Here is a 57,671-nt window from a genome sequence, read left to right as displayed (position 1 = left end):
GCACGACAGTTAAGAGCACCGGCGACGCCCTGTTCGGTCCGGGGCTATCTGAGGCGCAATTAACCCCCAGAAACAGTACCTACAGAGACCTACTCAACCTGCCGACCCCCAAAGGAAAGATACTGGCAGCGGTATATAGCTTCCGCGATCAAACCGGACAGTACAAGCCTTCGCCCAACAGCAGCTTCTCAACAGCTGTTACTCAGGGCGGAGCCTCTATGTTGATGGATGTTCTGAATGAATCAGGGTGGTTTATCCCCCTGGAGCGGGAGGGGCTGCAAAACCTGCTGACGGAACGGAAAATTATCCGTGCAGCACAGGCCAAACCAGATGCTCCCGCCAATAACAACGTCCCTCTTCCATCACTGGTGGCCGCCAATATTCTCCTAGAGGGCGGGATTGTCGCCTACGACACCAATATCCGCACCGGCGGTGCGGGTGCCCGCTACTTCGGTATTGGACTCGATGATCAGTACCGGGTCGATCAGGTCACCGTAAATCTGAGAGCCGTCGATATCCGCTCGGGAAGGGTATTGCATTCAGTATTAACATCGAAAACTGTCTATTCGAAAGCGATTTCCGCGGACGTCTATCGCTTTGTCAGCTTCCGTCGCCTGCTGGAATTAGAGGCTGGCACCACTACCAACGAACCCGCACAGCTGGCAATGCTGTCTGCGATGGAATCGGCAGTAATTCACCTGATCGCCGAGGGCATAGTCAATAATTCCTGGGCTCTGGCAAACCCCGATGATATTAACAACCCCGTGCTGCAGTACTACTTGAATGAAAGCACTCACATTATGTAATCAAATGAAACTTGAAAATTTAGTCAAAGCTTTGTTCCTGCTCTCGGCAACTGGCGCTTGGGCAGCAGACCTGGACTCAGTATCGGAACTGGCTGCGACCAGTGAGCTGGAGTTCCAAAATACCATTTCCACTGCCAACCTTGGAGTAATCTATCAGGAAGGTAATCTGAATCAGGTAGACGCCAGCCAACTCGGTACCCTGAACTACTTGTCCGCCCTGCAGGAAGGCTACCGTAACTACCTTTCCGCGTCCCAGGCAGGCAATGAAAATGTCGTGATCTCCCGCCAAAAGGGAGAAGATAATATCGCCGCTCTGCTCCAGGCGGGATACGAAAACCTGATTCTCATCAATCAGATAGGTTTTGCGCACCAGGCGGGTATTGCTCAATTCGGTATTCAAAACTCCGCTCAGGTAAATCAGATTGGCGCCTATCACAATGTGGATATTTATCAGAGTGGCAACGGACTTCATACATCCGTCACCCAAAAGGGGACCGCAATTACCACCATTATCAATCAGTACAACTGATACCCTACGGTTATTCTTAAATATTAGGCCATCGCCGTGAAACGGTTTTCTGTCACAATCGCAATTTTGACATTGCTCACAAGTAATAAAATAAATGCTGCCAGCAACAGCGCAGAGCAAACACAGAGCGGCTCCGGAAATACCGCCTACGCCGAACAAATAGAACCCGGCGCCCAGGGCAACAGCCTGTTACAGGAGCAAAACGGCGCCTTCAACACTGCCGATGCCAGTCAAAGCGAGGAGGCTGAAAGTACAATAAAACAGACTCAGCACGGCTTGTTGAATCAAGCCGCCACCCTGCAGCTGGACGGCTCTGATAATCAAAGCCATATATTCCAGGTCGGCGTACTCAACGAAACCATAACATTGCAAGCAGCCAGTGCGAACAGTACGGCGGTTGCCGTCCAGGTAGGCTTCAATAATAACGCGGAAATCCACCAGATTATCGGGACCGGCAACATCGCACTAATCGAACAACGCGGTCAGGTCCATAGTGCCACCATTAGCCAGAATGGCACCTTTCACGGCGAAGCCTATATAGATCAAGAGGGTATTGATCACAATGCCGATACCACCCAAAGTGGTACCGGACATTTTTCCAGTGCAAGTCAACAGGGAGCTTTTAATCAGGCGAGCACAGACCAAGAAGGTTACGCTCAAGAATCCGATATTGCTCAGAGCGGTTTTTCCAATGAAACGCTGGTGGGCCAAACCGATTGGTACAACAGCGCACAAGTCACTCAAGATGGTTTCTTCAACAGTGCCAATGTCATTCAGACAGGAGCCTTCAGCATGGGCGGTAGCCATCTATCCATTATCGGACAGTCCGGCGGGTTAAATGGGGCGACAGTTATCCAGAGCGGCTTTTCGTCAACGGCAATTGTGACCCAATTTGGCAACGGCAACTCAGTGTCCCTGAAACAGTAAAAATTGGCAGTCCGGCACTCAATCCTTTTCTTCTGACGTTTTAATTGCCTCCTATCCTCAGAACAGATTGCGAAACGCACTTTTTTCCTAGAGTTTCGACACTTCCCTCCTATAGCGAGCCTCCGCTTAAGGGGCAAAAATCAACTTAGCATCTGATCACTTTTTGAACAGACTGATTTGTGTTTTATCAACCTGTACTCAGTCAGACTTTCTCTCCTCTATTCAGCTGCGGCATTACCACCCAAAAGCCGCACAGCTGCTGGAGAAGAGCACAGCCAGAAGATGGGATGAACTTCGGCATAGCAACAGATTGTCGATTTTCGCGGCATAGTCGGTCCCTGAATCCGAACAGAGCGCGCTGTGCCGCAACCCAATATGGCGCTGGGATCAGTGCCATCACAAATCAGTATGAGTAGTACTGATATGTCCAACGTCGGAAGTAAGTCAAAGGAGCAACTGATGAAGACGTTTACCCCCATCGCCGCAGCTGTACTTTTTGCCGCCAGTGGCAGTGTACTCGCGGCCAACAACACCGCCATCCAAAACCAGGTAGGCGTTGGCAACCTTCAAGCTGCCGTCCAAGTCGGCATTGGCGTGGATGACAACACCATCGTGCAAACCCAGACGGGCTTCTTCAACTCGGAGACCGCATTACAGACTGCCGGCGAAAATAACAGCACGATTACACAAACCCAGGTTGGCGCTGTGAACGTAGCTGTATCCAACCAGACCGCAGGCGCTCTCAACAACGCCAGCATCACTCAGGTGGGCGCAGGTAACGTGGGCGTAACCACTCAGGCAGCGTCGCTACTCAGTAGCGCTAACATTCAACAAACGGGCTTTTTCAACCTCGGTGAGGTCACCCAGACCCTGAGCCTGTTGGATAGCGCCAGCATTACTCAGGTCGGGGTTGGCAACGCAGGTAATATTTTGCAAACCGTCAGCGCCCTTAACGACGCTAACATCCTCCAAGCAGGCTTCGGAAACAACGCCGATATCACCCAAACCCTAGCACTCGGGAACGATGCCAACATAATCCAGGTCGGCTTTGCGAACAACGGTGTTATTGGCCAGGCTCTCTCAGTCGGTAGCTCTGCGCTGAAATTGCAAGTCGGTGTAGGCAACATCGGTGACATTAATCAAACAGGCCTCGGCCATGTTGCTGCGGAGCTGCAATTTGGCTTTGCCAACGTCAGTGAAACCGACCAAGTCGGCTTCTTCCACAACTCCACCACAACTCAACTGGGCGCACTCAACATCCACGATACGAACCAGTTCGGTTTCGGTGAAACAGCCGTGGCCACCCAAGTTGGTTTTGGCAACGTTGGGATTATCAACCAGTAACCACACGTACAACCAGTCCCTGGGCGGCCCTTGTGGCCGCCCGCCGTTTACAAACAGTTGGGAACTGGTAAGCCGGCCTGCAAATCACACAAGTGGATACTTGAGCAGCCGGGAAACACAGAAATTCTACGGGTGAAGCAGTAAAGGAGTCACTAGTGAACCCCATATCCCCTATAGCCGCGGTATTACTACTGGCCGCAAGCGGCATAGGATTGGCGGCGACCAATACCACCGAACTCAACCAGAACGGCACGGGCAACACTGCCACGGCCGACCAAACAGATCCAGGCGCCACAGACAACTTTATTTCACAGCAACAAACAGGCAGCTTCCACAACGCCAATGCCCTGCAGCAGGCCGAAGTAGGGTCGAGTATTTATCAGGTTCAGGACGGCAACTTGAACAGCGCCTACACGTTGCAACAGGACGGCGCCTATAACAGTGCATACATCCATCAGGAAGGCTCAATTAATGACGCTAGCATCTACCAGCTTGGCAGTCGGGACAGCAATTCTTGGATAATCCAGTCCGGCTTTGGTAACCAGGCAGAAATCGCGCAGATACTGGGAACGGGAAATGTTGCGCGAATAGAGCAGTACGGCCAAGTACACAACGCCTATATAGGACAGAACTCCAGCTTCGATTCCGACGCCTTCATATATCAGGAGGGCACCGGCAACGAGGCACAAATAGCCCAAACTGGCAGCAGCCACTTCTCGGCTATTCAGCAAATAGGCTCCTCCAACCGCGCCTATACAGACCAAAGTGGCATGCATCATGAAGTCGACATACTACAGAGCGGACTCGGTAACGAGACCTATGTGGTGCAGGTGGACTGGGGTAGCAGTGCCAAGGTATCCCAGAATGGCTTCAATAACAGCGCCAATATCGTACAGTCCGGCGCCCTCGGCCTGGGTGGTGGCCACCTGGCCATTGTCAGCCAATCCGGCGGCCTCAATGAAGCTACCGTTATCCAGAGCGGTTTTTCCGAGACAGCTATCGTAAACCAAATTGGCAGTGGCAATACCGCAATAGTTGTTCAGTAATTCAGAAACATTCCGAAGAAATGAATTTACAACGCAGCGCCTGGCTGTGAGCAGCGGATTGTTTAAACCAGCTTCAAACGTTTGAACTGTAACTTGTCAGGAGGAATCTGCCTTCTCGCACCCTGAAAATTCACGCTATTGCGGAAACGGAAGAACCTGAGTTCTAGGAATCCGAACTTTTTTCCTAGAATTTCGACACTTCCCTCCTATAGCGATCATCCGTGAAAACGACAAGACTCTATCAGGCCAGGTTACTTTTTGTACACCACTGTGCAATCAGCGCTCGCCAAACTCGTTGCCGCCACTGTGAAGCGGTGGTAGCGATCGCTGCAGAGCCATCTTCCACAATGGAAGCTGGCTGCATCCTACAGTGACTCGACACGGCGCAGGGAAGAGTGCTGTGTAAATCAGTCAGTATGCCCACACGAGTTAATTCAACGTCGGACGTAAGCAAGGAGCAATTCATGAAGACGTTTAGCCCCATAGCCGCAGCAATAATTTTTGCCGCCAGCGGCAGTGTATTTGCGGCCAACAACACCGCTATCCAGAACCAAGTCGGTGTCGGCAACCTCCAAAACGCCACCCAGGTAGGTATCGGTGTGGATAACAACACCATCATGCAAGGCCAAGTAGGATCCTTCAACGTGGAAGTCGCCTTGCAAACCGCCGACGAGAATAACAGCACCATCCAGCAGAACCAGGATGGCACTGCAAACCTAGCCACCTCCACCCAATCCGGAGGCGCATTCAACAACGCCAGTATCACTCAAGTAAATGAAGGCAACGACGGTACAACCGTCCAGACAGTTTCAGTGCTCAGCTCCGCCAGTATTGAGCAACAGGGATTCTTTAACGTGGGGTTAATCACCCAGAATCAGAGCCTGTTGGACAATGCCAACATCAGCCAAGTAGGGACAAGCAACACCGCCAATATCTTGCAATCATTTAGCGCTCTTAACGACGCCAATATAAATCAGGTCGGGACTATGAACGACGCTGATATTTCCCAGACGTTGTTGGGTAACGATGCAGACATCTTCCAAAATGGTTTTATGAACGTAGGTAATATCATCCAGGTGGGATTGTTTAATACGGCGTTAAAAGTGCAAAACGGCAGCTTCAACCTGGGAGATATCACCCAACTGGGCGTGGGCCATATCGGTTTGGAATTCCAGACCGGCGACTCGAACCAAGCCCTCACAACTCAGACAGGACTGGGCCACTACTCTCTAACCAACCAGCAAGGCGAATTCAACAGTCATGACACCGTCCAGTTGGGAGTGGGAGAAACGGCGATGGCCACCCAAATCGGCACACTCAATGTCGGGTTCATCTCTCAGTAAACTGCGCCAATAAAAAGGGCGGCTTGAAGCCGCCCTTTTTATTACAGAAAAAAAATCAAAGATGTTCGACGGCGTCTATTTCGTATTCCACCGCGCCGGAAGGCGTGTTCACCACCACAACATCTCCAACCTCTTTGCCAATTAAAGCGCGGGCAATGGGTGAATTGACGGAGATCTTGTGATTCTTAACGTCCGCTTCGTCGTCGCCCACAATCTTGTAGGTAACTTCCTGGTCGCTCTCCACGTTGATGATGGTTACCGTGGTGCCGAAAATCACTTTATCGCTGGGCTCTATGGCCTTCACATCGATGATCTGGGCGTGAGACAGTTTGCTCTCTATCTCCTGGATACGCCCTTCGATAAAGCCCTGTTTTTCCCGCGCGGCGTGATACTCCGCGTTTTCCTTCAAATCGCCGTGTTCGCGTGCCTCAGCGATAGCCTGAACCACAGCGGGGCGCTCCACTTTTTTCAGTCTTTCCAGTTCGGCGCGCAGGGCTTCCGCGCCCTCAACCGTCATTGGTACCCGGTTCAATTGGGACCTCCAAATTTTTCCACAAGAAAGCCAGGCTTCGCCAACGGGCGAAACCTGGCCGCGATTTCAATCAGATTTTTGTAGAAGCGGCCACTGGCCGCATTCAATCCAAGGGCCGGTTATTCCGGCAGTTTGACCACGCGCTGGTGCAATTCCTGCAGGCGGCGAACCTTGAGAACTTCGTCCTGCTGCATGGCGAGCGCCATGGCCTTGGCTGCGGCCAGCGTAGTGGTGTAGCACACTTGGTGATTCTCCGCGCTGCGGCGGATATCGGCAGAATCGCGAATGGCTTGACGCCCCTCGGTGGTGTTGACCACCAAGGCGATCTCATCGTTTTTGATCATATCGACGATATGGGGGCGGCCCTCGCTCATCTTATTGACGGTTGTAACTGGAATACCGGCTTCTTGCAAGACCTTGGCGGTCCCGCGGGTAGCCACCAGCTCAAAGCCGAGCGCTTCCAGGTCGCGCGCCACATTCACCACCGCCGGCTTGTCGAAGTCTCGCACGGAGATGAATACCCTGCCAGATTCCGGCAGCTTGTCGCCGGCGGCCAGCAGGCCCTTGTCGAACGCCTCGGCAAAAGTCTCGCCCACGCCCATGACCTCGCCAGTGGACTTCATCTCCGGGCCGAGGATGGGGTCCACTTTGGGGAATTTGTTGAATGGGAATACCGACTCCTTCACGGAGAAGTAATCCGGCACTATCTCCTCGGTGAAACCCTGATCCGCCAGGCTGATACCAGCCTGACAGCGGGCAGCCACCTTGGCCAGGGACGTGCCAATGCACTTGGACACAAAGGGCACGGTACGCGAAGCGCGCGGGTTCACTTCGATCACATAGATCTCGCCATCCTGATAGGCCAGCTGCGTGTTCATCAGCCCCACAACACCCAATTCCCGGGCCATGGCCTTGACCTGTTCGCGCATTCTGTCCTGCACTTCCGCCGGCAGACTGTAGGGCGGCAGGGAGCAGGCGGAGTCTCCGGAGTGCACACCACACTGCTCGATGTGCTGCATAATGCCGCCGATCACCACATCTTTCCCATCGGAAACCGCATCGATATCCACTTCGATTGCGGCATTGAGGAAGTGGTCCAGCAGCACCGGCGCCTCGTCAGATACCTGTACCGCCTCTTTCATGTAGTTGAGCAGTTCGTCTTCCTTGTAGACGATCTCCATGGCGCGGCCCCCCAGCACGTAGGAAGGGCGCACCACCAGCGGGTAACCTACGTCCTTGGCCGCCTGCACGGCTTCGGACACGGAGCGTACAATGGCATTCTTGGGCTGTTTCAGGCCCAGGCGCATGATCATCTGCTGGAAGCGCTCGCGGTCCTCCGCGCGGTCGATCTGCTCCGGGGTGGTGCCGATAATGGGCACGCCCTCTGCGGCTAAGTAGCGGGCCAGATTCAGCGGTGTCTGGCCGCCGAACTGTACGATCACGCCGGTCGGTTTTTCCTTCTGCACGATTTCCAGTACATCTTCCAGGGTCACCGGCTCAAAGTAGAGGCGGTCGGAAGTGTCGTAGTCGGTGGAAACCGTCTCCGGGTTACAGTTGACCATAATGGTCTCGTAACCGTCCTCACGCATCGCCAGTGCCGCGTGCACACAGCAGTAATCAAACTCGATGCCCTGGCCGATGCGGTTGGGGCCACCGCCGAGCACCATGATCTTTTTCTTGTCCGACGGATTGGCCTCGCACTCTTCATCGTAAGTGGAGTACATATAGGCAGTGCTGGTGGCAAATTCCGCCGCGCAGGTGTCCACCCGCTTGTAGGCAGGGAAGACACCCAGTTTGTGGCGGAGTTCGCGCACTGTTTTCTGACTGACACCCAGCAAGTCGGCCAGGCGCTTGTCGGAAAAACCCTTGCGCTTCAGGAAGCGCATGCTGCGGGCGTCCAGAGCCGATGTGGGCAGGGTCTTGAGCGGCTCTTCTATTTTGATCAGTTCCTCGATCTGCACCAGGAACCAGGGGTCGATCTTCGACAGCTCGTACACCTGTTCCACACTCATGCCCATGCGGAAGGCGTCGCCGAGATACCAGATACGCTCAGCACCGGGCACAGACAGCTCGCGGCGCAACCGTTCTTTTGCACCTTCGTCGTTCGGATCTATTTTGCTCTCCAGGCCGAAGCTGCCCACTTCCAGCCCGCGCAGGGCCTTCTGCAAGGATTCCTGGAAGGTACGGCCGATCGCCATCACCTCGCCGACGGACTTCATCTGGGTGGTCAGGCGCGCGTCCGCCTCGCCGAACTTCTCAAAGGTAAAGCGCGGTATCTTGGTGACCACGTAATCGATGGATGGCTCAAAGGACGCCGGGGTGGCGCCGCCGGTGATGTCGTTCTGCAGCTCGTCCAGGGTGTAACCCACGGCCAGCTTGGCGGCCACCTTGGCGATGGGGAAGCCAGTGGCTTTGGATGCCAGGGCGGAGGAACGGGAAACCCTCGGGTTCATCTCGATCACCACCATGCGCCCGGTTTTCGGGCAGACGCCGAACTGTACGTTGGAGCCACCGGTCTCCACGCCGATCTCGCGCAACACCGCAATAGAGGCGTTGCGCATCAGCTGGTATTCCTTGTCGGTCAGCGTCTGCGCCGGCGCCACGGTGATGGAGTCACCGGTGTGTACGCCCATGGGGTCGAAGTTCTCGATGGAGCAGACGATGATGCAGTTGTCGTTCTTATCGCGAACCACCTCCATCTCGTACTCTTTCCAGCCGAGCAGGGATTCGTCGATCAGCAGTTCGTTGGTGGGGGAAAGGTCGAGGCCGCGCTTGCAGATTTCCTCGAACTCCGGCCAGTTGTAGGCCACGCCACCGCCGGAACCACCCATGGTAAAAGACGGGCGGATAATGACCGGGAAGCCGAACTCTTCCGGCACTTTCATCGCCTCTTCCATAGAGTGCACAATGCGCGCCCGCGGCGTTTCCAGGCCAATAGCCCGCATGGCCTTGTCGAACAGGTCCCGGTCTTCGGCTTTTTCGATGGCTTTCTTGTCGGCGCCGATCAGCTCTACACCAAACTTTTCCAGCACACCATGCCGATCCAGGTCCAGGGCGCAGTTGAGCGCCGTCTGGCCACCCATGGTGGGAAGAATCGCATCCGGGCGCTCCCGCTCGATAATCCCGGCCACGGTGCGCCATTCCACCGGTTCAATATAAGTGGCGTCGGCCATGGCGGGGTCGGTCATGATGGTGGCGGGGTTGGAGTTCACCAGGATCACACGGTAACCCTCTTCCCGCAGTGCCTTACAGGCCTGGGCACCGGAGTAGTCGAACTCGCAAGCCTGGCCGATCACGATGGGTCCGGCCCCGATTATCAGAATGCTTTTGATGTCTGTGCGTTTTGGCATCTTTCTTCCGTTTCACTCCGGCCTGTTACCGGTAGATCTCACAATTGAATTTCGATTCTGGGGCCGCGGGTCACTTGCGGCGCTGTTCCATGGACTGAACAAACTCATCGAACAGGGGCGCCATATCATGTGGGCCGGGGCTGGCTTCCGGGTGGCCCTGGAAGCTGAAGGCCGGTTTATCTTTGAGGCGTATGCCCTGCAGGCTGCGGTCGAACAGAGAAATGTGGGTGACCTCCACATTCTCGGGCAGGCTGTCCGCATCCACCGCGAAACCGTGGTTCTGCGCGGTGATTTTCACTTGGCCGTTGCGCAGATCCTGCACCGGGTGGTTGCCACCGTGATGGCCGAACTTCATCTTCAGTGAACGGCCGCCCACGGCCAGACTCAGCAGCTGGTGACCAAGGCAGATGCCGTAGATAGGCAGGCCCGCATCGAGGATCGCGCGGATCGCGGCGATGGCGTAATCGCAGGGCTCGGGGTCGCCGGGGCCGTTGGACAGGAAGACACCATCCGGGTTCATCGCCAGCACTTCGGACGCCGGTGTCTGCGCCGGGACCACGGTCACATCGCAACCGCGATCCACCAGCATGCGCAGAATATTGCGCTTCACACCGAAATCGTAGGCCACCACCTTAAAGGGTTGCTCCGCCGGCGCCGGCTTGTGGCCGTCACCCAGAGCCCAGGTACCTTCGTTAAAGGTGTAGCGCTCCTCGGTGGAAACCACTTTGGCCAGATCCATACCTTTCAGGCCGGCGAACTCGCGCGCTTTGGCCAGCGCTTCCTCCCTGCCCGCTGCGGTATTCACCGAGTCGCCGGCGACAATGCAACCGTTCTGCGCCCCTTTGTCCCGCAGCAGGCGGGTCAGGCGGCGGGTATCGATATCGGCAATGCCGATAATGTTGCGCGCTTTGAGATAGTCCTGCAGGGATTCTTCTTTGCGAAAACTGCTGGCCAGCAGCGGCAGATCGCGAATCACCAGCCCGGCGGCCCATATCCGATCACATTCACCATCCTCTCCGTTGGTGCCGGTGTTGCCGATATGCGGGTAGGTCAGTGTGACAATCTGACGGGCATAGGAGGGGTCGGTCAGAATTTCCTGGTAACCGGTCATGGAGGTGTTGAACACCACCTCGCCCACTGCACTACCGCAGGCACCGATCGAACGCCCTTCAAATATGCTGCCATCCGCCAGCACCAGCAGGGCGGGGGTTGAGCTCTCACCAAAAGTACTCTGCATGAAGTCGTGGGGCATGGAGGCCTCCGGCGTAGGGACAGCTTTAGTCAACTTGATCTCCAGTATTCAGAACTGTTTCCGGGCGGGGGGTATGCGAATATGGGGCACCGCTGCGCCAAGCAGGTGCGCGCCTATAAAAAAGCGAGATGAAACTCCGCGGCTTCATCTCGCTTTTTGAATCTGTTTCACGCACGGCTCTCACACTGTGGCCAGCACTTGTCGCCGGCATTCACGGGGCGGCGCAACACCTGCCCAAACCGGGCGCAGATTCTACGCTAAATCACCTGTCGGCGCCAGTACTTATCGATACCAAACCTGCGGTGACAGCGGTTATCCGGCGGCGGACAAAGTGACAAATTCACGCGTTCCAGTCACAGTGCGCAGGCCGGGACAAGATTGCAAGTCTCACCTGGCTCGCGCCCCTTTCAGTTCACTTCCACGCTTAGCCGAAACAGGCTGTCCCCCATTTTCAGCTCGGCCCGGTCGAGCATGGTCTTGTTGAATTGCAGAGTGAGATTCTCGCCGTTGCTCGCAAATTCGATCATACCGCCAATCATCGCAAAGCGCTCCACATCACTGACGGTCAGTACCGGAAAAAACTCCAGCGCGCGAATAACCTTCAACAGATCCTCGCGCGCCATCTCGCCGAGCACCACAATCTGGCAAGCGCGCGCGCGCCGCAGCGCATCCGGCTCCACGGCCTCCACCAACACTCGGCGACCATTGATGCTTTGGTGTTTCAGGCGCGCCACCAGAGGATCGCGCAGCGCGTTTGCTTCCATTACGCAAACCCGGAAGGGGGCCCCGGCTCCGGAAAAGACTTCGATGGGCCACTGCAGGTGGTGGGCGAAGTGGGTGATATAGTCCACCATCACCTTGCGCCCGGTTTCGGAGCGGGACAATGGCGACGACGCCTGGACACCGACCGCCATAGCCGCGATCAGCAGCACCAGGCTGCGCAACAGATTAGTGTGTGGGCGATTGCTCATACCGCTTCCTGCGCGAAGGGCCCTCTGATTCGTTCGCGGGCGTACCGAACAGGGTGCCGGGGCGCTCTGACCTCGAAGCATCTTTACCGCCAGAAAGCGAATGAATCAGAGGTGCCCCAAGGTGATATCCAATCGGTCGCCAGCGGCGAAGGCGCCGCCATGCGACCCGGACCTAAAAAAACACCGGGGACCCAATCCCACGGCAGCTGGCCGGGGCTCACGGCAAGGTTAGCTTCGGCGGAAGGGCTTCGCCAAAGGGCGCCGGGGCAATAGCCGCCTTTCAGCCGCCCAGGGAAGCGCTGCAGGTGGTTTTGGAGCATTCAGTCGATGAGACGGCACCTGCAATCCCGCGCAGCGTCATCCGCCCGCGGCGACGCTGGATTCGGGAATCGATGGACGCCACTTGAGCGCCTTTTCAATAGCCACGATCATCGCCCCGGCCACATCCTTGCGGGTAGCGCTCTCTATACCCTCAAGCCCCGGGGAAGAGTTCACCTCCAGCAGCAGAGGGCCCTTCTTGGAACGGATGATATCCACACCGGCCACCTTTAACCCCAGCACCTTGGCAGCCCTCATCGCCAGGCGTTTTTCCTCGGTGCTCACCTTGACAACCGAAGCCGTGCCACCCTGGTGAATATTGGCGCGGAACTCTCCTGGCGCCGCCTCGCGCTGGATGGCGGCGACCACCTTGCCGTCGATGACAAACAGGCGCAGGTCCTTGCCCTGGGCCTCGCGTATAAATTCCTGCACCAGCAGGTTGGCCTTCAGGGACTTAAAGGCATTGATCACCGACTCCCCGGCCTTGCGGGTCTCCGCCAGCACCACGCCCCTGCCCTGGGTCCCCTCCAGCAGCTTCACAATCAGCGGCGCACCGCCCACCATCTCGATAAGCTCATTGGTGTCCACCGGCGAATTGGCAAAGCCGGAAGTCGGGATATTCAGCCCGCTCTGCTGCAACAGTTGCAGGGAGAACAGTTTATCCCTGGACTGGCTGATGGCCGCCGACCCGTTCAGGGCAAAGACGCCAATGCTCTCGAAGTGGCGGGTGAGCGCACAACCGTAAAAAGTCTGGCTTGGTCGGATGCGGGGAATAACCGCGTCCAGATTATTGAGGATGCGCCCGTCACGGTAGTGCACCTCCGGCTCGTTCGGGTCCAGTTTCATATAGCACTGGCGGATATCGAGGAAGGTCATGCGGTGGCCGCGCTCGGCACCGGCCTCCATAATGCGCTGATTGCTGTAGAGGTCCGGGTTGGAGGCAAGCAGGCCGATGCGCAGGCCGGTGCCAGCCATATGGTGCTCGTCCCGGTAGTACTCCTCCAATTGGCTGGGGGGCAGGTCGCCCAGGCAGAAGCTCTCCGATGGGTCCACCATCATGCGCCCGAGCATGGCCTCGCGACCGAGTAGCATGCGGTAGCCCATGCTATCTCGATTGGTCAGGGTTAACTCGATATCCCAGACGCTACCGCCGATAGAGAGGGGCGTGCGGATCACGGGACGCTTTTCACTGTCACCGGAAGAGCTGCGCACGGTACGCTTGTCCACCAAGCGCGCCTCACAACGCACCGACGGCCGCCGCAGATGTTGCAGTGGATGAGCCTCGAAACTCACCCAGGGTTCGCCATCGCGTTTGAATGTCTGAATGTTATACGCGTGCAGACACGAGGTTTTGGCCCCCGAGTCCACCCGCGCCTTAACCGCGGGGATCCCCAAAGAGGGGAAGCTGCACCATTCTTCACAGCCGACGATGATTTTGTTTTCCAACGCTGTTCTTCCCGTTTGCAATGGCACTTACCCGGCGGTAATCGGCGAATACACCGCCCCCGGGACAAGCTGCCAGGACTTACATCACTATCATTTCAGACCCAGTACATCCCGCATGTCGTAGTGACCGGGCTGCCGTCCTGCCAGCCAAGCTGCCGCACGCACGGCGCCGCGGGCAAAAGACAAGCGGCTGCTGGCGCGGTGGCTAATCTCCACCCGCTCTCCGTCGGCGAGAAACATCACGGTGTGATCGCCAACCACATCGCCGCCGCGCACGGTGGCAAAACCGATCGTATCGCGGCTCCGGGCACCGGTCTGACCCTCGCGGCCGTATACCGCAACTTGCGCCAGATCGCGCCCGAGGGTATCGGCCACCACTTCGCCCATGCTGAGCGCCGTGCCGGAAGGGGCATCCACCTTGTGGCGGTGGTGCGCTTCGACGATTTCAATATCCGCGTCCTCTCCCAGCACCCGGGCCGCCGTTTCCAGCAGCTTGAAACAGAGGTTAACCCCCGTGGAGAAATTACTCGCCAGGCACAGGGGTATCTGCCGCGCCGCCGCCAGCAGTTCCTCTTTTTGCGCCGCATCGAAACCGGTGGTGCCGATCACCATCGGCCGCCGCCGGTCGGCGCAAAATTTTGCGTTGGCCAGGGTTGCGGCTGGGGCGGTAAAGTCGATCAGCACATCAAAATCGGCCCGCTCCAGACTGTCCACTATCTCCAAGCCATTGCCGCCGAGCCCCGCAACCTCGCCCGCATCCGCCCCTACCAGGCTGGACCCGGGGCGCACCACGGCCGCGGACAGTGCCGCCGCCTCAGATTGCGCAAGCGCCTGCGCCAGGGCGCGCCCCATGCGCCCGCCAAAGCCGGTTACCGCTACCTTTACCGCCGCCATAATCACTCCTCTTTTTTCCGTCCCGGACAAGGCCGCGGATTCTACCCCTGCCCGGCGCCTCCGGATAGATCGTCGAAAAGACATGAAACACAACTCCCCCACTTGCCACAATTCAAGCAGAGCCCATCCCCACCCTCCAGGACAATGCCACGGCCGCCGCTGAAAACGGACAATACGGGACCTGTACCGACAGGCGGCAAAGAGGGTTAAAACAGGATACGCGATGCGGGAGGGAGAGAAGGCTTTGCGGCAATGTGGCCTTCCCCGAAAAACCGGGAAAGACCACAGGCGGACTATAGGGGATCAGAGTTTCATATCGCCGAAGAAGTTCTTCACGCCTTCAAACCAGCCAGTCTGACGCGGAGAGTTTTTCTTCTCGCTCAGGGTGTCGGCGAACTGCTGCAGCAGATCTTTCTGCTTCGAGGAAAGGTTCACCGGTGTTTCCACCACCACACGACACAACAGATCGCCGGGCGCGCCGCCACGCACCGGGGTGACGCCCTTGCCGCGCAGTCGGAACAGCTTGCCGGTCTGACTTTCAGGGGGAATCTTCAATTTGACCTTGCCATCCAAAGTCGGCACTTCCAGCTCGCCGCCGAGCGCCGCGGTGACAAAACTGATCGGCACTTCGCAGTAGAGATTCTTGCCATCGCGCTGAAACAGTTCGTGCTCGCGCACCATCACCTGCACATAGAGATCGCCTGCGGGGCCGCCGTCGGGACCCGCCTCGCCCTCGCCGGACAGGCGGATACGGTCGCCGGTATCCACTCCCGGCGGTACCTTGACCGAGAGGGTTTTGGTCTGCTCTACACGGCCGCGACCGTGGCAGCTGGAGCAGGGGTCAGAGATGATGGTGCCGCGCCCGCGGCAGTTGGGGCAGGTCTGCTGCACGGAGAAGAAACCCTGCTGCATACGCACCTGGCCTGCGCCACCACAGGTGCCGCAGGTCTGCGGCGAGGAGCCCGGCCGGCTGCCGGAACCGTGACAGGTTTCGCAGGTAGTCAAAGTGGGCACACGGATCTTGACTGTGGTGCCGCGCACCGCGTCCTCCAGATCCAGTTCCAGGTCATAGCGCAGATCGGAACCCCGCGCCGGCCCGCTGCGGCGGGCGCCACCGCCAAAAATATCGCCGAATACGTCGCCAAAAATATCGGAGAAACCACCGAAGCCGCCGGCACCGCCGCCGCCCATTTGCCCCTCGACACCGGCGTGACCAAATTGATCGTAAGCCGCTTTTTTCTGCGGGTCGGACAAGACCTCGTAGGCCTCATTGGCCTCCTTGAATTTGTTCTCCGCCTCTTTGTCGCCCGGGTTGCGGTCGGGATGGTATTTCATCGCCACCCGACGGTAGGCTTTTTTCAGCTCTTTTTCCGAGGCGTTCCGGTCGACACCGAGGATCTCGTAGTAATCGCGCTTCGACATAAAAGGTGTTCTTTTTTAACTGCTGAAGGCGCGGTGGCCATTTCCGGGAAATCGCCGCCGCGCCTTTCTTTCCATTTCGCTGCAGAAGCGGCCCGTGGCCGCCCTGCACAGAGAAGACAGAGGGTAAGCTGGCGCCTACGTTACTTGCCTTCTTTTTTGTCGTCCTTTACTTCCTCAAACTCAGCGTCCACCGCCTCTTCACCGCCGGAGGACTGCTCGGAGGCTTGCTCGGCGCCACCTTGTTGTCCCTGGGCCGCCTGGGCCTGCTCGGCGTACATCTTCTGCGCCAGCGGGCCGGAGGCTTCGGTGAGCTTGTTGGTAGCAGCTTCCATCGCAGCCTTGTCGTTACCCTTGACCGCCTCCTCGGCTTCCTTGATGGCCGCTTCTATCGCGGATTTCTCTTCCGCGGTCGCCTTGTCGCCGGCTTCCTCCAAGGTCTTCTTGGTGGCGGAAATCAAACCGTCGAGCGTGTTGCGGGCCTGCACCAGCTCTTCGAACTGTTTGTCTTGCTCGGCGTGGGCCTCGGCGTCCTTGACCATTTTTTCAATTTCCTCCTCGCTCAGGCCGGAGGAAGCTTTGATAACAATGGATTGCTCTTTGCCGGTGGCCTTGTCTTTGGCGGACACGTGCAGGATACCATTGGCATCGATATCGAAGGTCACTTCGATCTGCGGCATGCCGCGCGGCGCCGGCGGAATATCGGTGAGGTCAAAGCGGCCCAGGGACTTGTTCTGAGCAGCCTGCTTGCGCTCGCCCTGCACCACGTGAATGGTCACCGCGGTCTGGTTGTCCTCGGCGGTAGAAAACACCTGGGATTTCTTGGTCGGAATCGTGGTGTTTTTGTCGATCAACGCGGTGGCCACGCCGCCCATGGTCTCGATGCCCAAGGTCAGCGGAGTCACGTCCAGCAGCAGTACGTCTTTCACGTCGCCGGCCAGTACCGCGCCCTGAATGGCCGCCCCCATGGCTACAGCTTCATCGGGGTTGACGTCTTTGCGCGGTTCCTTGCCGAAGAACTCGCTGACTTTCTTCTGCACCAGCGGCATACGGGTCTGACCGCCCACCAGAATCACTTCGTCGATACCGGAGACGGACAAATCGGCGTCCTTCAGCGCGGTCTTGACCGGCTCCAGAGAGCGATCTACCAGTTCTTCCACCAGGCTCTCAAGCTTGGCGCGGGTCAGCTTCACCACCAAGTGTTTCGGGCCGGTGGCATCGGCAGTGATGTAAGGCAGGTTCACTTCCGTCTGCTGACTGGAGGACAGCTCGATCTTGGCCTTTTCCGCCGCTTCTTTCAGGCGCTGCATAGCCAGCGGGTCTCCGGACAGATCGATACCCTGCTCTTTCTTGAACTCTTCCGCCAAGTAGTTGATCAGGCACAGGTCGAAATCCTCACCGCCGAGGAAAGTATCGCCGTTGGTGGACAGCACCTCGAACTGCTTCTCGCCGTCGACGTCGGCAATCTCGATAATAGAAATATCGAAGGTACCGCCACCCAGGTCGTATACCGCCACGGTGCGATCGCCGCCTTTCTTGTCCAGTCCGTAAGCCAGAGCCGCCGCGGTGGGCTCGTTGATAATGCGCTTAACCTCCAGACCCGCGATGCGGCCGGCATCCTTGGTGGCCTGGCGCTGGGAATCGTTGAAGTAGGCCGGCACGGTGATCACTGCGGCATCGACCTTCTCACCGAGGAAATCCTCAGCGGTTTTCTTCATTTTTTTCAGTACTTCCGCGGAAATTTGCGGCGGGGCCTTCTTATCGCCTTTCACTTCCACCCAGGCGTCCCCGTTCTCCGCCTCGACGATGCTATAAGGCACCATCTTGATATCTTTCTGCACCACGTCGTCTTTAAAGCGACGACCGATCAGGCGCTTGACCGCGAACAGTGTGTTTTTCGGGTTGGTCACTGCCTGGCGCTTGGCGGACTGGCCCACCAGAATTTCGTTGTCGTCAGTAAATGCGACGATGGAAGGCGTAGTGCGATCGCCCTCAGCGTTCTCGATTACCCGCGCGCTGTCGCCGTCGAGTACCGAAACACAGCTATTGGTGGTACCCAGGTCGATGCCGATAATTTTTCCCATTTGATAAATCCTCGTTTGCTGTTCGCGCCGGCTCTCGGCCGCGCCTTTTGTATTCTGTGATGCCAGCTATATTGGTGCCGGCGCCGAAATTTCAAGTGTTTCGCCAAATACCGGAAGCCAGGTAGCCCGACTAAGGCGCCTTGCTCACAACCACCATCGCCGGACGCACCAAACGGCCGTTCAAGCGGTAACCTTTCTGGAAGACCTCGAGTACGGTATTGGGCTCCACATCGCCGTTGGGCACTTGGGTCATGGCCTGGTGCAGCTCGGGATCGAAGGGTTCTCCAGCGGGATCCACCACTTCTACAGAGTGCTTGGCCAAGGTATCGACGAAAGACTTGTGAGTAAGCTCAATTCCTTCAACGATCGCCTTGTTGACCTCATCATCGGCATCGATGGAAGCCAGTGCCCGCTCCAGGTTGTCCACCACCGGCAACAGGTCCTGCAGCAGCCTTTCCACCGCATACTTGTGCGCCTTTTCCACATCCTGCTGAGCGCGGCGGCGGGTGTTTTGCGCTTCCGCCTGGGCGCGCAAAACCTGGTCTTTTTGCAGCGCCAGCTGCTCCTGCAACTTGACGATTTCCTCGCGCAGAACTTCGGGGCTCTCGGCTTCTGCGTGCAGGGACTCATCCGCCTGGTGCCGCGTCTCTTCGGTGGGGGTCTCAATTTCAACCTCTGCGGCGCCCCCGTCCGCTTGGGCCTCCCGTTCGCCGTCCCGTCCCTGTTGTGAGGGCTGCTCTCCTTGCGCTGAAAGCTCTTCACCTTGCGCTGAGGGCTCTACAATTTGGTCTTCTTCACTGCGCTGTTTCGCCACTGCTTTCTCCGTCGCGTCGACTGTCAGTTACCTAAAGGTTCCGCCCGCGATTCGGGCAATGCAGCCCTATATGGGGCCTTACCCACACACTTCAAGTGGAATTGCTGGTCTTGGGGAACTTCCGATTCATTCACACGGGTGTCGCAGTGGGCTTCGGGGCACTCAGCCAATGAGATGGGCTTCTCATTTAGCCCCAAAGCACCTGCACCATCACCAAACAGCTGAATCAGGGTGCCCTCAAGGAAGAGGTGACACTGGCCGTACAACTGTAGCTAAGCGGCAGCAATTACTGTATAAATAACCATGATTTGGCACAGGGATGCCACTAAGGAACCCCTGATTAATTCGCGTGAACGCTTTGGTTAGTTCCGTGGCGCTCAGGCAATAGGATGACCATTTCGAAAACGCACGAGTACTTCCCTGTAGCTCCGACGGATACCTCCCTGTATCCGACGGTTTCGAAATGGCCATCCTATCACCTGAGCTTCTCATCTAGCTCCAAAGAATTTTTACCGTCAGGAAGCGAATTAATCAGAGGTTCCCTAATAAAAACAACGGCCAACCGCGGCCATTAAACATTGTGTAAGCAGGCCTCTGACTATGTTGCTGCACCTGTCTATCAGTCAATTCACCCTGGTGGACCAGCTGGAGCTGGAATTCGGCCCCGGCACCAGTGCACTGACCGGCGAAACCGGCGCCGGCAAATCCATTACCCTCGACGCCCTTGGCCTGGCCCTGGGGGACAGGGGCAGCGCTGAACTGGTGCGCACTGGCAGCCCCCGCGCCGACATCAGCGCCACCTTTGATATCAGCGATCACCCCTCCGCCGCTAGTTGGTTGGAAGGGCAGGAACTGGATGCGGGGCAAGAAGTGATACTGCGCCGCACCATCGGCGCCGACGGCCGCTCCCGCGCCTATATCAATGGCCAGCCGGTGACCCTGTTGCAGCTGCGCACTCTCGGCGAACAGCTGATCGATATCCACAGCCAGCACGAACACCAATCCCTGCTAAAAAAAGACACGCATCGCCGCCTGCTCGACGACTACGCCCGCGCCCAGGAGCTGGCCGCCGAAACCCGTATCCGCTTCAAAAGCTGGCAGGATCAATACCGCCGCTACCGCACTCTCGCCGACAGTGCCGAAGAAACCCAGGCCCGGCGCGAGTTGTTGAAATATCAACTACAGGAGCTGGAACAACTGGGGCTGCAGCCCGGCGAAATCGAAGAGCTGGAACGGGAGCAGCGGCAACTGGCCAACGCGGGTCAGATTTTAAACGGCAGCTACCAGCTGGCAGCGCTGCTTTCCGGTGGCGAGGGGGATATTGCCGAACAGTTGCACCGGGCACTGCAGCTGCTGTCTGCCATGCCAGAACAAAGCCCGGCCCTTACGGATGTGGCGCAACTGCTCGACAGCGCCCGCATCCAGGTGGACGAGGCAGCCGGCACCCTGTCGCGCCATATCGACCGCTTCGAAATGGACCCGGAGCGCCTGTCGGAAGTGGAAGAGCGACTCAGCGCCATCTACCAAACCGCACGCAAACACCGTGTACAGCCGGATGCGCTGCCGGAACTTGAGCAGCAACTGCAGGCGGAACTGGAGGAGATAGGCACACCGGACGCCCTGGACAAGCTGGCCGCCGAGTGCGAACAGCTAGAGGCCGAATACCGCCGCACAGCGGAAAAACTGAGCAAGCTACGCCAGAGAGCCGCCGCCGACCTGGCCAATGAAGTCAACCGCCAACTGGCGGCTCTGGCCATGCCTCACGCGCGGGTGGAACTGACACTGCAACCACTGGAAAAAGCAGCTGCGAGCGGTCTGGAAGATGTGGAAATACTGATTGCCACCAACCCGGGCCAGCCGCCACGCCCACTCGGGAAAATTGCCTCCGGCGGTGAACTGTCGCGGGTCAGCCTGGCAATTCAAGTGGTCACCGCACAGACATCGCGCACGCCGACACTGGTGTTCGACGAAGTGGACGTAGGTATCGGCGGCGCCACTGGCGACGTGGTTGGCCGCCTTCTGCGGCAACTGGGGGAAACCAGGGGTGGCCGCGCAGGCCAGGTGATCTGTGTCACCCACTTAGCCCAGGTGGCCGCTCGGGCGCACCGCCACTATCAAGTGGAAAAACACAGCGACGGACAAGCCGCTTTCGTCTCCCTGCGCGAACTGAAGGGCGAAGAACGCCGCGAGGAGATAGCGCGCATGCTGGGCGGCGAAACCACGGCCCAGTCCTTGGCCCACGCGGAAGAAATGCTCTCCCGCAATTAAATCGCCGGGCGCCGCACCGGACCACCGAGCTTTTGCATGCTGTTCCGCCCCGAGGGCGGCGACCGACATCACATAGCCGACCTCCGGACCGGAAATCACCGAGACTCGCGCCAGGACTCACTCTATACTGCCGCGCCCCAATTGGCAGCAACTTCGACTCTTTCGATGCAAACAACCATTTTCAATACCCCCGTCATCACCCCTGTTCTACGCCTGATCGCCAGGCTGCTGCTGAAGCTGCACGGCTGGCGCGTGGTGTGCGATCGCCAGGCCCTCAAATTAAAAAAATACGTGCTAATCGGCGCGCCGCACACCAGCAACTGGGACGGCTACTACTTTATTCTCGCCGCCCTGAAACTGGGACTGACGCCACAGTGGATGGGTAAGGACAAACTGTTCAGGTTCCCCCTGGGTAGCACCATGCGCTGGTTCGGCGGCATCGCCGTGGATCGCAGCAAAGCCAACAATTTGGTACAGGCCACGGTAGACAAGTTCAATGAGTGCAGATCCCTGATCATCGCGGTTCCGCCGGAGGGCACCCGCGGGCGCGGGGAGCGCTGGAAGACAGGCTTTTATCACATTGCCCGCGGCGCGCGGCTGCCGGTGGTGTGCGGCTTTATCAATTTCCGCAAAAAAGAACTCGGCCTGGGGCCGGTGATGGAAATGGGGGAAAACCTGAAGATGGAACTGGCGCGCATCCGCGACTTTTACCGGGACAAGATCGGCAAGTATCCCGAACATTTTACGCCGCCCGCCTGAGGGCAGCGCGCCTTCGCCCCGCCAAGCACCCGGAAGGCGCCAAGCCAGTTTCCGCAAGCGGCCCGCGGGGAAACCGGGCCGCTGCGGGGCAGAGTCAAGCGCCCTTCTTTTTCACGTAGAGTACCAAGCTGTGTCCGGTCAGCTCGTAGCCGTGTTCTTCGGCGATCTGCTTCTGCAGCCGCTCAATCTCTTCGTTGTGGAATTCAATGACCTTGCCGGTATCAGTGCATACCATGTGATCGTGGTGGTCGCCGCGGTCCAGCTCGAATACCGAGTGACCGCCATCAAAATTGTGGCGCATCACCAGACCGGCACTTTCGAACTGAGTCAACACCCGGTAGACGGTGGCCAGACCGACATCCTCGCCCGCATCCAGCAGCATCTTGTAGACATCTTCCGCACTCAGGTGCTGTTCGCTCGCGCTTTCCAGTAGCTGTAGAATCTTCACCCGCGGCAAGGTGACCTTGAGGCCGGCCTTGCGCAGTTCCTGATTTTCATTAGACATGCAGTAATTTTTCCCGGCAGGGTTTCTCGGTTCCTGAATACATCCGCTCACCCGCCGCCCAAATCGCGTCTGTCGGCGCGCGAACACTTCGGGTATTATCCACGCCCAGCGGGATCAGCGGAACCCCGGGGCCGGGCGCGCCGCACAGGCGGCGGGGCAGGCCACAAGTACCGGGGAACTTTCCGGGCTGCCGGGCGCCTATCTATATCACTGCTGATATTCGCAGCACAGCCCGCTCCGGGCAGTTGCTGACCGACAAGACATAATGGAGCAATGAATGCCGTCTAGCCTGAGAATCCTCGCCGTTGCCGGCCTTTGCGCCCTACTCGGCGCCTGCAGCCTATTCAAGTTTCCCGGTGTACACCGCATCGAGGTGCAGCAGGGCAACATCATCACCCAGGAGATGGTCGACCAGCTGAAACCGGGCATGACCCGGCGCCAGGTGCGCTTTGTACTGGGCACGCCTCTGCTGGAGGACACTTTCAACCCCAACCGCTGGGATTACATCAACCGCATGCGTAATCCCGATGGCGAGGAAACCCAGAAGCGCTTCACTGTCTATTTCAACGGCGACATCCTGATCGCCACCAGCGGCGACTGGCAGCCAGAGGGCTGGCCGCGCTAAATTCCGCCGCGGCGCAACCGCTCAGGTCCCGCCCGCGCGACGTTTGGCCTTCTCCGCGCGCTGCTTGCGCGCCTCCTTGGGATCGGCGATCAGCGGTCGGTATATCTCCACCCGGTCACCCGGCTGCAGCACGTACTGATCCGCCGGGGCCAACCCCTTGGTCCCCAGTGTCTGACCGAAGATACCCATCTTCGCCGTGGCCGGGTCCACTTCGGGGAACTCTTCCGGAATTCCCGAGCGCACCAGCGCATCCAACGCTGTAGTGCCCGGCGGCACCAGCAATCGGGTCAGCCGCTGCTCATGCGGCAGCGCGTAGACCACTTCCACCGCGATTGTCTTGATATCCGTCATAGCTGTTTTCCGTAAACCTGATCCGCGCGCGCGCACATAACACCCACCATCTGGTTGGCCAGATCGCTGAACAATTTACCCACAGCCGCTGCCACCAGGCGGTTCTTGAGGCTGAAAGACAGGCTAAAACTCACCTTGCAGGCGTCCTCCGCCAAGGGCGTGAAGCGCCACTCCCCGTTGAAAGCCTGAAAGGGGCCTTCCACCAGCGTCAGCGCCATGCGGTGCGGTCTCTCCAGCTGGTTGCGGGTTACGAAGCTCTGGCGAAGGCCGGCGCGCTGCAGATCCAGGCGCGCCTCCAGGGTTCGTTCACTGCTGAACAACACCTCCGCTCCGCGACAGCCGGGCAAAAACTGCGGGTAACTGGCCACATCGTTGACCAGATCAAACATCTTTTCGGCACTGTGCATCACCAGCGCGCTGCGCTCAATTTCAGTCATTCTTACCGCCGATTCCAGTTCTGAAGGGAAAATCGCCTACCCTCTACCATAAACCGGCAATTTTGCCAGCCAGCGCTACTCAAGCAAGCTAATTCCTGTAACAATCGCAGTTATAACCGGCCAGTCAAGGCCGCGCGAGAAAACAAAGCGAAGGGACCGCTGAAGAACTGCCGGACACACGACGGGCGCCGAAAACCAAAACGCTGGCGGCGTCTCGCACGGACTCGGCAAGCGCACCGCAAAGCGTTTTTCAGAGGCCCCAAGATCAGACAACAATAATATAGCGAGAATACTATGTCCGCAGTCAGAGAGCATTTTGGGTCGCGGCTTGGCTTTATCCTGGCCGCCGCGGGTTCCGCCGTGGGAATCGGCAATCTTGTGGCTTTTCCAGTAGCGGCTACCAAGAGCGGGGGCGGCGCCTTTTTGCTGGTATACGCACTCTTCGTTTTCTTTATCTGCTTGCCGGTAATGATGGCGGAGTTGGCACTGGGGCGCCGCGCCGACAAAGACCCGGTGGGCGCCTACCGGCAGCTCTCCGGCGGTTCCCGCCCCTGGACCATCCCCGGCTGGCTAGCCCTGTTCACTCCCTTTATGATCGCAGTCTTCTACTTGGTGGTAACCGTCTGGATACTGGGCTACCTTGTGGAAACCCTGCGCGGCAACCTGGACCAACTGGCCACAGAGACCCACTTCGGCCAGTTCATCAACTCCCCCGTCGTCTTCGTTTACTTGGTCGTTCTTATGCTGGGAATCAACGCTATTCTGGCCATGGGGGTCAAAGACGGCATTGAGCGGGCCTCCAAAACACTGATGCCGATGCTCTTCATTATGTTGCTGGGATTGGTGATTTTTGTGCTCACCCGCGAGAACGCGATGCTCGGCGTTAAGTATTATCTGATTCCGGACTTTGCCAAGATCGACAGTGCGGTTGTGAGTAAGGCTATGGCCCAGGCCTTTTTCTCTCTGTCTCTGGGCATGGGAATCATGATCACCTACGGCTCCTACATGAAGAGGGGAGACTCGATTCCCGGCTCCTCCCGCGCCGTCGCCATCACCGACACACTGGTAGCCTTCACCGCCGGCCTGCTGATACTGCCGAGCATTTTCCACTTTGATCCACAAATAGATCCAACCAAACTGAGCGACTCCTCCGCCGGCATGATCTTTCTGTTCCTGCCGAAAATCTTCTTCGCCCTGCAGGACAGTATCGGCTACTTCGGCGCCAGCGCCTTCGCCGCTGTCTTTTTCTTCCTGGTATTGGTAGCCGCAGTCACCTCTCTGATGTCAATCATCGAAGTCCCCATCGCCACCCTGTGCGATGAGCGCGGCATGGAGCGCAAGAAAGCCATCTACACCATCGCCGCAGTACAGGTTTTTCTCGCCGTCGGTTGTGCGGTATCCTTTGGCATGGTCAAATTCTTCACCCAGTTTGTGACCTTGGCCGGTGAAAGCAAGTCCTTCTTCGACCTGATTGAATTACTCTTTTACGACACCATACTGCCCCTCAACGGTCTGCTGGTATGCCTGTTCGTAATCTACAAATGGAAGAAAACCAACTTCGACAAGGAACTACAGGAAGGCGATAGCAGCTTCGCCGGCTCCATTTCACAGAAATACATCAACTTCTCCCTGGGCACCTTTATCCCCCTGATGCTGCTGTTGATCTTTATCAACACCGTGGCCCTGAAGTTTTTTGGACACAGTTTTATCTAGACACCTATGGCGAAAAAGAAAAAGGCCCAAACCTCCAGCACCATTGCACTGAACAAAAAAGCCCGGCACGACTACTTCATCGAAGAAAAGATTGAGGCCGGCCTGGAGCTACAGGGCTGGGAGGTAAAAAGCTGCCGCGAGGGCAAGGCCCAACTTACCGACAGCTACGTCATTTTTAAAAATGGCGAGGCCTGGCTGCTGGGCGCGCGCATACAGCCGCTGCCCAGTGCTTCCACCCATTACGTCACCGAACCGGATCGCACCCGGAGGCTGCTGCTCAACAAACGCGAACTGGCCAAGCTGATCGCCGCCACGGAACAAAAGGGCTACACCGTGGTGGCCACGGCCCTCTACTGGAAAAAGCATCTGATCAAATGCGAGATCGCTCTGGCCAAGGGCAAAGCCAAGCACGACAAGCGCGAAACAGAAAAGGCTCGCGACTGGAACCGGGAAAAACAACGCCTGATGCGCAGAGACAACCGCTGAGGTTGTCGAGCTTAACCCGTCAGGGACGGCGGAAATCCACAACGCACAGGGAGTACTTTTTGTTGGCACACTGCCCTTTAGCCCCCTTTCCTCCGGGAGAAGGGAAAACATAGAAGAATAACGAAGAGAACAACCATGAGTGCACCGCGAGGACAATTCAGCTCCAACATCGGCTTCCTGATGGCCGCAGCGGGCTCCGCCGTGGGCCTGGGCAATATCTGGGGCTTCCCCACCAAGGCCGCCGGCAACGGCGGCGCCGCTTTTGTGATTGTCTACCTGCTGCTGGCGTTTATACTCGCCTACCCGGCCCTGATGGCCGAGCTGACCATCGGTCGCCACGCGCGCCGCAATATGGTCCAGGCCCTGCGAGGCATATCCACCGGCCCCATCAGCCGCATCTTTGCCAACCTCGCTGGTTTCGGTGGCATTGTTGTCGCCTCACTAATTCTGAGCTTCTATGCCATTGTCGCCGGCTGGATGGTCGCCTACCTGGCCGACCCCTTCGCCAACTTTTTCGGCATGAGTGGAGCCACAGACTGGCTCACTGGCAACAGCACTGGGCGCAACCTGACCTTCACCGCCATTTTCAGCGGCATGACCATGCTGATCATCGCCGCTGGCGTGGAAAAAGGCATTGAGCGCTGGTCCACCCTGCTGATGCCCTCCCTGATCATCCTACTGTTGCTGCTGATCATCTACGTGCTCACCCAGCCCGGCGCCATGACCGGCCTGGAAGTTTATCTGATGCCCGACTTCAGCCACCTCTCCCCCAAACTGCTGATCGCCGCCATGGGGCAGGCTTTCTTCTCCCTCTCCCTCGGCGTGGGAACTATGCTAATTTACGGCTCCTACCTCAGCCAGCAGGAAAGCCTGCCGCGCCTGGGAGCCCTGGTGACTCTGATCGATGTGGGTATCGCCTTTACCGCCGGCCTATTGATACTGCCCGCCATGTACGTGGCCCAGGAAGCGGGCACCCAGATCTTCTCCGCCAGCGGCGAACTGATCGCCGGCCCCGACCTGATACTGCAGGTACTGCCGGCCCTGTTCGAAACCATGGGCACTGCGGGCCTGTTCGTGGCCATCGCCTTTTTCGCCCTGATGGTGATCGCCTCCCTCACCTCCTCCATCTCCATGCTGGAAGTCCCGGTGTCCTTCTCCATCGAAAACCTCGGCGTACGGCGCGAACTGGCAACCCCTCTGGTTGGGCTGGTCATATTCACCCTCAGCAGCCTGATCATCTTCAATTTCGACTCCCTGTTCGGACTCATCGTCAGCATCAGCACCGAGTACGGCCAACCGCTGCTGGGTGTGGCTCTGTGCGTCTTCGCCGGGTGGATCTGGCATCGCGACCAGCTGCTGGCGGAGCTCAAAAAAGGACACGAAAACATCGAGCACACCCTTTTCTGGAAAATCTGGCCCTGGTACGTACGCATCGTCTGCCCCCTGCTCATACTGGCGGCCTTCGTGCAATCGCTCTCCTAACTGCGGGAAAGGGGCGCCCCGACCACGAGTCCACAAACGCCCCCACCTGTCGCCCCGGAGCAAATTTTGATATACTCCGGCGACACAACTGTGTTTCCTATCGGGGATGACTTGGATTCGACGCCGGTAACGAAACCATGGGTGCATGCCGTGATGGCAGCCAATCACGTAAATCCAAAGCTGCAATTTAATAGTTGCCAACGACGACAACTACGCTCTGGCGGCTTAAGCCCGCCAGCAGTCTTCAGCAAGGTTCCAGTACCGCGCTGCTGACTGTCAGATAGAACTGGATCGCCGTGAAGTTTGTCTGGGATGGATCGGCTAAATCTTTACAGACTCGCTCATAACGTCCTGCCCGCCGGGCTGTTGTGAGTTAAATCAATAGACGGAACTAAGCATGTAGAGCCTCTGGCGGAGTGCTGACGGACGCGGGTTCGACTCCCGCCATCTCCACCAATACCCAATCCCAAACAAACCACGAAAGCCCCGGAAGCCTAGAGTTTTCGGGGCTTTTGCTTATCTGGCCCGTCCCGGTTAATCTAGCAAAACCCGTCCAAGACCACCCCCAAATGGACGGGTTATTGGACGGGTTAGCCCCTACGATACCGGCCAACCCGTCCACCCCGTCCACCCCGTCCACGCTACAGCTAGGAGGGCGAGCCATGCCGCTATCAGACACCAAAGTAAGAGCGCTCAAGCCCCGCGCCAAAAAGTACACCGAGGCCGACGAAAAGGGCCTGGCAATCGAAGTAACCCCGACCGGTACAAAGCGCTGGGTGTTCCGCTTCCGCCTCCACGGCAAGCGGCCAGAAATGGCCTTGGGTGTTTACCCAGATGTGAGCCTGAAGAGGGCGCGGGAGCTGCGCGATGAAGCGCGCCAGTATGTGGCCGAAGGCATAGACCCCCGCGACGTGAAGCGCGCCCGCAAGCAATCCGCGATGGAAGCCAACAAAAACAGCTTTGCCGCTGTCAGTGAAGAGTGGTTCGCGGCCAAAATGGCGCACCTGTCCGACTCATCCAAAGACCGCGCCCGCCGCGCACTGGATAAAGACCTGCTGCCCTACCTAGGTGACCGCCCAATTGCCGACATTACCGCCCCCGAGGTGCTCCGCTGTCTGCGCCGAATCGAAAGCAGGGGCGCACTGGAAACCGCCCACAGAGTAAAGCGGATTGCCAGCCAAGTGTTCCGCTTCGCAGTGGCGACCGGCAAAGCCGACCGCGACCCAACCGCTGACCTAAACGGCGCACTCACCCCCACCAAGAAAAAACACCTTGCCGCGATTACCAACCCCGCAGACGTGGGCAAGCTGCTAGTGAACATCGACAACTACCAAGGCACCCCCACAGTGCGCGCGGCCCTGAAGCTGGCCCCGCTGCTGTTTTGCCGCCCCGGCGAGCTGCGCGCCCTGGAGTGGGAAGAAATCAACTGGGAGGAACAGAGAATAGAGATACCCGCCGAAAAAATGAAAATGGGGGAACCCCACATTATCCCCTTAGCCCGCCAAGCGGTGGCCATTCTGCGCGACCTGGAGCCGCTGACCGGACGCTTCCGCTATGTTTTCCCATCCGAGAGAGGGGCCAGCCGCTGCATGTCTGAAAACGCTATCAGGGTAGCCCTGCGCAATATGGGTTACACCAACGAAGAAATGACCGGCCACGGCTTCCGCGCTATGGCCCGCACCCTTCTGGATGAAGTGCTCCATGAGCGAGTGGATTACATCGAGCACCAACTGGCGCACACCGTGAAAGACCCCCTAGGCCGCGCCTACAACCGCACCAAGCACTTACCCCAGCGCACAACCATGATGCAAAGATGGGCGGATTATCTGGACGCCCTGCGCGAGCAGGCAAAAGCGGAAAATGTGGTTACTGTGAAATTCGGTACCAATTAAAAAAACGACGCAATCAATTAACGGCAACGGGAAAAAATTAAGGGGCGAATATTTAAAAATTCCCGTTGTCGCCATAAAAAGTTAGCCAAAAGTTTAGCCGCCTTAACAAATAGCTTAGTCTCATAGACTAACTATCTTAGCCATAGCTTAAAAAAGCCTTTTTTTTACTGTTTAAACGCATTTTCTTATTTCTAATTCCTTGCACAACCTTCATAATTTAAATCTCTATTCACGCGAGGAAATCTAGCATATGCAAGAAACCGCTTCCCACCTCCCAACCATCAACCCTTCCGCACTTTACCGCGCCAAAGAATGCGCCCGTTTTTATTCCATTGGCCTATCCACCTGGTGGCATTGGTCCAAAATCGGCAAAGTAAAACGCGGGACAAAACTAGGCTCGAAAATTACCGTGTGGGAAGGCTCCTACCTGCTGGAACTGAAACGGGAATTGATGGACCAAGCACAAGGCGGGGAGGTGTAAGCATGGAGGGAATCAGAACCGCCCCGAAAGGCGGCTCCGAAAAGGGAGGAGCAGCCAATTATAACACCTTTGAACAGCTTCACCTTAGCCCCCGTCAATGGCGGGCGCTATCTGCCCTATTAAAGCGCCCCCACAGCCGCGAGGAGCTGGACAGGATAGCCGGAGCCAGCAACAGCCCCGAACTCATAAGGCAATTGCGACAACGCGGAATCAATATTCTGTGCAAACGGATTAAGCACATCGACAGGGACGGCCTTATAGGCTGGCATGGCGTTTACTGGATACCCGCAAGCGAGAAGCAACGCCTTAAGCGCGCTATAGCAGAACCGCCGCTATTTCAATCAGTGCGCAAACTGGGGGGGTAATGGCAAAGGGATACAAGCAGGGCAAACGGAGCCGAGGCGACGGCCAGTTCGCCGCCTTTCCGCATCACATGGTAAACCACCCCCACTTTGCCGCGCTCACACCAAGGGCGAAGGCGCTATTGTTCCCCCTAGTGGCACAGTACAACGGACGCAACAACGGCGACTTGTGCGCTTCATTCTCAACAATGCGCGCCCACGGCTGGACCAGCAATGACCAATTGCAAAAGGCACTCCGGGAACTGCTGGAAACTGGGTTCCTGATTTTGACCCGACAGGGGCGAAGGCCCAACGTCCCCAGCCTGTACGCGCTCAGCTGGCGGCCCATTGACGAATGCGGGGGCAAGCTGGAGGTATCAGCCACTGTCACCGCCCCAAACACCTGGAGGGAGCCAAAGGGCAATTTCGATTTTCTGATGGCCGCCACACGGCCTAAGCTAGGCCGCCACACGGCCCAATAGAGCGAATTTTTTCTTTCGCCTAGGCCGCCACACGGCCCTATATTTGCGTTTTTCGCATTTTCCCTAGGCCGCCACACGGACACCTATATACATATATACCAAGTGCCCGTAGGGCATTTTTCAGTAAACATTTACTGCGTGGTGCAAATTCGCATGAATTGCAAACCAATTAACCGGCCACATTGGCGCGCGGTGCGCGATTCGGGCAGTAGCAACCAGCCCACCGGACCGCCCCGCCTGCTGGGGGTGAAACCACCGGACAACTGCCGGACAACTCCCGGACAACTGCCAAACAATTTCCAGACAAGAGTTCCAGACAAGGAATTGCCGCAAACCAAGCAACCATGCGGCCTAGAGCCGTTTTTAAGTACGGGACAAAATAACCACGGTTATAAGGTAACAAGGGCACACGGTTATACGGTTACCCCTGTACCCCCTCAAGAACAAACCAATGACCAGTGGTTAGCCGATTACTTAGGGGTGCATTGAGCGCGCGGCGAGTTGACCAGTACCAAAAACGGACCAGACCCAAAAACGGACAAAACCAGTACCAAAAACGGTACTGGGGTAGTACCAAAAACGGACCACGAATCTAAAAGGAATCTAAAACGAATCTAAAAAATATATTTGGATTTGAGCGCGCGTCGAATTTTGCGCCCATTGATTACCCCAAGCCGCCAATTGCGGCCCGCGCGGGTCCTGTCTGGATGTTCGCCCCACGGGTCCGCAGCTGCGCACTCAACCGCTACTTGTGAGCGGTGTTGCCAATGGTTGTTGGTTGTCACTGGTGAAGCACAGCCAGAAAAGCCCCCTAGAAGGCCATACAAGGCCGAATAGCCCAAAGGCTACCCATCCCCATAGCCAACCATGAAAACGTGCTCAGAATGGCTTACAGGGCGATTCGGAGCAGGCACCCCAGGGGTGACACAGGAACACCCCAGGGGTGTCACAGTGTCCGCGGGTGGTGACAGAGAGTCACCATGTGGTGACACAGTGTCAACAGGTGGTGACAGAGAGTCACCAAGGTGGTGACACAGTGTCACCCAAACTATCCAAAGAACTATCCAAAGAACTATCTAATCCCCCCCTTACCCCCCAGGGCGGCAATGCAAGCGACCGCTGAAAGGCAATTCAGCACGCCAAAGTGGTGCCCCAACTGAAGGCCACCCAACCAGAAAAAACGATTCAGCCACCCCCAGCCCACCATGACCAACCAGAGAAAGCCCTTGAGAAGCACCACAAGGCCATTTTTAGCCCGAGTAGTAGGATGGATACCCCAAGGTGATAAACGCGCTCAGAATGGCTTACAGAGCCTCTCAGGGGTATTCATGTACCACAGCCGCCCCGCCGGATTGTTTAGCCCTAAAAAACGGCGCGCCCTGCTGGAGGCGAGCAACCACATCACGGGCTGCACTTTGGCGCGATTCGCGCGCGTTATCACTCTTACGGTTCATTGATGGTTCTTTTACGGTTCTATTACGGTTAGGGGGACACTGTGACCGCCCTCCCCGGTCAGAGTGACCGCCCTCCCCGGTCAGAGTGACCGCCCTCCCCGGTCAGAGTGACCGCCCTCCCCGGCATCTGGTGCCGGGGTTATCGTGTAGCTGTTAGAGCATCCAGCCCGGCTATCACTGGATAAATCGGCCAACTCAGGAGCGGCTAGAGAGGCAGGATGTGCGCGGCTCCGGCGAGGGCGAGTTTTCGCCCTCCTGTATTACTCTTACTGTATTACTCTTATATGTATTACTCTCTTCCGCATTTTCTAAATACCCCCTTTAATATTCTCACTAGGGGTAAGCGAATTTTCTAAACACCCTATTCGGGATTCCGAATACCCACGGGCACCACCTGGAAGCGGCTTTCTGGCCAGTATGCGCACGGGCGTACCCCATCCCTTGCACCTCATGCACCACATGGTGCACCTCATGCACCACTTCTGGCCAGCATGCGCACGGGTGCACCTGGAGACCATACAAAACCGGACACTGCGGTGACCGCTGGAGCTGCCGCAAGCGACCCACCAATAACCGGCCCGCCATGGGTAACCTTGCTCAACTGGACGGGTTTTTTGACGGGTTAAGAGAAAACACAGAAAAACAATCCCTTATAAATCAGTGGGTTACAAAAACTTTTCGACTCCCGCCATCTCCACCAAAAACTTAAGCCCCAGCCGGTTTCGGTTGGGGTTTTTCATTTTTCGGGCGGCGTATATTTACAGGCTCGCACAGGATCTAGAGCGCTTTGCGACGAGCGTCTCTGACATTCTCTTTTCGGGAACTTGTCATACCCATCCCGCCCTAAAAGCTCCACACACGTAGCCCCGCCGCCTTAACCTCGCCAGATTACCCCCTATCGCCTCTTCGAGCGCTATTCATCACCGGACTATCTCTGACCTTTCCCCTGGCCAGCAAAACAGATCGTTTACAAACCGTTATGACCTTTTGCTTATTTTTCTGATACCTTCCTCTATCCGTCTTGCTTTTTGTTTTGTTTCGCTTTTATTGCGTTGCATACCCCGCTTCAGATCTGCTTTTTTACGTTTTTTCATTCATTTTTTGATTGCCTGCCTCTAACTCGGCCAAGATCATTTGGATTATTCAAATTAATTTACCCTTTATCGCCCCCTCCTCCAGCTACGGTATTTATACAAAAATACGGCCGATAAATACGAAGTGGAACATACCCATCACCAACAAAACCGATCTGCAATGGAACGAAACCCAGCGCGGCAACCGCTTCGCATGCCGGCGCAAAGCGTTGGGGCGGGCTGCCGGCGTGGGAGCCAGTCTCTACGCGGTGCCGTCCAGGAAAGTGGCATTTCCCATCCACGGGCACTTTATTTTCATCCTCGTGGGTAACGGCGACGCGGCGGCACAGCGCACTCTGGCACGCTATTTTCCGGAACCGACGGCGGTTGGCTACTGGACGGATGAGAAGGCGCCATAACAATTCCGGTTAATTGGCGCCGAGGTGAACAAGCAACGCGGGAAAAATTCCAAGGTAGCCGGAAGAAGGCGAGCAGTCACAATAGACACAAAATCTGAGCACGCGTTTTCAGATTTCTCCTCCACCTCCGCAACCGCCTGCTACTTTTAAGTGTTACTCAACACGCACCGAGTAACCGCACAGACACGGCGGTACGCTAACTAGTAAACGGATAATTTGCTGCCCAACACAAGGATTTTGGAGGGAGATGTTCATGAAGTGGTTTCGATTTCTGGCCGCTGCTGGCGTTTTTTTACCGTCGCTTGCTATCGCACAGCCCGACTGGCGGGAAATGGATTGGGGAGATTTTATCGTCCGTCTGGGCGGCAGTTATATCCACCCGGATGACGGCTCCACATCACTGAAGTTTCGGGTATTACAGCACTGGGATCTCTATAACACTACCTGGGAAATCGATTCTTCCAGAACTTGGCAGCTTTCCGCCGTTTGGCGGCCAATGCCTTATTGGGGAATCGAGTTGATGCATATTGGCGGCGCCGATTACGATGCGGACCTGGATTATTTCACCGGCATTCCGGGCCGCGAGGTAATCGCGCTGGGAGACTTCAAAGCGTCTTCCAGCCTCGCCTTCGTCAACTGGTATATTCTCGACGGCACCTGCCTGGGCCGCCCCTATATCGGGGTGGGCATCAATTACACGGATTTCCACGACGTGAGCCTCAGTGGCGCGTTTAATCAATTTCTGATCGATTCCGGACTGGCCACCGGCAGGGGAGATTTCAATCTCGGCCACTCCTGGGACTGGGCGGCGCAGGCGGGAGTGGATTTCAGTTTCGACTGGGGTTTCCCCCTACTCGTCAACGCATCGGTGCAGCATTTTCACTCGGATACGGATGCCAGAGTTACCTTCCCCACGGAACTGGGCTACGACCGCCTCTACGCTCGCTTCGACTATGATCCATGGGTCTTCAACCTGAGTGTCGGCTACCGATTCTGACTGGGTGCCAGTGACAGGCAGCCATGGAATCACCGAATAAATAATGGTCCCCCGCGCCGCTGCCGCCACGGGGATAATGCCACGGAAAGCGCAGGAATCATTGTGGGCGTAATTGTCAAAAGCCACAGTCTTGCAGGACGAGGGTTTTCCTGGGGCTGCTTTGTTATTGCCGCAGCTGTCACTTTTTCCGGACGGGTATGGGCAGACTGTACCCCTGGCAATACCGGTACTCCCGCCGCCGATCATATTCTCTGCGACAAGGACAACGATGCGGAAGGCGCCGATGTGGAATCTTATGGCGGCGATGACACACTGGACCTAAATGGCGGCACCATAGGCTGGGTACGTGCGGGAGACGGCGACGACGTCATTACCATCGGCGGCGATACGGGCCTCAGCACGTCACCAGATCCCGAGGCGCTCTCCGAATCCGATGACTTGGGCGATGAAGGCGAGTCGAATGTGGATCAGGGAGGCTTCGAATTCAATCAAGTCCTTATCGAAAAAGGCATCGATGGCGGCGCGGGCAATGACACCATTGTGATGAATAACCGCCATGCCGACGTGGGGAGTTTTCTCGACGGCGGCGGTATCAATGGCGGCAGCGGCGATGACACCATCGAGCTGCTGGATGGTTTGGCATTTTACGTCTGGGGCGGCGAAGGGGACGACCACATCATTCTCGACGGCGGCTTTGTTTTCCATTACATCGACGCCGGCGAGGGCGACGATTTTATTTACTGGGATGAAGGTCTGGCCAATGAAGTGCGCGGCGGTCCGGGTTCCGACCGCTTGGTGATCGATTCATTTGCCTATGAAAGCGGCCCGATCCTGGACGGCGGTGACGATGTTTACCCGGACGACGGCGATATCGATACCCTGACTTTTATTCTCGATTATGAGCAGGATGCCAGTCTTTTGCGCAATTGGGAGCGCATCGTTATCTGGGGCAGCTCCAAGATGAAGTTCAGCGGCAGTCTCAACGTGGGCGGCGGCAAAGATACCGAAGGCAATGACCTGGGGCTGGATATTTTGTTTGGCGGATTGGTGCAATTTATTCCTCAGCATTTTGTGGCCACCGGAAATATCGCTAACGCGGGGACCCTGGACTTGGCCTACAACGGTCGTTTCGACACCCTGACACTGGCCATGGATGCCGATGGCAACTACGGCGATTACATCGGCAAAGACGGACGCCTGTGGCTGGATGTGCGCCTCAATGGTGATGGTGCACCCGCCGACCTTTTAAAAATCGAGGGAGATACCTCCGGGCGGACCTTTATCCGCGTCACCAACCGCGACGGCACCGGCGCCGCCACAAGCGGCGACGGTATCCAGCTGGTGCAGGTGGACGGCACTTCCGCCGCCGACGCCTTTGTACTGGATGGCGACTTTGTTACCAGGGACGGACGACAAGCGGCCATAGGCGGTGCCTATGCGTACACACTGCATCACAATGGTGTAGAAAACCCGGAAGACGGCCACTGGTATCTGCGCTCAGTGCTGAATCAGAACGGAGGTACAACCCCCCGCTGGCAGCCGGGCGCAGTTATGTACGAAAGCTACCCTCAGATACTCCGCTCGCTGAACCGGCCCGATTCGCTACGCAGCCGTCTGGGCAACCGCTTTTGGGTGGGCAGCAGCTACAAGGACGTATATAGCTGTGACTACGCCACCTCGGTGGAAAGGGCCATCGATGGTGGCGGCCCCTGGATTCGCACCCTAGCCCGGCGCGGAAATTTCGATCCAATGAAATCCACCACCCAGGCCCACTGGGAGCAGGACTACGTTTATGTACAGCTGGGCGTGGATGTGCCGTTCGGTTTCACCGTAATGGGCACTCAGCCCATCGGCAGCGCAGCCCTGCACTACGGGGATGCGGAAAACGATATCAAATCCTTTTTCGGCGATGGTGAGATCGATGTTAAACACTACGGCGCCAGCGGTTTTCTGACCTGGTATGGTATCCAAGGCGCCTACCTGGATGCGCAACTACTACTGAACTGGTTTGATTCCGATATCACCGCCTTCGATCTGCGCAGCCTGCAAAGGGGGACGGAGGCATTCGGTTACGCGCTTTCCATCGAAGGCGGGCGCAGCTTCAAGCTGCGCGACCTCTACGCCCTTACCCCGCAGGTGCAATTGAGTTATGCCAAAGAGGAAGCGGATGACTTGAACGATACTTACGGCGTAGTGGTCACCGATATCAACAACAACGGCCTGCGCGCGCGTATCGGTGCCACCTTTGAAAAAAGAGTCAGCCGCCGCGTTTCCGGCCGCAATATGTACGGTGACCTACCGCTGGAACGCATCAGTATTCAGGTCACCCCCAGTGTTATCTACAATTTCGGCAAAAAAACGCATGTCACGGTTTCCCGCACACGCCTGGGCCAACAGGAGGATGACTGGCTGGGCAAATTGAGCATAGGCGCCACCTACGACGAATGCGGGGACGGCTGCTCCGTGTATGGGGAAATCAATTTCTTCACCAGCCTGGACAACTTCGGCGACAGCGACGGTGCGGAGATGATGTTCGGGTTTCGCTACAAGTGGTAGCAGTTCCCTAGCGATAGTACGCCAGCGTCTGTTCCGCGATTTTATCCCAGGAAAATTCGCGCCTCGCTCTGTCTAGGGCCGCCTGCCCCATGGTATGTACCACTTCTTGGTTATCACAGCAGTACCGCATGGCCTGTGCCAGAGCATCAGGCGATGCCGGTTCCACCAGTAAACCGGTTTTTTCATGGTGCAGAATCACGGGAATTCCGCCCACACGGGTGCCAATCAAGGGCAGGCCACAGGCCATTGCCTCCAGGCCCGCGATACTGGTCGCCTCCATCAATGATGGCAGTACCGACACATTTCCGGCGGCAAACACTTCCGGCATTTTTTGATTGTCTACGCCCCCTAGCATATGCACGCGAGCACTGCAACCAGCATCCGCCACGATTTGCTCGAACTGTTCTCGATCTTCACCGTCTCCCGCCACTATCACGTGGAAATTGTCCCGCTGTACCCGACCAATCGCTTTAGCGAAATGCAAAACTCCATTTTTTTCCACTAGGCGCCGAGCAAGTACAAAAACCATCGCTGAGGTTGGAATACCCAGCGTTTTACGCAGTGCACTATCGGTCGGGTAAAAGCGCCCGGTATCCACGCCATTGGAGATAAATACTGTTTCCCCTCCATAACCGGTGGTACGTGTCGCTTCAACCAGCTCCTCACTCGGGGCCAACACGACTGATGCAAGCTCCAGTTCACGCCGCATCTTATCCAGGACTTTCTGCCCTTTCTTGACGCGCTTCAAGAAAGATGACGTATGGTTGGTAAAAACGACCGGTACGCCTGCCCGCGCGGCCGCTTTCAGTGGTCGCATGCCGTGCACATGGGCCACTTCAAAACCGTTTTCCCGCACTTGCTTTTTCAAAAACCGGGACAACTTCCAGTCGTACACCAGATGGCTGTTGGGCAGCTTGAGCCTGTGTACCTCTATTCCATCCATGATCTCAAATTTGCTCAAACTTTTTTCGGCACGACGTGCCACTACCGCCACCCGATGCCCGGCACGTACCAATGCCTTGGCAAGTTCATACACATGGGTTTGAACCCCGCCAATACTGGGGGGAAACTCATTGGAAAGCATCAGGATTTTCATAGAAGACATTTAGACTGGTCAGTAACGGCGGCGGATTGTAGCACACGCCTACAACAGGCCAGTGTCTCCGCCCATTGGCTACATTACCATGACACTGGAAGCCGGTCTCGCCCGGTCAACCTTAAAATGTCCTTTGCCGCCGCCCTCAAAGTGATTGATATCTATCCGCGCAACCGGATAATTCGCGGCTTCGATCATCAAGCGGTATCTGAGCACTCAACCAATCTGCCATCTAAAAAGACAGAGCTAAACGGATTATGAAGGTATTAACAGTATTCGGGACACGCCCGGAGGCTATAAAAATGGCACCCCTAGCACTAAAGCTGGGGCGTGATGAGCGTTTTGATGCAAAGATCTGCGTAACAGCACAGCACCGGGAAATGCTGGATCAAGTCTTGCAGTTGTTTGAGCTCGTCCCCGACTACGACCTGGATCTGATGAAGCCGGGACAAGATTTAACCGACATTACCTCGGGAATACTTCAGGGCATGCGAGGGGTACTTGCAGAAACAAAGCCCGATATCGTCTTGGTTCACGGCGATACCGCGACAACATTCGCCACAACCCTCGCCGCTTACTACCAGCAGATACCCGTGGGACATGTGGAGGCAGGGCTTCGCACAGGCAATCTCTACTCCCCCTGGCCGGAGGAAGCCAACCGGAAATTAACCGCCACGCTTTCCGCGAAACATTTTGCGCCAACGGAAACTTCCAGAAAGAATCTGATCGCCGAAGGCATAGATCCGTCGAGCATATTTGTAACCGGAAACACTGTCATTGATGCACTGCTCGAAGTAGTTAAAAAGCTGGATACGGATAAAACCCTCACCACCGAACAGGAAAAACGGTTCTCATTCCTAGACAAAGAAAAGAAACTTATCCTGGTTACCGGCCACCGGAGGGAAAGTTTTGGTGCAGGGTTCGAGCGTATATGTCAGGCCCTGGCACAGGCAGCCCGAAGACACCCGGATACTCAAATCGTCTACCCAGTACACTTGAATCCAAATGTCCGCGAACCCGTCAATCGACTGCTATCGAATATCGACAATATTCATTTGATAGAACCGCTCGATTACCTTCCCTTTGTCTATCTTATGAATCGGGCCAGTATTATCCTTACCGATTCCGGCGGCATTCAGGAAGAAGCGCCCTCTATTGGTAAACCGGTCTTGGTTATGCGCGACACCACGGAGAGGCCGGAAGCCGTCGCGGCGGGCACCGTCAAACTGGTGGGTACCGACACCGAGGTGATTACCCGGGAGCTCAATATCCTGCTGACAGATTCCGACGCTTACCGAACAATGAGCTTTGCCCACAATCCCTATGGGGATGGAACCGCGTGTGACCGTATCTTGCGTGCTCTGATCGGGGGCGGCTGACACTTGCCAGCAGACTATTGAGAAAACAGGATTTACACACCAACTGCGCGACTGACAGCCGCAGCCAATGAGCACACCCTCTATCACCCCCAACCACTGGACCAACCTCCACTGGGCGCTGGAGACGGATTCCATCGCCCGCTGCGCAGACCTTCCGTGGCTGCCGCGCCAGCGCCGGGAGGCGCTTTCGGCTTATTTCTCCCTCACCGAGACACGCACGCGCCTAGCACCACTGTTGGACGCAGCGCTGGCGCAGAGCGATGCACAGGGTAGAGGGATGCGGCTGGGCGATTATTTTGAAGACCTGTGGGCGTTCGCCTTTACCCATCACCCCGATTACCGGCTGCGATGCCGCAACCTACCCTTGCGCACCGCGGACCGCACCCTGGGCGAGCTGGACTTCGTAGTACAACACTTGCCCAGCGGCACCACCGAGCACTGGGAAATCGCAGTCAAATTCTATCTGCAAGTGGCGGACGAATACTGGGTCGGCCCCGGATTGCGGGATCGTCTGGACATCAAGCTGGCGCGCATGCGCGACCACCAGTTGCCATTGATACACCAGCCTCAAGCGCGGCAACTGTTGCGGCAACAGAAGATTCATATCGACCGCCAGTGGGCACTGATGCCGGGGCGACTGTTCCGTCCACTCGACGCGCGAAGAGCGCCTCAGCACGGAGAGCTGACTTTGGGCGGCAGTCCCTGTTGGTGGGCGGAGCTCGACGAGTTTCAACACCACTTTTGCCGACACTCCCTGCGCTGGGTTCAGCTTCCCAAGCGCGCCTGGTTGGCACCACTGCCCCCGGGTCTCACACCGGGCGACACCAGTGAGGCACTGGCGCAGAGGCTTTGCGATACCAGCCCGCCTGCACCGCTTTGCGTCGCCGGGATAAGTGCTGCGGGGGAAACCGAACGCGGCTTTATTGTTCCGCATGGTTGGTTTGGAGCGGCATTACAGCAAGTGGACCAAGGAACCACTGATTAATAAGACGGGCTCCAGTATCTCTACCCCTTCTGGATCGTTTCCTACCCAAACAGGATTAATGATTGACAGAAATCGAATAAGGTTTAGAATTTTCAAAAATTTCTGAAAATACAGAACACTATGAAGTTATCCAGTCAGGCCCAGGCATTCATATTGCATTTTGGCGAAATGGGCAGCCGTTGGGGCTTTAATCGCACTGTCGGGCAGATGTTTGCCTTACTGACCATTCAGTCAGAACCCATGAATGCGGACCAGCTGGCACAGGCGCTAAAGATCAGCCGCGGCAATGTCAGCATGGGCCTAAAGGAGTTGCAGTCCTGGCGATTGGTGGAACTGCGACACCTGCCGGGAGACCGCAAGGATTACTTTACTGCCGCCGGCTCCATCTGGGATCTGGCGCGCACCGTGTTTGAGGAACGGCGCAAGCGGGAACTGGACCCGACACTGAGCCTGTTGCGCGAGTTGCTGTTGAACGCGCCGGAGGACAAACAGGAGGCCGAAGAGCAGAAAAAAATCCAGGAGGTTTACAACTTGCTGGAACTGCTGGACCGCTTCGCCAATACCCTGAGCAGACTGGAGCAGAAGGACCTGATCAAGCTGATGAAACTGGGTTCCGGTATCAGCAAGCTGCTCGAATTAAAAAATAAAGCCACCGGGGTACAAGGAGGCAAATCTACAGCGAAATGAGCCGGTGCGGTGCTCAGCACCGCAAATCCAGGTTGGATAGTAACTACTGTTATATGCAGAGGTTCTCATGTTAGACACCCTGATGCTGTCGAGGATACAGTTCGCAGCCAACGTCAGTTTTCACATTCTCTTTCCCACCCTCACCATCGCGCTCGGATGGTTCCTTTTGTTCTTCAAAGTGCGCTACGACAAAACCGGCAATCCGGTCTGGATGCGCGCCTACCGTTTCTGGGTCAAGGTGTTCGCACTGACCTTCGCCATGGGCGTGGTCAGCGGTATTACCATGTCTTTCCAGTTCGGCACCAACTGGCCTGGATTTATGGAAAAAGTAGGCAATATCGCCGGCCCACTGCTGGGCTACGAGGTATTGACCGCGTTTTTCCTGGAAGCGACCTTCCTGGGCATCATGTTGTTCGGCAGCAAGCGTGTACCCAGTAAAGTGCACACCTTCTCCGCCCTGATGGTAGCCTTGGGCACCACCTTCTCCGCTTTTTGGATTCTCTCTCTGAACTCCTGGATGCAGACACCGGCGGGCTATGAAATTCGGGATGGCGTCGTTCACGCCACCGACTGGATGAAAGTGATCTTCAATCCCTCCTTCCCCTACCGCATGATCCATATGCTGTTGGCCTCCGGATTAACCGCGGCCTTTTTTGTCGCCGGCCTGTCCGCCTACCGCATTCTTAAAGGCGACCCAAAGCAGGCACCGCGGCTGGCACTCAAAACCGGCTTGGTATTGGCGGCAATACTGGCCCCACTGCAAGTTTTTGTCGGCGACCTGCACGGCCTCAATACCTTCGAACACCAGCCACAGAAAGTCGCCGCCATGGAGGGAATTTGGGAAACGGAACAAGGCGCGGCACTGAGGCTTTTCGCAATCCCCGATGAACAGGCCCGCACCAATCATCTGGAAATCACCATACCCAAATTGGCGAGCCTGATACTCACCCACCACGCGGACGGTGAAGTCCCCGGCCTGAATGAATTCGGAGACGATCACCCACCGGTGAAGCCGCTCTTCTACGGCTTCCGCATTATGGTTGGCCTCGGCGTACTGATGCTGCTGGTGGCCTGGATTGGGTGTTACAACCTGTACCGGCGCGATCAACTGCCCGGCTGGCTACTGAAAACCACAGTGGCCATGACAGCCTCCGGCTGGCTGGCGACACTGGCTGGCTGGTATGTGACCGAAGTGGGCCGCCAACCGTGGCTGGTAACCGGGATACTCACAACCGCTGAAGCGGCGACACCGGTGGCACCGGCTAATGTCGGACTCTCCCTGACGCTCTACCTGGTGGTCTACGTCATTCTCCTCTGGGCTTATTTCCACACTCTGCGAGTCATGGCACTGAAATCTGTGAAAGTGGAGGAATTCGAGACTAAGGAACCCAACCCCGAAGGCAGTCTGACCAACCTATCCGACTCTAAACAGCAACCGACCCTAGAGTCCGCGCACGGAGGTAAAGCATGAGCACAAGTGCAATGACAGCAGCAGATTGGCTGCCAGTGGTTTTTATCGGCCTAATGGGCCTTGCGGTACTGGTCTATGCAATCCTCGATGGCTACGACCTGGGCGTCGGCATATTGCTGCCGATGCGCGCCCAGGACGAGCCGCAGCGGGACACCATGATTGCCTCTATTGGCCCCTTCTGGGACGCCAACGAAACCTGGCTGGTCCTGGGAGTCGGCCTGCTGTTGATCGCCTTCCCCACAGCCCACAGTTTGGTGCTCACCAACCTCTATATCCCCACGGCGATTATGTTGATCGGCCTGATTCTGCGCGGTGTATCCTTCGATTTTCGCGCCAAGGCCGCGGTGGACCACAAACTGGCCTGGGACAGGACATTTAAAGGTGGCTCCCTGCTTGTCAGCCTGACCCAGGGCTATATGCTGGGCCAGTATGTGATGGGATTTGACAGTAGCTGGCCGGCACAACTCTTCTCCATCCTGAGCGCCTTCGGCGTTACTGCGGCCTATGCCTATATCGGTGGCGCCTGGTTGATTATGAAAACCGAGGGTGAGTTGCAGGAACGCGCCATCCGCTGGACGCGCCGCGCCGGCCGGGCAGCCTTCGTCGGTGTCGTGGCGGTATCCGCAGTCAACCCGATGGTGAACCCGGGTGTTTTTGACCGCTGGTTTGACTTCCCGCTGGTGATGTTCGTACTGCTGGTACCAATCATCTGCTTCTTTGCCTTCATCGCCAACGAAATCCTATTGCGACGCCTGCCAAAAGTGGACGACCGCCACTGCTGGTTACCCTTTATCAACGTGCTACTGGTCTTCCTGATGTGCTTCACCGGATTGGCTTTCAGCTTCTACCCGGAAATCGTGCCGGGCGAGCTGAATATCTGGCAGGCAGCAGCCGCCCCCGAGTCTCTGATGTTCGTTCTGGTCGGCGCGCTGATTGTGGTACCGGTGATCTTGATCTATACGATCTTTTCTTACCGGGTATTCCATGGCAAGGCCACGGATTTGCAATACCACTAAAGAGAAGCGCTGAGAGTGGTTTACGGCGCCGGACAAAGTCCGGCGCCTTTTTTTTCGATACTTTATTCGCAGGAAAAATATAACCAAATAATTTTTATGATTTAGTTCAAAAAACTTTGATTAGGGCGGAACTAAGCCACAAATCGGAAAAGTTGTACTTGCCCGTTATTGGTACGCAGTAAATAATTGGCGTCATCAAATGACAACTAATTTACACGGATGTGAAACGCTCAGCAGGCCACTCGCCTGCGGGCGTCCGTCAAGGGCGAAATAACATTGAACGAAATCGATCGGCGCTCAATGAAACGCGACACCACGAGGCCCCGCAAACCGCAGCGTAAAAACGGTCGCGAAAAGTACGAAAAACTGCTCGATGCATTGGAAACTCTGATCGTCGAACAGGACTCCTGCGAAATCACCCTCGCGAATCTCAGCCAGATGGCCGGCGTTCCCGCCGCATCGGTCTACCACTTTTTCCCCAGTGTGGACGCCAGTCTGACCGCCTTGGCTGAACGTCACTATAAGACCTTCAGTGAGGCCCTGGACAAGCACCCCCAACTGGGTCCGGCGGAAAGCTGGCAGGATCTGTTATTCGAGCTGTGCGATCTGGTCCGCTCTTACTACGAAATAAATCTACCAGCGTTGAAGGTGCATTTCGGTCCGCAATCCAACTGGGCCCTGCGCAATCTTCAGGCGGAAAATAATCTGCGCCTGGCGGATTCACTGCTCAAACGCATCTCGCAGGAATTCGAGCTGCCGGCCTCCCAGGATTGGCGAGAGAGATTCCTGCTGGCGATCACCATCAACGACTCCTTTTGGGCGCTTTCCTATTCCCGCTTCGGGTGTATTACCGAGGAGATCGCCGCGGAAGGCAAACGCGCCGCCGCTGCATATCTGAAGATGTATTTGGGCGAGCTGCTGGCGCGACGCCAGACCCGTACGCGACTGGCGATGACGCCGGCATAGAGAAGCGGGGCAGCGCTGATTGATTGGCTCGCCTAGCGCAAGCCCCCGCCAGTCTGGCGAGAAGCCCAGATAACGAGAAAGGCATTTCGAAACCGCCGGATACAGGGACGCATCCGGCGGTTTCGAAATGCCTTTCTTTTGCCCGTCATGTCAGCGGGAGACTCCCCCCTATTGCGAACAGTTTCTAGGCCACCAACTCTTGCAAGCGCTTGTTGCGCCTCTTCATACGCGCATTGTGGCGCTTTTCCCTCCGGCGGTACCAGATATAGCCTCCCGTTACCGCAAGCAATAGCGGAGCCAGCCCGATCACGCACCAAAGTACGCGACTCGCCAAGCCGGCAAAATCACCAAAATGCAAACGGCGGTAACTGTCGATGATTTTGGCCCCCACCCCCGCTTCGCGGATATCAAAAGCGCCAATCAACTCACCGGAATTGGCATCGTAAGTGACACTGCTCGCATACTGGCTGAGCAGGGGGTTGTCTGTGTGTACATCCCCCCAGAAGGTGATATTGACTCCCGGTTCCCAGGGCAGCGAGATATAGGTGGCTTCGAACCCCTGTACCTGCTGCTGCGCCGCATCCTGCAGCGCCTGCAGGGAAAGGTCGTCACTATACAAGCGAGACTGCATCACATGGTGCTCCGCACCGTCGGCATGCTCTGCTATCTCGTGGGCAAAGTGGCTGATATTCCACCAGGCTCCGGTAAATCCCACAATCAACAATACTGGCGAGGCGATAACACCGACCATTTTGTGCAGGTCGCTGAAGTAAACAATCAGGCGGGATTTCCAGCGCAGGGTGAAAAAGTTTTTCCAAAATCTGCGGTGCAATATCAAGCCAGTGATCCCCAATAGACACAGCAGCACAGAAAAAATACTGGTCAACAACAGGCCCGGGTCATCCAGCAGCAGGGTGTAGTGAAGATCGAGCAGCCAGTCGGTGAAATAATGCGTCAGCCCGCGCGGTTCAGCCAGTATTGCACCTGAATACTGGTTCAAAAGCGCGTAGGACCATTCGCTGCTACCGCGCTGTATCAGATATACCTGGTCCGCACGTCCGGGGTCCTGAAACAGGTGCCAACCGACCACTTCATAGTCAGGAAAGCTCTGGTTGACATTGGCAAGTAGCCTGTCCAGTGACAAGCGTTCGCCAGCATCGGTGTCTACCCGCACCTTTTCCGCCATCAGCAGCGTGTCTATTTCGTGCTTAAAAACCAGAATACTGCCACTCACACAGATCACCAGCAGCGGCAAAAAAGCGGCCAAAGCCATCCAGCTGTGCAATTTGAATAAAATTTTATTCATGGGAAGTCAGAATCCGGAAAAACAAAAAAGGATGGCGGGGCCTATCAACCCACCATCCCAAAGCGCGCATACCATTTGCTATCAGTAACGCCAGCTGACCGATGCGCTGAAATTGCGCGGAGCGGCGTAAAAGGCCTGGTCCCAATAGAGACTGCTGATATATTTTTCGTCGGTCAGATTATTGGCATTCAGGGAGATTTCCAGGTTTTTATTGACCCGGTAGCTGGCAAAGGCACGGACTGTCGCGTAAGCATCCTGCTGCACGGTATATCCATCGCTGGTCGTGCGTTCTATATCGTCCTGCCAATTAAGCCCCGCCCCTAACTTCAAATTTTCCATCACTTGTGGCCTATAGCTGGCGAAGAGACGCACCATTTGTTGCGGGATATAAGCCCGGTCTAACTCACCATTTTGATCATCGATTTCCACATAGGCGTAGCTGAAATCCACTTGAAGTCCAGGGGCCAGCTGACCGCTCAGGGCCAGGTCGAACCCCTCGCTATCGTAATCCACGCCTTCGTACACCTGCACCGGCCCACCAGTCAACGGATCGGTAACCTCGCCGGCAGACTCGGCCACGTTTTTCTGCTCCGTTTGATAGTAGGCAATACTGGCCTGCAATTTTCCGTCGAAGAATTCCCCCTTGGCGCCCACCTCATTGTTAACACCTTCGGTCGGGTCCATATAAGTCAGATCTGCGGTCAGATCGTCCTGAGGCATAAATGTCTCAGTGCGGCTGATATAGAGCGAGTAATTATCACCGATGCGGTAGATCAAACCCGCGTAGGGCAGTACCTTGCCGGACTCCTCTGTGACCTTGCTGGTACCATATCCTTCGCCAACGCTTTTCCAATCCACAACACGGGCACCACCGATCAAAGACAGGTTGTCCATCAGATGGACACGGGTAGCGGCGAAATAGGCGCTCTGTTTATCCTCAAAATCACTTCCGCTGGGGTTGTCATCGAAGACCGGGCGCGCAATACCGGAACCGTCCCACTGACTGAAGTCGCCAATGGCGGGAAAGCCGAGTTCGCCGTCGTACAGGGAAAGCTCCTCAACACTGCCTTTGGCCCAGTTGTAGCCGAACAGCAGATCGTGTTCGCGCCCGGCAAAGCTGTAGCTGCCGGATACGCGCAGATCGAATTGATCCCGGGTTTCATCCAGTGTGTAGGCACTCGGATAACCGTAGAGTCCCTCCTCTGTTTCCGGGTCCGGAGTCCCGAACATATACAACAGCTCGCTGTCACCCTCGATTTCCGCATGGGTGTAGTAAGCCTTTGCCTCCCAGCCGTTGGCAAAGGTGTGCTTCAGCTCCGCGAAGACATCGGCTTCGGTGTTGTCCCAGTAGGCCCAGTCCGCCGAGGTGGTGGTGGATACGTTGTAGTCCGTGGGCGTGCCATCGGTGTAGTGCATAGGCAAGGCACCCCACAGCGGGCTGTCCGCATTGCTGGTCTGATAGCTGGATCCCAGTGTCAGCACGGTGGACTGACCGAGATCCTTTTCCACTACCCCGTAGATGAGGGTTTTATCCATCGCGTAATCGTCGAGATAGGATTCCCTCTCCTCCTTGGCGACAACCAAACGGCCGCGCAGGCCCTCGGTCAGAGTGCCAGAAGCGTCCGCCTCCAGGCGCGCCTTGTCCCATGAGCCGGCCACGGCGTCGATAGACAACTGAAAGTCTTCTGTGGGGCGCTTACGTACCATATTAACGGTGGCGGAGGGGTTGCCGGCACCGGACATCAGGCCGCTGGCGCCACGTACGATTTCAACGCGGTCATACAACGCCATATCGGTTTCGCCATCCAGATTACCGTAAGTGGCCGGAACGCCGACACCATCCACCTGGAAGTTGGTGACATCGAAACCGCGCGAACTGTAGTAAGTGCGGTCTGTTTCAACGCTCTCCACCTGGATACCGGGCACCGCGAGCAGGGCGTCATTGAGGCTGTTGAGCTCGAAGTCGTCCAGCTGTGTCCGGTTGATAACGGAAACGGACTGAGGTGTCTCCAGACTGGAAAGCCCCAAACCAGTGGCAGTGTCCATTTCCCCTGTCAGATAAGATTCGGAGACCTCACCTGTCACTTCCACGGTTTCGATCGCCTGATCCTCCTGGGCCAGGGTTCCGGTGTGAGTCAGGCTGAGCGCTATCGCCAGCAATGTGGGTTGTGCAGATAAACCAATTTTGCAAGCCACTATTCGTTTCCCCAGTCAATTTTGGGCGCATCATAGTGACCATCAAAGCTAAATGCAAGTCATTATCATTTAGCTTTTATTAATTGTCCGCTAAGCCACCGCCCTCGCGGCACACTAAAATAGAAGCGCGGAAAGCCCACTTGCACAAACGGGAGATAGCGATATGCCAATAACCGCCCACACCTTAGAAAACGACTTTCCCGAATATGAAGAGAGCATTAGAAGACTGAAATCTGAGGACTTAACGTTTCTGAGCGAGAGCCGGGAATACGAGCGTTTGGACAAGGAAATCCGCGGCCTTCAAGACAGCGGCATCGGAACCGACGACGAACATTACAACAGTCTCAAAAAGCAGCGCGCCTACCTCAAACAGCACCTTTATCACCGCATCGCAAATTGCGACTGACCCGTGCGGCACCTCCGGGAAGGCGCTGCAAAGCCCGGGCGCCAGTTTGCAAGCTGGCGCCCGAGCAGAGGGGTACAGCGTTTTTACCCTAGCGACTCTCAGCAATACACATAGCACGCGATCCCGCCAGGCATAAGCGCCACCGCTCTTACGATGGCACTTTTCTACAGACGAGGCTGGAACTTATCCGCGCGACTTCAGATGGCGGTCAAAGAATCGCGCAATCATCGTGTACATATGGATGCGCGTCGGCTTACCGCGCAGGCTGTGTTTTTTGCCCGGATAAGTCATCAGCTCAAACTGCTTGCCTTTATCCTGCATTGTCTTGATCAGTCTGGTGGTGTTGGTAAAGAGGACATTGTCATCCGCCATACCATGGTAGATCAGCAGCGGGCCTTTAAGACCATCCACATAGGGAAATACCGAAGAGGCCTGGTATTCTTCTCCATCGGTATTCGGATTACCCATATAGCGCTCGGTGTAATGGGTGTCGTAAAGGGTCCAATCGGTTACCGGCGCTCCGGACACGCCCGCCTTGAAGTAATCGCCGGCCTTGAACATGGTCATCAACGCCATATAGCCACCATAGCTGTGACCGTAAACGCCGATATTGTCACCATCCACATAGGACAATGAACGCAGGAATTTCACCCCGGCAACCTGGTCATCCACTTCCACGGTTCCCATGCGTTTGTAAATGGGATTTTCAAAAGCGGTACCGCGGTGGGCTGAGCCCCTGTTATCCAGGGTAAAGACCACATACCCCTGCTGCGCCATATACTGATTAAATTCCCTATCCCAGCTATTGGTCACCAGCTGCGCATGGGGACCACCGTAAAGAAATACCAGAACAGGGTATTTTTTCTTGGCGTCGAAGCCCGCCGGTTTGTACAGGCGGTAATAGAGCTGGTGCCCCTCCGGCGCTTTGAAACTGCCGAACTCCGGAACTATCCAGTCCTTTTTGTAGGGATACAGCGGGTGGCCTTTTACCACCGCGTTCTCCTCCAGCCAGGTTATCCGTTCACCATCGGCACGGTGTAGGCTGACCTGGGGTGGTGTCGTAATGCTGGAGAATTTGTCGATATAGCCGGAAGCGTCCTTGGCAAATGCAATGCCGTGCATGCCGGCGCGCCGGGAAACTCTGCGCACGCCCTCTTTGCCGTTCAAGTCCACCGCGTAGAGATGACGCTCCAGCGGCGTATCCTTGCGGCCAGTGAAATACAGCAGCGCTCTCTCTTCATCCACCGCCGAGAGCTCATCCACGGCCCAGTCGCCTTCAGTGAGCTGCCGCAACAGTTTGCCCTTCAGATCGTAGAGATAGAGGTGCTTGTAGCCGTCGCGCTCAGAGGACCAGATAAAGCTGTCACTGTCTTTGAGAAAGTGCAGATCGTCGTGCAGATTGACCCAGGTATCGCTGGTTTCCGTAAGCAGTTTGCGGGTTTTACCGCTGGTGAGGTCATACAAGCGCAGTTCCAGTTTCTGCTGACTTCTGTTCTGCCATTGATAACTGAGCAAATCATCCCGCGCCCAGTCCACTCTGGGGATGTAGATATCCTCTTCTTTTCCCAGGTCTAACCAACGTGTTTTACCGGTATCGATATCGAGAAGGCCCAACTGGATTTTCACATTGGGGCGGCCTGCGGCCGGGTAGCGCTGCCGGATCATCTCGATGCGGTCCGCGTAGATCTCGCTGCGCACCACTTCATCCACCGGTGATTCGTCCACCCGCAAGTAGGCAATATGGCGTTCGTCCGGAGACCACCAATAGCCGGTCATGCGGTCCATTTCCTCCTGGGCGACAAATTCGGCCATGCCGTTTTTGATCGCTCCCCCGCCATCGCGGGTCAGTTGCCGCTCGCGACCGGTTTGCAGATCGACGATAAAAATATTCTGATCCCGGATAAAGGAAACATAGCGACCTTTTGGCGATACCCGCACATCGGTTTCAAATGCCTCTGTCTCTGTCAGGCGCTTCGCTGTGCCCCTTTCAAGATCGTAGTAGTACACATCGCCGGCGAGTGGGAACAGCAGGGACTTTCCGTTCTCTGACCAGGTGTACTCCATAATGCCGCTGCCGTAGATGCGCTGGCGCTCACGGCGCGCCTTCTCTTCATCGGACAGCTGCTCCTCTCCCTTGTGCAGGGAATCCGAATTCACCAGTATGCGGCTTTTGCCATCGGCGATGTTGTATTCCCACAGGTCGTAACGGTTGTAGTCCTCCTCGCGCCCTTTCAGAAAAGTCACGCGACTGCCATCCGGAGAATATTCGAGTGCCCGGGGCGAAGTACCGCTCAAGGCCGGATCAGAAAATATTCTTTCGATTGTAAGGGTTTCTCCAAAACATAGTCCGGAGAAAACACAACCGAACAATACAAATAGCCCTTTCTTCATATTGCGACTCTTATCGATGGTGTTTTATAGAGAGGGGCCAAAAAGCCTCTGATGCATTTACCCCAAAGCGTAAAAAACATGGCCAGGGTATATGCAAAAAATCCGAAGCTCCTCAGGCGACTGTTTGGGATTCTACGGCGCAGCCTCGACACAGCAAGTGGCATGGCGAAGATGCTGGATCGACGTTGCATTCTGTTGTGAAAGAGGATGGCATCGCGAAATGAATCCGGTTAACAGTTATTTACCTATCTTAACCCAACCAATTCGTTTCCCGTGGTCTTATCCTCACTGCAACAGAAAAGGTGAGAACCCAACGATGAAACGCTATATTCTGCTGGCGGCGGCCACTCTGGCGGCCGGTTGTAGCTCCACACCGGAAAAGCCACCGGTCTTCTCTGAGTCCCTGATTACCCATATCTCCGATCAGGGCAACCGCTTCTTTACCTACAAGGCTCAGCTGAGTGCGGATCAGGAGGGCGGCATGGGCGGTGGCCGCCGCGGAGGCAGAGGCGGAGGCCCGGGCGGTGGCATGGGCGGCGGACCGGGCGGTGGTGCCGGAGGCAAAGGCGGCGGCACTATGGCAAAGATGCGCGATAATACCCAGGAGGCTGCAATGGAACGCATGGAGGAACTTCTCGCGGAAACCGACTACTGCCCCAACGGCTGGTTTATCATCGAGAAGACCTTCGACCGCGGCTCCGCTGAAATCCGCGGTGAGTGCCGGGCTGCGTCCGGCTGATCAATACACACAGCGTGCGTTTATCAGCGATTCCTCAGCAGGTAATCTGCGTGAAAACGCAGGTGCTGTTCAATGAAGCAGGAGACGAAGAAGTAGCTGTGATCATAGCCAGCGTGGTATTCCATTGTTAGCGGATAACCACTTGCCTCGGCTGCGGCCTCCAGTGCGTGGGGCTTCAACTGTTCTTCCAGGTAGGGGTCCGATTCCCCCTGGGAGACCAGCACCGGCAACTTCCCGGGCGCCCGACGCAGCAGGTCGGCCGCATCGTAATCCTTCCAGCTGGACCTGTCGGCTCCCAGATAAGCATTGAACGCTTTCTCGCCCCAGGGGCAAGCCATCGGATTGCTAATGGGACTGAAAACAGAAATGGAAGTGTAACTCTGCGGATTGCGCAGCCCGATTACCAGGGCACCGTGGCCACCCATGGAGTGCCCGGCAATGCCCCTGCGCCCGCTGACGGGAAAGTTCCGTTCAATCAACGCCGGCAGCTCGTGCACAATATAGTCGTACATCCGGTAGTGCGCGCTCCAAGGTGCCTGTGTGGCATTCAGATAAAAACCGGCCCCCTGCCCCAAAGCGAAATCCGGATCGTCAGGCACCTGCCCACCCCGCGGACTGGTGTCCGGAATCACCAGTGCAATCCCGAGTTCCGCCGCAGCTCTTTGCGCCCCCGCTTTCACACTGAAGTTTTCGTCGGTGCAGGTGAGACCCGACAGCCAGTAGACCGCGGGGAAACGATGCCCTTTCTCCACTTCCGCCGCCTGCGGCAGAAAAATGGAAAAACGCATTTTGCAGTCGAGCACTTCCGACTGATGCGCAAACTGCTGTTGCAGGCCGTCGAAACATTTGGTGCTATTTAACCGTTCCAGATTCATAGTGTTACCCGTAGAGGTTCAGGCTGCGGTGGCGCTCGCCCCAGGACCTGGGGTCGAAGACGCTGTTAATGGATTGCGAAGGCATCGGGCGGGAATGAACGGACCCGGTCGGGAGTCACCGGCATTCCAAACCGCGGCGGCCCAGCAGCTGCTATTGGGTCGCTTTTACAAGAAGCTCTTGTTTCGCGTGAATCGCCAGCATAAACCGGTGCTATTGCCCGGAACAGCGAGTATTAGTCCTTTTCACGCTGCTTTTTACGCCACTGCAAGGGCGAAAGGCCATGTGCGGTGCGGAATGCCTTGGAAAATGCGCTGATTTCCGTGTATCCGAGCACGGCGGAGAGCAAATTGATGTCAATGTTGGAGGCGCACAAGTGCCAGCGTGCTGTCTCCATACGGGCATCCTGCAGCAACTGCTTGAAACCGGTGCCCTCTTGTTGCAGGTGCCGCTGCAGCGTCCGCGACGGTATACCGATCAGGCGGGAGATCTGCGTCAAGCTGTGACGCTGCGCACCCAACGTCTGCAATATCAACGCACGTACCTGCGCGGCCAGGCTTCCCCGGTGCTTTTCCAATAGCTGCTGCGTGAACTCATCGAAGTACCGCTCGAGACTGTCCCCCGGTGTGCGCAGTGGCCGCTGCATGATGTCCGCGCTGAACACTAGGCAATCGTGGGGCTGGCCAAACTGAGGCTCTATGTGGAAGAAGTCCCGGTATTGCTGCATCGTGGACACCGGCCCCTGCCGGAAGTGTACCTGCAGCGGACGAATGTCCTCTCCCGCCAGATCCCGGATCAGCCGATACCCAGCCCCCAGGGACAGATCCCTGTATTGCGCCGCGGCTGGCGTATCACGGAAGTGGTCAAAGCGCCGTGCCAACACGCGGCCCCTCTCCACGCGGATACGCCAGTGCTCCGCCTGGTTATGCAGAGCCATATAGCGCTGCGTCACCGCCAATGCCCTGCGCAGATCCACACAATCGAGCACCAGCTTGCCCAGTGCACCGAGAATACGCACGCCCTGCATATTCGCCAAGCGCAGACCAAAATCGCTGCACTCCAGCTCTTCGGCGCAGAGATTCAACAGATTTGTCAGGGTTGCAATGGGGATCAAGAGATCCGGGCGGCGCATGCAGTCTGCCGGCAGCCCCACCCGTGCCAAGAGTGCGGCCGGGTCGCCGCCGAGACGCGGCACCAGCAGCGTAAACCCCGCCAGGGCACCGCTGCGGATCTCGTAGGTGGGCTCCATTCAAAACTCTTTGAAACAATTAACCTGCGGGCGATAGGACGCAGATCATACCGATATCGACAGCGGTATGACAGCATCCGCATCCCCAACCTGCACAGAAAATTGGCCCGGAACTTGCTGGACTCAATGCACAAACGTCATAAAAGGGGGAGGGAATCGTGGCCAACAACCACTGGTTGATGAACTCGGAAGTACTGACCTTATTGCGCAAGCTGCGCAAACGCCTGAAAGCCGAATTTGGTATTACTCTGCAATTTGCGGACTACGGATTCGAAGCTCAGCTGGCCCGGGCACGGGACAAAACTATCGACAGCGAAACCCGGCAGATGATCAGTGCGCTGGAGGCCCGCAGGGGCGCCCCCTTCACCACTGGAGAGGAAGCGCCACCGCGCCTGTACCGCGGCCACCCAATATTGCAGGAAGAGCCCCGCAAACGGGATATCTACGAACTCATCTATGGCGAGACACTGGCCGAACACTGTGCGGCCGGACAGATGGGTACGACGAAGAAAATCTACCGCGGTCAGCGGCTGGGGAACCACTGATTAGCACCCGTTGACACCGAGACCATGCAGGCGCTCCAACATGATCATAGAGCCTTCGGAAAAGTGTGAGCACTTGCCTGCAACTCTGCCGGATACTTCCATGTATCCGGCGGTTTCAAAATACCCACCCCGTCACCTGACTTGCTCATGCGGGAATGAAACACCCCCATAAGCTGGGCGATCAGAAGGTCTAATCGATCAGGCCATAGTGGTCGCGCAGTATCGCGATCAGTTCCGCTTTGGGATTTTCAGAGATCTCCAACTTTTTGCCGGTAATTTTTTCCGCGATGTCCACATAAGTTGCAGACACATCCATCAACATGGCCGCGGGCAATTCGTTGTCGCGAGCCAGGGCCTGGCGCTCGGGCATACGGTCTTTGTTGAGCAGGATATCCGGGTCCGGGAAGTGGTTGAGCAACGCCTGGCGAAAACCCTCTTTGGATTTTTCCACCACTTTGCCGTTGCGGTACTGTTCACCGTCCCAAATACGGGAAGAGTCCGGCGTTCCCACCTCATCCATATAGATCAGCTTTTCCCTGCCCTCAGCGTCGGTTACATAGCCGAATTCGAATTTGGTGTCGACGAAGATCTGATCCAGCTTCTCCAGCTCTGCGGAAATCACATCAAACCCTTCTTTCAAGAGCTGCTCGTAAAGATCGATATCGCTCTTGGAACGGAAGTTGAAGGCCGCAAAGTTCTCCTCGATATTGGTGCGGGTAATGTTCACATCATCCGCCTCCGGCACGCCGGGAATACCCTTGAGTATGCCTTTGGTGGATGGCGTGATCAGCAGTTCCGGCAGTTTCTGATCCTTCTGTAGGCCATCGGGAATTTCTATGCCGCAGAAAGTGCGCTCGCCTTTTTGGTAGGCGCGCCACATGGAACCGGTGATGTACTGGCGGGCGATGGCCTCGATCATAACCGGGCGCGCCTTTTGCACAATCCACACCAGTGGATGGGGAATATCCAGAATATGGCTGTCCGCCAGACCGCGCTCCTTGAACAACTGGAACCAGTGGTTGGAGATGGCATTCAACGCCGCGCCCTTGCCGGGCACACCGCGCATGCCGCCTTCACCCGTCCAGATGCAGTCGAAAGCAGAGATGCGGTCGGAAATCACCATGACCGCGAGGGGGGCATCCGGCGCAACCGCGTAGCCCTTCTCTTCGATCAGGCGGCGGCTGTCTTTTTCAGTCAGCCAGTAGACCGAGCGGACTTTGCCGCTGTGAACAGGTTTGTCGGTGCGGATCGGCAGATCGTCGTTGACCGCCAGTACTTTGTCGGCAAGGCTCATGGGGCATTCCTATTCGGGATGGGCCAAAAAGAAGCGCGGGATTTTAGCAAAAGCCCCGAGGTGCGGGACAGAGGAGCGCGTCAAATGGCGTTTTTCAGGACTGCTGCTGTTCATCACTGTCCAGTTCCGCGCTCTCCCTTGCCTGCCACTCAGCCTGGTGATCCGCTGTCGGCCAGGCATTTATAATCGCCTTGAGCAGGGTCGCCAGCGGTATGGCAAAAAAGACGCCCCAGAAGCCCCAAATGCCACCAAAAAAGAGAACTGCAAGGATAATAGCCACCGGGTGCAGATTGACCGCCTCGGAAAACAGAAGTGGCACCAACACATTGCCATCAAGAAGCTGAATAACACCGTAGGCGAGCATCAAATAAAAGAACTCACTGCTCCACCCCCACTGGAAAAGGCCGATAGCCGCCACCGGAATAGTCACCACCGCGGCGCCGATATAGGGAATAAGAACGCTGAGCCCTACGGCCACCGCCAGCAACAGCGCATAGTTGACGCCGAGAAGCAGGAATGCGGCGTAGCTGACCACCGCCACAATGCCAATCTCGATCACCTTGCCGCGCACATAGTTGGCCACCTGGTCGTTCATCTCGTGCCAGATCTGGCGCAGCATCGGCCGCTCACTGGGTAAAAAAGACACACACCAGCGGATCAGCTTGTCCGAATCCTTCAAAAAGAAAAACACGAGAATGGGCACGACTACCGCGTAGATCAGCAAGCCGGCCAGTATCGGTAGATTGGTCAGGGAAAAGGTCAACAGCGTCTGGCCGACGGTACCCAGCTCACTACCCAGAGTGTTGAAAAGCTCATCGATCTGCTCTGCGGTAACAAGGCGGGGGTAGCGTTCCGGCAACAACAACAGCAGCTCCTGCCCCTGGTCAATCATATTAGGCAGCTCAGCGAACAGCCGCACCGACTGGCGCCATATGATCGGCAAAACCACCAGAAACAGCCCGACAATAGTGCCCACCAGCACCAGACAGGCGATACTCACCGCGAGCCAATGGGGCACCTTCCAGGATTTCAGCCGCTGCACCATTCCCTGCATCAGAAATGCAATCACCAGTGCCGCCAGTACCGGAGCCAGCACCTGCCCCAGCGTGGCCATAGCCACCAGTGCCACCAGTAACAGCAACACCAGCAGAACCACCTCTTCCTGACCGAGATAGCGGTTTATCCAGTTTTTGACGATCGTCAGCATAGACACTCTCGTTATTTGCCGACACGCAGCCAGTAACAGTAGCCATCACTACGCCGCTCGGCCTTCACTAGCGGCACACCACTCAGCTGAGCGAAGCTGTGAAAGTCGCGCCAGGAGCCTTCATCGGTAGCCAGCACCCGCACCAGCGTTCCCACCGGGTGCTCGCGCAGAGCGCGGCGCATGGCCAGTAACGGCTGGGGACAGCGCAGGCCGCGGGCATCCACGGTCACTTCCCGCTCCCGCCCGGGGCGCGGCTTGTTTTCGGCGGGGGATACTGTCATTGGGTCTGCGGTCATAGAGATTGCAAAGTGCGGCGGATTATAGCGCGGATCCCGGATGGGAATCCCCACTCTCAGAGCAGTGTATTTATGGACGGGCTTCACGGTTCTTTGCAATGCGCTGCAGAACCTTTATCTGGGGGCCTGGTCAAAACCTCGACAGTTCGACAGGGTTGCGTATAGTGTTCCGC

48 protein-coding genes, 1 other RNA gene and 1 pseudogene (1 of these 50 cut by a window edge) are annotated in these 57,671 nt (G+C 56.7%); 28 read left to right on the top strand and 22 right to left on the bottom strand.

From position 1 onward, the window contains the following. From BM155_RS12825 to BM155_RS12800, 6 genes are all read left to right on the top strand, one after another. Positions 1-806 carry the 3' portion of a CsgG/HfaB family protein gene (locus BM155_RS12825; protein WP_074903540.1) on the top strand. The gene continues 64 nt to the left of window position 1, outside the view, so the window shows 806 of its 870 coding nt (coding positions 65-870); its start codon lies off the left edge, out of view; the stop codon is at positions 804-806. A 4-nt stretch (positions 807-810) separates the two neighbouring features. Beyond that, positions 811-1,335, top strand: coding sequence for a hypothetical protein (locus BM155_RS12820; protein ID WP_074903538.1), 525 nt, complete (start codon positions 811-813; stop codon positions 1,333-1,335). A 36-nt stretch (positions 1,336-1,371) separates the two neighbouring features. After that, positions 1,372-2,262 (top strand): hypothetical protein, encoded by an 891-nt coding sequence (locus tag BM155_RS12815; RefSeq protein WP_139223261.1) that lies wholly within the window; start codon positions 1,372-1,374, stop codon positions 2,260-2,262. A gap of 459 nt (positions 2,263-2,721) precedes the next feature. Then, positions 2,722-3,606 (top strand): hypothetical protein, encoded by an 885-nt coding sequence (locus BM155_RS12810; RefSeq protein WP_139223260.1) that lies wholly within the window; start codon positions 2,722-2,724, stop codon positions 3,604-3,606. A gap of 155 nt (positions 3,607-3,761) precedes the next feature. Continuing rightward, positions 3,762-4,652 carry a hypothetical protein gene (locus tag BM155_RS12805; protein ID WP_083421186.1) on the top strand — a complete coding sequence of 297 codons (891 nt, stop codon included), beginning with the start codon at positions 3,762-3,764 and terminating at the stop codon, positions 4,650-4,652. 464 nt (positions 4,653-5,116) lie between these two features. Continuing rightward, entirely contained in the window at positions 5,117-5,995 is an 879-nt protein-coding gene (locus BM155_RS12800; protein WP_074903530.1) for a hypothetical protein, read from the top strand. Positions 5,996-6,050: 55 nt separating this feature from the next. Here BM155_RS12800 and greA read toward each other — a convergent pair whose 3' ends face one another. From greA to grpE, 10 genes and pseudogenes are all read right to left on the bottom strand, one after another. Further along, on the bottom strand, positions 6,051-6,527 hold the full coding sequence (greA, locus tag BM155_RS12795; RefSeq protein WP_067151625.1) for a transcription elongation factor GreA: 477 nt from the start codon (positions 6,525-6,527) through the stop codon (positions 6,051-6,053). Positions 6,528-6,646: 119 nt separating this feature from the next. Further along, entirely contained in the window at positions 6,647-9,877 is a 3,231-nt protein-coding gene (gene carB / locus BM155_RS12790) for a carbamoyl-phosphate synthase large subunit (protein WP_067151622.1), read from the bottom strand. A 70-nt stretch (positions 9,878-9,947) separates the two neighbouring features. Continuing rightward, positions 9,948-11,129 carry a glutamine-hydrolyzing carbamoyl-phosphate synthase small subunit gene (gene carA, locus BM155_RS12785; protein WP_074903528.1) on the bottom strand — a complete coding sequence of 394 codons (1,182 nt, stop codon included), beginning with the start codon at positions 11,127-11,129 and terminating at the stop codon, positions 9,948-9,950. Positions 11,130-11,536: 407 nt separating this feature from the next. Then, positions 11,537-12,100, bottom strand: coding sequence for a YfiR family protein (locus BM155_RS12780; RefSeq protein ID WP_231902450.1), 564 nt, complete (start codon positions 12,098-12,100; stop codon positions 11,537-11,539). Positions 12,101-12,457: 357 nt separating this feature from the next. After that, positions 12,458-13,378, bottom strand: a complete 921-nt coding sequence (gene rimK / locus BM155_RS12775) for a 30S ribosomal protein S6--L-glutamate ligase (RefSeq protein ID WP_231902512.1) — start codon at positions 13,376-13,378, stop codon at positions 12,458-12,460. A gap of 84 nt (positions 13,379-13,462) precedes the next feature. Then, positions 13,463-13,891: pseudogene (locus tag BM155_RS17585) on the bottom strand (ATP-dependent zinc protease family protein); the annotation flags it as partial. 63 nt (positions 13,892-13,954) lie between these two features. Then, on the bottom strand, positions 13,955-14,758 hold the full coding sequence (gene dapB / locus BM155_RS12770; protein ID WP_067151613.1) for a 4-hydroxy-tetrahydrodipicolinate reductase: 804 nt from the start codon (positions 14,756-14,758) through the stop codon (positions 13,955-13,957). 303 nt (positions 14,759-15,061) lie between these two features. Beyond that, complete coding sequence (gene dnaJ / locus BM155_RS12765; protein WP_067151610.1) at positions 15,062-16,180, bottom strand: molecular chaperone DnaJ; 1,119 nt, start codon at positions 16,178-16,180, stop codon at positions 15,062-15,064. Between the two features lie 140 nt (positions 16,181-16,320). Continuing rightward, the gene (gene dnaK / locus BM155_RS12760; protein WP_067151607.1) at positions 16,321-18,261 is read right to left on the bottom strand and encodes a molecular chaperone DnaK; all 1,941 of its coding nucleotides are present in this window, start codon (positions 18,259-18,261) and stop codon (positions 16,321-16,323) included. Between the two features lie 130 nt (positions 18,262-18,391). After that, the gene (gene grpE / locus BM155_RS12755) at positions 18,392-19,075 is read right to left on the bottom strand and encodes a nucleotide exchange factor GrpE (RefSeq protein ID WP_067151604.1); all 684 of its coding nucleotides are present in this window, start codon (positions 19,073-19,075) and stop codon (positions 18,392-18,394) included. Positions 19,076-19,675: 600 nt separating this feature from the next. Between grpE and recN the strand changes: the two genes are divergently transcribed. Both recN and BM155_RS12745 read left to right on the top strand, forming a co-directional pair. Further along, positions 19,676-21,343: a DNA repair protein RecN gene (recN, locus tag BM155_RS12750; protein WP_074903526.1), complete on the top strand. Its 1,668-nt coding sequence runs from the start codon at positions 19,676-19,678 to the stop codon at positions 21,341-21,343. Between the two features lie 165 nt (positions 21,344-21,508). Further along, positions 21,509-22,102, top strand: a complete 594-nt coding sequence (locus BM155_RS12745; RefSeq protein WP_074903524.1) for a 1-acyl-sn-glycerol-3-phosphate acyltransferase — start codon at positions 21,509-21,511, stop codon at positions 22,100-22,102. Between the two features lie 94 nt (positions 22,103-22,196). Here the strand turns inward: BM155_RS12745 and fur are convergent, their stop codons facing one another. Further along, positions 22,197-22,607 carry a ferric iron uptake transcriptional regulator gene (gene fur, locus BM155_RS12740; RefSeq protein WP_067151595.1) on the bottom strand — a complete coding sequence of 137 codons (411 nt, stop codon included), beginning with the start codon at positions 22,605-22,607 and terminating at the stop codon, positions 22,197-22,199. 277 nt (positions 22,608-22,884) lie between these two features. On the opposite strand from fur, the gene BM155_RS12735 reads away from it, so the two are divergent. Next, positions 22,885-23,232, top strand: coding sequence for an outer membrane protein assembly factor BamE (locus BM155_RS12735; RefSeq protein WP_067151592.1), 348 nt, complete (start codon positions 22,885-22,887; stop codon positions 23,230-23,232). A 21-nt stretch (positions 23,233-23,253) separates the two neighbouring features. Here the strand turns inward: BM155_RS12735 and BM155_RS12730 are convergent, their stop codons facing one another. Beyond that, the gene (locus BM155_RS12730) at positions 23,254-23,583 is read right to left on the bottom strand and encodes an RnfH family protein (protein WP_067151589.1); all 330 of its coding nucleotides are present in this window, start codon (positions 23,581-23,583) and stop codon (positions 23,254-23,256) included. Next, entirely contained in the window at positions 23,580-24,020 is a 441-nt protein-coding gene (locus BM155_RS12725) for a type II toxin-antitoxin system RatA family toxin (protein ID WP_067151585.1), read from the bottom strand. Before BM155_RS12725 ends, BM155_RS12730 begins: the two co-directional genes overlap by 4 nt. 294 nt (positions 24,021-24,314) lie before the next feature. Between BM155_RS12725 and BM155_RS12720 the strand changes: the two genes are divergently transcribed. The 10 genes from BM155_RS12720 to BM155_RS12670 all read left to right on the top strand — a co-directional run bounded on the left by BM155_RS12720 (position 24,315) and on the right by BM155_RS12670 (position 37,396). Next, the gene (locus BM155_RS12720; RefSeq protein WP_067151582.1) at positions 24,315-25,733 is read left to right on the top strand and encodes a sodium-dependent transporter; all 1,419 of its coding nucleotides are present in this window, start codon (positions 24,315-24,317) and stop codon (positions 25,731-25,733) included. Positions 25,734-25,739: 6 nt separating this feature from the next. Then, the gene (gene smpB / locus BM155_RS12715; RefSeq protein WP_067151579.1) at positions 25,740-26,219 is read left to right on the top strand and encodes an SsrA-binding protein SmpB; all 480 of its coding nucleotides are present in this window, start codon (positions 25,740-25,742) and stop codon (positions 26,217-26,219) included. Positions 26,220-26,354: 135 nt separating this feature from the next. Continuing rightward, entirely contained in the window at positions 26,355-27,701 is a 1,347-nt protein-coding gene (locus tag BM155_RS12710) for a sodium-dependent transporter (protein WP_067151576.1), read from the top strand. A gap of 102 nt (positions 27,702-27,803) precedes the next feature. Next, positions 27,804-28,157: a transfer-messenger RNA gene (gene ssrA, locus BM155_RS12705) on the top strand. Between the two features lie 206 nt (positions 28,158-28,363). After that, a complete protein-coding gene (locus tag BM155_RS12700) occupies positions 28,364-29,593 on the top strand; it encodes a tyrosine-type recombinase/integrase (RefSeq protein ID WP_074903522.1) in 1,230 nt (409 codons plus the stop codon). A gap of 250 nt (positions 29,594-29,843) precedes the next feature. After that, entirely contained in the window at positions 29,844-30,074 is a 231-nt protein-coding gene (locus BM155_RS12695; protein WP_074903520.1) for a helix-turn-helix transcriptional regulator, read from the top strand. A 364-nt stretch (positions 30,075-30,438) separates the two neighbouring features. Further along, on the top strand, positions 30,439-30,897 hold the full coding sequence (locus tag BM155_RS12685; protein WP_074903518.1) for a hypothetical protein: 459 nt from the start codon (positions 30,439-30,441) through the stop codon (positions 30,895-30,897). Positions 30,898-33,456: 2,559 nt separating this feature from the next. After that, positions 33,457-33,843, top strand: coding sequence for a hypothetical protein (locus BM155_RS12680; protein ID WP_074903516.1), 387 nt, complete (start codon positions 33,457-33,459; stop codon positions 33,841-33,843). A 253-nt stretch (positions 33,844-34,096) separates the two neighbouring features. Continuing rightward, entirely contained in the window at positions 34,097-34,840 is a 744-nt protein-coding gene (locus BM155_RS12675; protein ID WP_067151571.1) for an OmpW/AlkL family protein, read from the top strand. Positions 34,841-34,942: 102 nt separating this feature from the next. Then, entirely contained in the window at positions 34,943-37,396 is a 2,454-nt protein-coding gene (locus tag BM155_RS12670; RefSeq protein WP_074903514.1) for an autotransporter family protein, read from the top strand. 7 nt (positions 37,397-37,403) lie between these two features. Here the strand turns inward: BM155_RS12670 and BM155_RS12665 are convergent, their stop codons facing one another. Then, positions 37,404-38,501, bottom strand: coding sequence for a glycosyltransferase family 4 protein (locus BM155_RS12665; RefSeq protein WP_083421184.1), 1,098 nt, complete (start codon positions 38,499-38,501; stop codon positions 37,404-37,406). Positions 38,502-38,749: 248 nt separating this feature from the next. Between BM155_RS12665 and wecB the strand changes: the two genes are divergently transcribed. From wecB to BM155_RS12635, 6 genes are all read left to right on the top strand, one after another. Then, a complete protein-coding gene (wecB, locus tag BM155_RS12660; RefSeq protein WP_074903509.1) occupies positions 38,750-39,871 on the top strand; it encodes a non-hydrolyzing UDP-N-acetylglucosamine 2-epimerase in 1,122 nt (373 codons plus the stop codon). 67 nt (positions 39,872-39,938) lie between these two features. Then, complete coding sequence (locus BM155_RS12655) at positions 39,939-40,856, top strand: DUF1853 family protein (protein ID WP_074903507.1); 918 nt, start codon at positions 39,939-39,941, stop codon at positions 40,854-40,856. A gap of 120 nt (positions 40,857-40,976) precedes the next feature. Continuing rightward, positions 40,977-41,543 carry a GbsR/MarR family transcriptional regulator gene (locus tag BM155_RS12650; RefSeq protein WP_067151558.1) on the top strand — a complete coding sequence of 189 codons (567 nt, stop codon included), beginning with the start codon at positions 40,977-40,979 and terminating at the stop codon, positions 41,541-41,543. 67 nt (positions 41,544-41,610) lie between these two features. Then, on the top strand, positions 41,611-43,014 hold the full coding sequence (locus BM155_RS12645) for a cytochrome ubiquinol oxidase subunit I (RefSeq protein WP_074903505.1): 1,404 nt from the start codon (positions 41,611-41,613) through the stop codon (positions 43,012-43,014). Positions 43,015-43,025: 11 nt separating this feature from the next. Continuing rightward, on the top strand, positions 43,026-44,030 hold the full coding sequence (gene cydB, locus BM155_RS12640) for a cytochrome d ubiquinol oxidase subunit II (RefSeq protein ID WP_067157378.1): 1,005 nt from the start codon (positions 43,026-43,028) through the stop codon (positions 44,028-44,030). Between the two features lie 276 nt (positions 44,031-44,306). Further along, positions 44,307-44,996 (top strand): TetR/AcrR family transcriptional regulator, encoded by a 690-nt coding sequence (locus BM155_RS12635; protein ID WP_139223259.1) that lies wholly within the window; start codon positions 44,307-44,309, stop codon positions 44,994-44,996. A gap of 184 nt (positions 44,997-45,180) precedes the next feature. On the opposite strand, the gene BM155_RS12630 is transcribed toward BM155_RS12635, so the two are convergent. Both BM155_RS12630 and BM155_RS12625 read right to left on the bottom strand, forming a co-directional pair. Beyond that, on the bottom strand, positions 45,181-46,302 hold the full coding sequence (locus tag BM155_RS12630; protein WP_074903502.1) for a PepSY-associated TM helix domain-containing protein: 1,122 nt from the start codon (positions 46,300-46,302) through the stop codon (positions 45,181-45,183). Between the two features lie 81 nt (positions 46,303-46,383). Further along, positions 46,384-48,498: a TonB-dependent siderophore receptor gene (locus BM155_RS12625; RefSeq protein ID WP_139223258.1), complete on the bottom strand. Its 2,115-nt coding sequence runs from the start codon at positions 48,496-48,498 to the stop codon at positions 46,384-46,386. Between the two features lie 163 nt (positions 48,499-48,661). Between BM155_RS12625 and BM155_RS12620 the strand changes: the two genes are divergently transcribed. Beyond that, positions 48,662-48,904 (top strand): HP1242/YdcH family protein, encoded by a 243-nt coding sequence (locus tag BM155_RS12620; RefSeq protein WP_067151544.1) that lies wholly within the window; start codon positions 48,662-48,664, stop codon positions 48,902-48,904. Positions 48,905-49,087: 183 nt separating this feature from the next. Here BM155_RS12620 and BM155_RS12615 read toward each other — a convergent pair whose 3' ends face one another. Then, entirely contained in the window at positions 49,088-51,148 is a 2,061-nt protein-coding gene (locus tag BM155_RS12615) for a S9 family peptidase (protein WP_254773187.1), read from the bottom strand. Positions 51,149-51,611: 463 nt separating this feature from the next. Here BM155_RS12615 and BM155_RS12610 point away from each other — a divergent pair, with 463 nt between their 5' ends. Beyond that, positions 51,612-52,034, top strand: coding sequence for a hypothetical protein (locus BM155_RS12610; protein WP_067151538.1), 423 nt, complete (start codon positions 51,612-51,614; stop codon positions 52,032-52,034). Between the two features lie 23 nt (positions 52,035-52,057). Here the strand turns inward: BM155_RS12610 and fghA are convergent, their stop codons facing one another. Beyond that, entirely contained in the window at positions 52,058-52,909 is an 852-nt protein-coding gene (gene fghA, locus BM155_RS12605; RefSeq protein ID WP_074903498.1) for an S-formylglutathione hydrolase, read from the bottom strand. A 233-nt stretch (positions 52,910-53,142) separates the two neighbouring features. Further along, positions 53,143-54,156: an AraC family transcriptional regulator gene (locus BM155_RS12600; protein WP_074903496.1), complete on the bottom strand. Its 1,014-nt coding sequence runs from the start codon at positions 54,154-54,156 to the stop codon at positions 53,143-53,145. A gap of 158 nt (positions 54,157-54,314) precedes the next feature. Between BM155_RS12600 and BM155_RS12595 the strand changes: the two genes are divergently transcribed. Then, positions 54,315-54,701, top strand: coding sequence for a hypothetical protein (locus BM155_RS12595; protein WP_074903494.1), 387 nt, complete (start codon positions 54,315-54,317; stop codon positions 54,699-54,701). Positions 54,702-54,891: 190 nt separating this feature from the next. Here BM155_RS12595 and BM155_RS12590 read toward each other — a convergent pair whose 3' ends face one another. The 3 genes from BM155_RS12590 to BM155_RS12580 form a co-directional block, all read right to left on the bottom strand. After that, positions 54,892-55,995 carry a phosphoribosylaminoimidazolesuccinocarboxamide synthase gene (locus BM155_RS12590; RefSeq protein WP_067151527.1) on the bottom strand — a complete coding sequence of 368 codons (1,104 nt, stop codon included), beginning with the start codon at positions 55,993-55,995 and terminating at the stop codon, positions 54,892-54,894. A gap of 94 nt (positions 55,996-56,089) precedes the next feature. After that, entirely contained in the window at positions 56,090-57,202 is a 1,113-nt protein-coding gene (locus tag BM155_RS12585; RefSeq protein ID WP_067151524.1) for an AI-2E family transporter, read from the bottom strand. Positions 57,203-57,213: 11 nt separating this feature from the next. Next, positions 57,214-57,483, bottom strand: a complete 270-nt coding sequence (locus BM155_RS12580; RefSeq protein ID WP_067151521.1) for a sulfurtransferase TusA family protein — start codon at positions 57,481-57,483, stop codon at positions 57,214-57,216. Positions 57,484-57,671 lie beyond the last annotated feature (188 nt).

The organism is Microbulbifer thermotolerans (genome assembly GCF_900112305.1).
GTDB classification, from domain to species: Bacteria; Pseudomonadota; Gammaproteobacteria; order Pseudomonadales; family Cellvibrionaceae; genus Microbulbifer; species Microbulbifer thermotolerans.
This window is presented reverse-complemented; position numbering and strand designations above follow the sequence as displayed.

What these genes read in the sequence shown, in the direction of transcription:
- BM155_RS12820 (WP_074903538.1), top strand. Translation starts at nt 811, where the DNA reads ATGAAACTTGAAAATTTAGTCAAAGCTTTGTTCCTGCTCTCGGCAACT.
- BM155_RS12810 (WP_139223260.1), top strand. Translation starts at nt 2,722, where the DNA reads ATGAAGACGTTTACCCCCATCGCCGCAGCTGTACTTTTTGCCGCCAGT.
- BM155_RS12800 (WP_074903530.1), top strand. Translation starts at nt 5,117, where the DNA reads ATGAAGACGTTTAGCCCCATAGCCGCAGCAATAATTTTTGCCGCCAGC.
- carB (WP_067151622.1), bottom strand. Translation starts at nt 9,877, where the DNA reads ATGCCAAAACGCACAGACATCAAAAGCATTCTGATAATCGGGGCCGGA.
- carA (WP_074903528.1), bottom strand. Translation starts at nt 11,129, where the DNA reads ATGCCCCACGACTTCATGCAGAGTACTTTTGGTGAGAGCTCAACCCCC.
- BM155_RS12780 (WP_231902450.1), bottom strand. Translation starts at nt 12,100, where the DNA reads ATGAGCAATCGCCCACACACTAATCTGTTGCGCAGCCTGGTGCTGCTG.
- dapB (WP_067151613.1), bottom strand. Translation starts at nt 14,758, where the DNA reads ATGGCGGCGGTAAAGGTAGCGGTAACCGGCTTTGGCGGGCGCATGGGG.
- dnaJ (WP_067151610.1), bottom strand. Translation starts at nt 16,180, where the DNA reads ATGTCGAAGCGCGATTACTACGAGATCCTCGGTGTCGACCGGAACGCC.
- dnaK (WP_067151607.1), bottom strand. Translation starts at nt 18,261, where the DNA reads ATGGGAAAAATTATCGGCATCGACCTGGGTACCACCAATAGCTGTGTT.
- recN (WP_074903526.1), top strand. Translation starts at nt 19,676, where the DNA reads ATGTTGCTGCACCTGTCTATCAGTCAATTCACCCTGGTGGACCAGCTG.
- BM155_RS12745 (WP_074903524.1), top strand. Translation starts at nt 21,509, where the DNA reads ATGCAAACAACCATTTTCAATACCCCCGTCATCACCCCTGTTCTACGC.
- fur (WP_067151595.1), bottom strand. Translation starts at nt 22,607, where the DNA reads ATGTCTAATGAAAATCAGGAACTGCGCAAGGCCGGCCTCAAGGTCACC.
- BM155_RS12735 (WP_067151592.1), top strand. Translation starts at nt 22,885, where the DNA reads ATGCCGTCTAGCCTGAGAATCCTCGCCGTTGCCGGCCTTTGCGCCCTA.
- BM155_RS12730 (WP_067151589.1), bottom strand. Translation starts at nt 23,583, where the DNA reads ATGACGGATATCAAGACAATCGCGGTGGAAGTGGTCTACGCGCTGCCG.
- BM155_RS12725 (WP_067151585.1), bottom strand. Translation starts at nt 24,020, where the DNA reads ATGACTGAAATTGAGCGCAGCGCGCTGGTGATGCACAGTGCCGAAAAG.
- BM155_RS12720 (WP_067151582.1), top strand. Translation starts at nt 24,315, where the DNA reads ATGTCCGCAGTCAGAGAGCATTTTGGGTCGCGGCTTGGCTTTATCCTG.
- smpB (WP_067151579.1), top strand. Translation starts at nt 25,740, where the DNA reads ATGGCGAAAAAGAAAAAGGCCCAAACCTCCAGCACCATTGCACTGAAC.
- BM155_RS12710 (WP_067151576.1), top strand. Translation starts at nt 26,355, where the DNA reads ATGAGTGCACCGCGAGGACAATTCAGCTCCAACATCGGCTTCCTGATG.
- BM155_RS12700 (WP_074903522.1), top strand. Translation starts at nt 28,364, where the DNA reads ATGCCGCTATCAGACACCAAAGTAAGAGCGCTCAAGCCCCGCGCCAAA.
- BM155_RS12695 (WP_074903520.1), top strand. Translation starts at nt 29,844, where the DNA reads ATGCAAGAAACCGCTTCCCACCTCCCAACCATCAACCCTTCCGCACTT.
- BM155_RS12685 (WP_074903518.1), top strand. Translation starts at nt 30,439, where the DNA reads ATGGCAAAGGGATACAAGCAGGGCAAACGGAGCCGAGGCGACGGCCAG.
- BM155_RS12675 (WP_067151571.1), top strand. Translation starts at nt 34,097, where the DNA reads ATGAAGTGGTTTCGATTTCTGGCCGCTGCTGGCGTTTTTTTACCGTCG.
- BM155_RS12665 (WP_083421184.1), bottom strand. Translation starts at nt 38,501, where the DNA reads ATGTCTTCTATGAAAATCCTGATGCTTTCCAATGAGTTTCCCCCCAGT.
- wecB (WP_074903509.1), top strand. Translation starts at nt 38,750, where the DNA reads ATGAAGGTATTAACAGTATTCGGGACACGCCCGGAGGCTATAAAAATG.
- BM155_RS12655 (WP_074903507.1), top strand. Translation starts at nt 39,939, where the DNA reads ATGAGCACACCCTCTATCACCCCCAACCACTGGACCAACCTCCACTGG.
- BM155_RS12650 (WP_067151558.1), top strand. Translation starts at nt 40,977, where the DNA reads ATGAAGTTATCCAGTCAGGCCCAGGCATTCATATTGCATTTTGGCGAA.
- BM155_RS12645 (WP_074903505.1), top strand. Translation starts at nt 41,611, where the DNA reads ATGTTAGACACCCTGATGCTGTCGAGGATACAGTTCGCAGCCAACGTC.
- cydB (WP_067157378.1), top strand. Translation starts at nt 43,026, where the DNA reads ATGACAGCAGCAGATTGGCTGCCAGTGGTTTTTATCGGCCTAATGGGC.
- BM155_RS12630 (WP_074903502.1), bottom strand. Translation starts at nt 46,302, where the DNA reads ATGAATAAAATTTTATTCAAATTGCACAGCTGGATGGCTTTGGCCGCT.
- BM155_RS12620 (WP_067151544.1), top strand. Translation starts at nt 48,662, where the DNA reads ATGCCAATAACCGCCCACACCTTAGAAAACGACTTTCCCGAATATGAA.
- BM155_RS12610 (WP_067151538.1), top strand. Translation starts at nt 51,612, where the DNA reads ATGAAACGCTATATTCTGCTGGCGGCGGCCACTCTGGCGGCCGGTTGT.
- fghA (WP_074903498.1), bottom strand. Translation starts at nt 52,909, where the DNA reads ATGAATCTGGAACGGTTAAATAGCACCAAATGTTTCGACGGCCTGCAA.
- BM155_RS12600 (WP_074903496.1), bottom strand. Translation starts at nt 54,156, where the DNA reads ATGGAGCCCACCTACGAGATCCGCAGCGGTGCCCTGGCGGGGTTTACG.
- BM155_RS12590 (WP_067151527.1), bottom strand. Translation starts at nt 55,995, where the DNA reads ATGAGCCTTGCCGACAAAGTACTGGCGGTCAACGACGATCTGCCGATC.
- BM155_RS12585 (WP_067151524.1), bottom strand. Translation starts at nt 57,202, where the DNA reads ATGCTGACGATCGTCAAAAACTGGATAAACCGCTATCTCGGTCAGGAA.
- BM155_RS12580 (WP_067151521.1), bottom strand. Translation starts at nt 57,483, where the DNA reads ATGACAGTATCCCCCGCCGAAAACAAGCCGCGCCCCGGGCGGGAGCGG.